The following is a 56,789-nucleotide window of genomic DNA, read 5'->3' as shown; positions in this document are numbered from 1 at the left end:
GATCGATGCCTTCATGGACAGCGGATGACCGGCAGGCACGAACAGGCACAAACGGTCGGTCAGCACCACTTCGAACTCCAGGCCGTGAGCCATGCGCGCGCGTACCCCCAGACCGAAATCCACCTCGCCTTCGCGTACCAGCGCGTCGATGCGTTGCGCTACCACGTCGCGCAAGCGTACTTCGACGCCGGGGAATTGTTCCCGAAACAGACGCAGCACCGGCGGCAAGGTGCTGGAGCACATGGAGGGCAGGGCGGCGATAGTCACCACGCCGCGGCGCAATGCCGCCAGATCGCGCGAGCCGCTGACAATGTTGTCCAGGTCCAGCAGCAGCTTTTCCATCGGCATCAGGTTGCTTTGCCCGGCGGCTGTCAGGCTTACGTGGCGCGGGCTGCGCTCCAGTAGCGGCACGCCGAGCCAGTCTTCGAGTTGCTGAATCTGCACGGTGAGCGCAGACGGACTCAGGTTCAACTCTACAGCGGCCTTGGCAAAACTGCCGCTATGGGCCACGGCGAGAAAGGCGCGGATGTGCTGAATCGAATTCTTCATCTTGATCGCTTCATTTTGTTTTTCCGAATGCAGGATGCCGAACATTTCAATTTACAAAGCTTACCTGTGTTTTCAATACTCGCTGAAAACAACAACAGCTCATCCGCCGCGCCAGCGGACAGGATGACGAACAGGAAGTACCTATGCTCGCCACTCTCGGTGTCATTACGATTCTCTGTCTGCTCGCTGCCGTCATGAGCAAACGCCTGTCACCCCTCGTCGCACTGATCGCTTTGCCAATTATTGCTGCACTGATCGGCGGTTTCGGTCTGCAAACCAGTGGCTTCATCATCACCGGCATCAAGAACGTCGCGCCTGTGGTGGGGATGTTCGTGTTCGCGATTCTGTTCTTCGGGGTGATGACTGACGCGGGCATGCTCGACCCGATCATCGACCGCATCCTGCGTACCGTTGGCACGCGCCCGACGCGCATTGTGATGGGCACCGCGTTGTTGGCGCTGCTGGTCCATCTGGACGGCTCGGGAGCGGTGACTTTTCTGGTGACCATCCCGGCGATGCTGCCGCTGTATACGCGGCTGGGCATGGACAAACGTATTCTGGCCTGCGTGACAGCTATGGCCGCCGGGGTCAACTTTCTACCGTGGACCGGCCCGGTGTTGCGCTCCTCGGCAGCCTTGCATGTGCCGGTTGCGGATTTGTTCCAGCCGCTGATTCCGGTGCAACTGGTCGGTCTGGCTTTCGTATTTTTCTGTGCCTTTATGCTCGGTCGTCGTGAAGAGAAACGCCTTGGTCTGGGCGCTGGAGCCACAGTGGACGTCGTGCCAAAGCGGGTGCTGGCCGACCACGAAGAGGTTCTGCGTCGGCCACGTCTGTTCTGGCTCAACCTGATCCTGACCATTGCCGTCATGGGCGTGATGATTTCCGGCCTGGTTGATCCGGTGGTGATGTTCATGCTCGGCACCGTCGTCGCGCTATGCATCAACTACCCGAATGTCGACGCTCAGCGCGCTCGTATCGATGCCCATGCCAAGACGGCCCTGACCATGGCCAGCATCCTCCTGGCGGCCGGTGTATTTACCGGCATCATGCAAGGCACCGGCATGCTCAAGGCCATGGCCGAAGTGGCCGTGGCGCAGATTCCCGCAGGTCACGGCAAGTTGATTCCGATGGTGGTGGGCTTTATCTCCATGCCGCTGAGTATGTTGTTCGATCCGGATTCGTTCTATTTCGGCGTCATGCCGGTCATTGCCGAGGTCGGTAAAGCGCTGGGCGTCGATCCGCTGCAAGTGGCTCAGGCTTCACTGCTTGGCGTACACACCACTGGCTTCCCGGTCAGCCCGCTGACTCCGGCGACTTTTCTGCTGGTGGGCCTGTGCAAGATCGAACTGGCCGATCACCAGCGCTTCACCATTCCTTTCCTGTTCGCCGCCTCGGTGCTGATGACCCTGACGGCGCTGCTGCTGGGTGTGTTCTGACTGCCGAACAGCAAACACCGAACTTGTAGGAGCTGCCGAAGGCTGCGATGGCGGTGTGCCTGGATGAATGCTTCGCAGCCTTCGGCAGCTCCTACAGAAATGCATTTTCAATTCAAACAATCAGCTTTTGTTTGAGAGGAGTACCGAGATGAAAACCTTACGCATTGGCTCCGGGGCCGGTTATTCCGGCGACCGTATCGAGCCTGCTGTCGAACTGGCCGAACACGGTGATCTGGATTATCTGGTCTTTGAATGTCTGGCCGAGCGCACCATCGCCTTGGCGCAACAGGCCCGATTGGCAGATCCCGAGACTGGCTACGATCCGTTGCTCAGTGAGCGCATGCGTCGTGTGCTGCCGTTCGTGGGGACGGGTTCTGCGCGGCGTTTAAGAGTGATCACCAACATGGGCGCTGCCAATCCGTTGGCAGCGGCACGCGAGGTGCGGCGGATTGCTGCCGAGCTGGGGCTGCACGGTCTGAAAGTCGCGGCTGTGACCGGGGATGACGTGCTGCCTGCGTTGCAGGCCGACCCGCAACAGTTGCTGGACAACGGCGCAACGCTTGGCGCTCTGGGTGAGCGGTTGATTTCTGCCAACGCTTACATGGGGGCCGAAGGGATTGTCGAGGCCTTGCGGGCCGATGCCGATGTGGTGATCACGGGGCGGGTCGCTGATCCGTCGTTATTCCTCGCACCTCAGCTATTTGAGTTTGGCTGGGCGGCAGATGACTGGGCATTGCTGGGGCGTGGCACTGTTATTGGTCATTTACTTGAATGCGCGGGGCAGATCAGCGGCGGGTATTTTGCTGATCCTGGCTACAAGGACGTGTCGGGGCTGGCGCGTCTGGGCTTCCCGCTGGCCGAGGTGGATGCCTCTGGTTCGGCGGTGATCAGTAAGGTTTCGGGCTCGGGTGGCCGTATCGATACCGCGACCTGCACCGAGCAGCTTATCTACGAGGTGCATGATCCTGCGGCGTACCTGACGCCGGACGTCTGCGCTGATTTTTCGGCCGTCGGGTTTGAGGTTGAGGGGCCTGATCGGGTTAGGGTCAGCGGTGCTGACGGACGTGCGCGTCCTGAAACGTTGAAGGTGTCAGTGGGCTTTCTCGACGGCTGGATCGGCGAAGGGCAGATTTCCTATGGCGGCCCAGGCGCTTTGGCGCGAGCCAGGCTGGCGCGGGATGTGGTGCTGGAGCGTCTGAAACTGACCGGCGTCAGCTATGAGGACATTCGCGCCGAACTGATGGGGGTGGACTCGTTGCACGGCGATGAGCTGGGTTCACGCACTGCGGCTGAACCTTGGGAGGTGCGCCTGCGCGTGGCGGCACGTTGTACCGACAAGGCTCAGGCCGTGAGGGTTGGCAACGAAGTGGAAACCCTCTACACCAACGGCCCCTATGGCGGCGGCGGGGCCACCAAAGGCTTGCGTCAGGTTGTGGCGGTCGCGTCGTTGTTTGTGCCGCGTTCGGCGGTGACAGCTGTTGTACATCTGGAGGATGCATCATGAGCCGCCCTGTAAAACTGCGCGAACTCGCCCATTCCCGAACCGGCGACAAAGGCGATACCTCGAATATCTCGGTGATTGCCTATCGCGCTGAAGACTATTCACGCTTGTGTGAAGTGTTAACCGCGCAGCGTGTCGCCGCGTATTTTGCCGAGCTGCTGGACCCGAAGGCAGGCCCGGTGCGCCGCTATGAATTGCCCAATGTTCATGCCCTGAACTTCGTCCTGCCCGGCATCCTGCGCGGCGGCGTCACCCGTTCGCTGGCGCTGGATGCCCACGGCAAGGCGCTGGGCGCGGCGTTGCTGGATATTGAGGTTTAGCGGATTGGGTGCCCTGAGTGAATTCGGTCCCACAGGTTCTGCGTCTTGCCCAGATTACCGGTGGGAGCGAATTCATTCGCGAAGAGGCCGGTACATCCGCAGGCTGTGTATCGTCTGGAATGCCGCCTTCCCGAATAAATTCGGTCCTACCTGTTCATCACCCATGCTGCACATCGGTCCGCTTGAGCAACTGCTTGCAACGGTTCGACAAATGCACCACCCGCAGATGCTTGCCCGCCTTGGTATACCGTTCGCGCAAGGTCTGCAATGCTGATACCGCCGAGTAATCGACAAAGCTCAGATGTTGGCAGTCCAGAGTGACTTGAGCTGGGTCTTCTGCCGGGTTGAACTGATTGAGAAAGCGCGTAGTAGAAGCAAAAAACAACGTGCCGTGCAGGGTGTAAACCTTGCTGCCGTCAGCTTCCAGATGCGTATCCGCGTACAGCTCTCTGGCCTGCTGCCAGGCAAAGTTAAGCGCTGCGATAACGATGCCGAACATCACTGCCGTGGCCAGATCGGTCAACACCGTCACGATGGTCACGGCGATGATCGCCAGCACGTCGTTGACCGGCACCTTGTGCAGCACGCGCAACGACGCCCAGGCGAAGGTTTGCTGGGCCACGACGAACATAACGCCGACCAGCGCCGCCAGCGGGATTTCTTCAATCAAAGGCGACAGGAACAGCACGAACATCAAAATCATCAAGCCCGCGACCACGCCGGATAAACGACCCCGGCCGCCGGAGCTGAGGTTGATCACGGTCTGGCCAATCATCGCGCAACCGCCCATGCCGCCGCACACGCCAGACGCCATATTGGCCACGCCCAGCGCCACGCATTCACGGTCCGGAAAGCCACGGCTCTCGGTGATTTCATCGGTCAGGTTGAGGGTCAGCAGGGTTTCCAGCAGGCCGACCAGCGCCATCAGAATTGCGTAAGGCGCGATGATGCGCAGGGTCTCCAGATCCCACGGCACTTCCGGCAATGCGAGGCTCGGCAGACCACCGGCAATGTGCGCCATGTCGCCGAGAGTGTGGGTGGGCAGATCGAGCAGATAAACCAGCAAACCGACGCCCAGAATCGCAATCAGCGCAGGCGGTATCGCTTTGGTCAGGCGGGGCAGCAGGTAAACAATCGCCATGGTCAGTGCCACCAGGCCCATCATCAGGTACAGCGGTTGGCCCGTGAGCCAGGCGTCACCGACTTTGAAATGTTCGAGCTGAGCCATGGCAATCACAATCGCCAGGCCGTTGACGAACCCGAGCATCACCGAATACGGCACCATGCGCACCAGCTTGCCCAGGCGCAGCACGCCGAACAGGATCATGATCAATCCGCCCAGCAACACCGTCGCCAGCAGGTACTGCACACCGTGTTGCACCACCAGCGCGACGATCACAACTGCCATGGAACCCGCTGCCCCGGAAATCATTCCTGGCCGCCCACCGAACAAGGCAGTCAGGGTGCAGATGATGAACGCGCCATACAGGCCCATCAGCGGGTTGAGGTGGGCAACCAAAGCAAAGGCGATGCACTCGGGCACCAGAGCAAAGGATGTGGTGAGTCCGGCCAGGACATCGGCGCGTATACGGGCTGGTTTCATGGGGTACCTGAAAGGGGCAATGCCGGGAAAGCAAAAAGAGGGGATGTTACTGAATGTGGCTGGTGGGTGCTAACGAATGCGACAGAAAACTTGTAGGAGCTGCCGAAGGCTGCGAACGGCGGTGTGTCAGATATGACGCTTTCGCAGCCTTCGGCAGCTCCTACAGGTTGTGTCAGCGTTCGTATATGCTTTGCACCCCCTCACTCAACCGAGCGATGCGCTACCCATGAATGCCGTTTCACCGTTGCAGGCCTACGAGCGGGCCGTCGAGCAGTTGGGTTTTCAGCCGGACGCCGCGCAGTTGCATGCCGTTCAAAAGCTGCAGGCGTGTTTTCAGGCGCTGAACGACAACCCGACATCGGCGCAGGGCGTGTACCTGTGGGGCCCGGTGGGGCGGGGCAAAACCTGGTTGATGGATCGTTTTTTCGAAAGCCTCAGCGTTCCGGCACGGCGTCAGCATTTTCATCACTTCATGCGCTGGGTGCACAAGCGCATGTTCGAACTGATCGGCACCTCCAACCCGCTCAAGGTCGTGGCCCAAGAGCTGGGGCGTGATGTGCGGGTGATGTGTTTCGACGAATTGTTCGTCACGGATATTGGCGACGCGGTGATTCTTGGCGGGTTGCTGCAAGCGATGTTTGAAGCAGGCGTGGTGCTGGTCTGCACCTCCAACCAGCCGCCCGAGCAGTTGTACAGCCATGGTCATAACCGCGAGCGATTTCTGCCCGCCATTGCCGCTATTCAGCGTTACATGCAAGTCGTCACGGTAGATGGCGGCGAAGACCACCGCTTGCATCCGGGGCTGCTGCATCAGCGATATTTCGTTACCGAGCCGGGGCAGAACAGTGAGCTGGCTGCCGTATTCGAGACGCTCAAGGGCGACGAAACGGTGTCCAGTGGCGCGGTGCCTGTGGGACATCGCAGCATCACCAGCATCAAGCACAGCGACTCCGTGTTGTGGTGCCGCTACGTTGATTTGTGCGAACAACCGTTGGCCGCCATGGATTTCATTGAGCTGTGCGACCGGTTCTCGACGCTACTGCTCAGCGAAGTTCCGGCCCTGAGTGCGCCGCAGCGGGAAGCGAAAATCGCCCGTGGTACCGAAGATGCAGTCGAACAGGTGGTGGCTGGGGATCGTGAGTTGCCGCAATTGTCGCCCCACGATGACGGGGTTCGACGCTTCATTGCGCTGGTGGACGAATGTTATGACCGTCGCGTGCCTTTATATGTCGATGCGGCGGTGCCCATGCATGAGCTGTACACCCAAGGCTATCTGTCGTTCGCCTTCCGTCGCACCCTGAGCCGACTTCAGGAGATGCAACTGGAGCGCTTCATTCAGTAATCAGGTCCGGCGCTGCGCCAGCACGTGTTTGCAGCCTTCGAAAATCAGCACCAGCACCGCCAGCCAGATGGGCAAGTAGGTCATCCATTCATCGCGCTTGATGCTTTCGCCCAGCAGCAGCGCGACGCCCACCAGCAATACCGGCTCGACGTAGCTGAGCAAGCCAAACAGGCTGAATGGCAGCAGGCGGCTGGCAACGATGTAGCTGACCAGTGCCGAGGCGCTGATCAGGCCAAGCACTGGAATCAGCACATACAGCATCGGAAATTGCTCAACCACCGATGCGTCGCCGTTGACGATGAACCAGACGCTGATCGGCAGCATGAAAGCCATGTCGAACCACAAACCGCCTAGGTTATCGGTGACCAGTTTTCGGCGCAGGACGAAGTACAGCGGATAACCGACCGCGACCAGCAGGGTTTCCCAAGCGAAACTGCCGTGGTTAAGCAACTCGTTGGCGACACCAACCATGGCGCAGAAGGCCGCGATCTTCTGCAAACGCGACAGCCGCTCGCCATAGACGATGCGCCCGGTGACGACCATCGTCAGCGGCAGCAGGAAATAACCCATGGAAACCTGCAGGCTGCGGCCATGCAGCGGTGCCCACATGAACACCAGTAATTGCGCGCCCAGCAATAACGAGCACAGGGCGATACCGATCAGCAGTGTGGGTTGATGGCGGATACGTCCAGTGATCATTCTGACCAGGTGCCAATCGCCACTGAGCAGCAGAAAGACCGTCACGCACGGCACCGTCAGCAGCATCCGCCAGCCAAAGATCTCTTCGCCGCCCAGTGGTTTGAGCAGCGATGTATAGAAATACATCACCCCAAACAGCACCGAAGCCAGAACCGACAGCACCACACCTTTATACACAGCAGCCTCTTTACGTTGTGGGCGGTTGCAGGGCGGCCCGGTTCAAAATGGTGCGTAGTTTAGCTGCGCAAACCTGTTGGAGCGAGCGCGATCCCAGCGGGCAACTTGCGAATGGAAGTCTCAAGCTGACGCATTTTCCCTGTGGGAGCGGTGCTTGGTCTGGGCGGCATTCCGACGATAAGAACACCTCAAGTGTCAGGTGAACTGCGTCCAGTCTTATCGTCGGAATGCCGTCCAGACCAAGCCCAGCTCCTATCAAACAAGAAATAACTACCTGATTTGTAATGCATTTTCTGTAGGAGTGAGCTTGCTCGCGATAGCTCCAGCATAGGCAATATATTCATCGACCAACAGATTGAATCGCGAGCAAGCTCACTCCTACAGGTCCCGTGTTTGCTGCGCGACAGCGTGGTGTCAGGGACACCGGGGCAGCTCCCACAGGGGGAATGCGCTACCTTGGGACTTCCATTCCTCCGTACCCATTTGGTTAACCCCCAACCTTTGTTAGTCTGCGCTCCATTACCGGACCTTTTGGTCCGCCGTTTTCAAGGAGCCTGCATGACTTCTATCAGCACCCCGGCGCCGGTTGTGCCGGGACGACTGGAACAATTTTCCACTCGCGTGGCGTTTTTCATTGCCGGTTTTGCCATTGCTGCCTGGGCGCCATTGGTGCCGTATGCCAAGGCTCGGGTTGGGCTGGATGAGGGCACGTTGGGCTTGTTGCTGCTGTGTCTGGGTGTCGGCTCGATTGTGGCCATGCCCCTTGCCGGTGCATTGGCCGCGCGTATCGGTTGTCGCCGTGTGTTGCTGATTTCGTCGGCAATCATCTGTTTGTGCTTGCCGCTTTTAGCCACGGTTTCGCATTTGCCATCACTGGTTGCCGTGCTGTTTGTCTTCGGCGCCGCGATGGGCGCGCTGGATTGTGCGGTGAATATTCAAGCGATCATCGTCGAGCGCGCCAGTGGCAAAACCATGATGTCCGGCTTTCACGGACTGTTCAGCCTGGGCGGCATCGCCGGGGCTGCGGGTGTTGCAGGGTTATTGAGCGTGGGCGCTTCGCCTTTGGTCTCGATGCTTGTCGTTGTAGCGGTTTTACTGATCGCTTTGCTCAGGGCCGCGCCGCACTTCCTCAATTACGGCAGCGAAACCGACGGCCCGGCCTTCGCCATTCCGCGGGGCGCGGTGCTGTTCCTCGGCCTGCTGTGCTTCACGGTCTTTCTGTCTGAAGGGGCGATGCTGGACTGGAGCGCAGTGTTCCTCAGTGAGTTGCGTGGCGTGGAAACCTCTTACGCGGGGTTGGGCTATGCAGTCTTCGCCTTGACCATGACTATGGGCCGGTTGTTCGGCGATGGGGTGGTGCGCCGCGTCGGACCAAGGCAGGTAGTGATTCTGGGTGGTCTTTGTGCCGCGATAGGGCTGGCGCTGGCAACCATGATTCCGTCATGGCAAGCCGCATTGCTCGGCTACGCATTGGTGGGGGCGGGCTGTTCCAACATCGTCCCGGTCTGCTACAGCGCGCTCGGGCGACAAAAGAGCATGCCGGAAAACGTCGCCGTTCCGGCGTTGACCACCTTGGGTTACGCCGGGATTTTGATCGGTCCCGCTGCCATTGGCTTTATCGCCCACTCCAGTAGCCTGGAGCTGGCATTCATGGTTGTAGCCGTGATGCTGGTCGGTGTTGCAATCGGCGGGACCCGACTCAAGGTCTGACTTATAGCTTGCGGGCCATGCCGGAAACCCGGATTGAACTGCCTTTCTGATCAGTAATCTCGGCGCGAATCCGCGAGCGACTGCCCATGTCCTCGCCCTGCACAATATCGATGTGCCCGCCGTGAGGCCATTCAAGATCGCGCAGGTAACCGGCGAATGCCGCTGTTGCCGCGCCAGTGGCGGGGTCTTCGTACACACCGCCCCACGCGAACGGGTTACGGGTGTGGAACAACTGCAGGTTCTCCACATATGCCAGGAGGACCGTGACCCAGCCGGCACGGGTCATCAGCTCATGCCCGGCCTGCTGGTCATATTCCATGGCGCGGAGTTTTTCCCGACTGTTCAACACCAGCACCAGATGCTGCGCGCCGCCATTGATCAATGCCGGTGGAATGCGTGCGTCCAGGTCGTGTTGCGCATAGCCGAACAACTCCAGCGCTTCATGAAGCAAGGCCTCATCAATGGGCCCGCTGTGAGTAGGCGGAGATTGCAGGGCTGCCGAAATCAAATCGCCCTGGGCGTGGCCTTCAACGGTAATCGTTGCCTGATTCAGCGTCAGGTTAAAAACACCGTCGCCATGTTGACCGGCCAGCGCGGCACCAAGGGCAATCGTCGCGTGACCGCAGAATGGCACCTCGGCCTCAGGCGAGAAATAGCGCACCCGAAACCCCTCGGGGATGGGGGCAGCAAACGCAGTCTCAGAAAAACCTACTTCGGCAGCAATCCGCTGCATCGTCGCCTCATCCGGCAAAAAATCCCCAAGCCACACGCCTGCCGGGTTTCCACCTTGGTCGCCATCGCTGAATGCGGCCAGTTTAATAACGTTGTTGGTCATGTTGGTAAGAGCCTGTAGTGAGAGCGCCGGTGAGTTTCCTCAAAGCCGGGTTAGTACTCCAACCAATAGTCCTTATGTGAAGCATCTGCAAATTTGATCGATGGATGAACAGCGCAATCCTCGTAGGAGCTGCCGAAGGCTGCGAAGCGGTGTGTCATATAAACCGAGATTCGCAGCCTTCGGCAGCTCCTACAGGAATTGTGTTGAATGAGGCGCGGGGTGATGCATGTTGGGCTGCAAGCGCAGATCCCGGTAGGAGCGAATTCATTCGCGAAGAGGGCGGTACATCTGCAGCCTGTGTAGGGTTTGAAATGCTGTTTCCCGAGTGAAGTGGAACGCCACCCGGCTCCCACAGGTTCATCATGGACCTGAGGTCATGGCAAACCTGTGGGAGCCAGACCAAGCACCGCTCCCACAGAGGAACAGTATTTCAGCTCAGGCTACGCTGGCACCATCGCGAACCCGACACCAAAGCGGTTCCAGGCATTGATGGTCGCAATCGCAAGCGTGAGGTTGACCACTTCGCTGTCGCTGAAATGCTCTTGCAAGGCCAAGTACTGTTCCTGCGAGGCTTGCTGATTGGGCAGCAACGTCATGGCTTCGACCCAGGCCAGTGCGGCTTTTTCCCGAGGCGTGAAGAACGCGGTTTCGCGCCAGACGCTGACGGTTTGCAGGCGCGATTCTTTTTCCCCGGCGCGGCGGGCGTCGTTGGCGTGCATGTTGATGCAGAAGGCGCAGCCGTTGATTTGCGAGGCGCGCAAGCGGACCAGTTCCAGCAGCGAGCTTTCCAGCCCGGTTTTGCCGACGGCGGCCTCAAGGGCGGCCATGGCGCGGTAGGCTTCAGGTGCGACGGTGGCCCATTGGATGCGTTCGTTCATGATGGATCTCTCGTAGGTGCAATGCCCAATCGGGCGATGGCGCCAACCTTAACGTCGGGGGCGGGCGGTGTGGATAGCCAATCCCCGGCGTTTCGAAGAGACCAATTACCTCAGTAGGCTTCACCCACGGCCAGAATGGTCGCCACCAATGCCTGGGCGCGGGGCACGAGGGTGTCCAGTTCCAGGTATTCGCGATCAGTGTGGACCTTACCGCCCACCGGGCCGAGGCCGCACAGGGTCGGAATACCGAGGCTGGCGGTGAAACCGGAATCGGCACAACCACCTGTGAATTCGCCTTCGACACTGAAACCCAAGGTTTGCGCCTGCTGCTGATACAGCGCCAGCAAGCGGGTGCTGTGCTGCGCTTCCATGGGCAGGAAGGTCGTAGCCTCTTTGAGCACAGCGCTGGTGCCGGGCAATTCTTCTTCGGCGACGATCTTCTGAATCGCCTCGAATATTTGATCCCAGTGTTTGAGCTCGATAAAGCGTACATCCAGCTTCGCCGTGGCACTGGGCGCGACCGTATTGCTCGACGTGCCGCCAGACATCAGACCCACATTGGTGGTGATGCCCGCTGGATAGTCGGTCAAGGCATGCAGCTTGACGATCTTGCGCGCAAGCGCCTCGATGGCGCTGGCACCGTCGGCATGGTTGACCCCCGAATGTGCGGCGCGGCCAGTGACTTCGATGATCAACGTGGCACCGCCTTTACGAGCGCTGACCACGTTGCCACTGGCTCTGCCGGGTTCTGTGTTGAGCACGGCGCGAGCCGCACGCGCAGCGGTTTCGATATGGCCGCGAGCACTACCGGAGCCGATCTCTTCGTCGCCGGTATACAACACCTGAACCGGGTAGGGCAGTTGCCCGGCGCGCTTCAGCGCCTTTAGCGCAAAGCAGTTGAGAACCAGGCCGCCTTTCATGTCAGCCACACCGGGCCCGTAAGCAAGGGTGGCGTCGCGGCTGTAACCTCGGGTTGTGGTGGTGCCTTTGGGAAAGACTGTGTCGCGATGGCCCATCAGCAAGACCGGCTTGCCCGCCGCGCCGGAGACTTCAGCAAGCATCACATCGCCAAAGCCCTCCACGGGCATGCGTTCGAGCAGGATGCCGTCGGCTTCCAGTTCTGCCGCGAGCAGTGCGCCGACGGCATCGACACCGGCCTTGTCGTAGCTGTTGGAATCAGTGTCGACGATGCGTTGCAGCAATGACTCCATCGCCTCGCCCTGGCCCGCGAGCCAGTCCAGCGCCTGCTGTCGAGCGTCCCTCATTTGGCCTGCTCCCGCTGTTGATGCTCTTGTGTCAATCGCGAAGCGTCGTTGCCGAGATCCCAGAACAGCCCGGCCATGATTTGCAGGCTCTCCTTCACCACGGGGGCGAGCAAATGTTCATTGGGCGCATGTTGCGAGCAGGCGGGGTACGAATGCGGCACCCAGAGCGTTGGCAAGCCGAGCACGTCAGCGAACACGTCATTGGGCAGCGAGCCTCCAAGGTTAGGCAGCAGGGCCGGTTTTTTGCCGGTGGTTTCAGCCAGGGAGTTCAGCGCCCAGCCGACCCACGGGCTTTGCGGGTCAAGACGGGTGGCGTTCATCATGTCGATGCGACCCTGTTTGACTTCTACTTGAGTGAAACCGTGAGCATCCAGATGCGCGCGAACGGCCGGGATGAAGGTGTTGTAGTCGCTGTCCACCACAAAACGGATGTGGCAGTGGGCATTGGCCTTGCCGGGGATTGCATGCACCGGCGCGTCGGGGTTGCCGGTCTTGAAGGCGATGACGTCCAGGGTGTTCCAGCCGAAGACTTTTTCGCTAAGCGTCAACTCGGGATTACCCCAGTTCGGGTCGATTTCCGGGTCGCCGGGACCGCCGCCGACTTCAATATCCGCCAGCGCCAGGCGCACGGCTTCGGGCACTTCCTTGGGCATCAGCGCGGGGATTTTTACCCGGCCCTGTTGATCGACCATGCTGGCAATGGCGTTAGCCAGAATAATACCGGGGTTGGACAGCAGGCCGCCCCAGTTGCCGGAGTGGTGTGCGCCTTCACGCAGGTTGACGCTCAGTTCGAAGTTGAACACGCCCCTGGAACCGAGAAAGATCGTCGGCCGCGAAGCCGCCAGACGAGGGCCGTCGGAGGCGATGAAAACGTCCGCCTTGAGTTCTTCAGGATGCGCTTCGCAGAATGCACGCAAACCCGGTGAGCCATCTTCTTCGCCCATTTCCAGCAGCAGTTTGACGTTGAAGCCCAGCTTGCCGTCGCGTGCTTTGAGTGTCTGCTCCAGAGCCGTCAGGTTGATCAGGTGCTGACCCTTGTTGTCCGCGGTGCCGCGACCGTACCAGCGCTCACCGTCGACCTTGACCTCCCACGGCGACAGACCTTCACGCCACTGCGCGTCATAGCCGTTGACCACATCGCCGTGGCCGTAGCTGAGCACGGTTGGCAATGCCGGGTCTTCAATGCGGGTGGCGATCAGCAGCGGGCCGCGCTTGGGCAGCGGGTTGTCGTAGATCTGCACGCTGAAGCCCAGCGCTTCGACGTGGGGCGTAATGAATTCGTTGAGGTAGCGATAAAGCTCTGGCAGCTGATTCGGGATCTGGCTTTCAGTGTGCAGAGCGACGCTGCGTTCGAGCAGGGACAGGAATGCGCCGTTGTCGAACTGCTCGGTGGTGTAGCTGATGGCCTGTGAACGACTCATGAGTGGACGAGCTCCAAAGTTTGGGCAGGACTGTCGTGGAGGTGGCAGCGTACTTTGCCGCCGATAATCGAATCATTGGCCGGGTAGGCCGTCTTGCAGGGCGCGAAACAGCTCGGGCAGCGTGGGTGAAATGCGCAACCAGATGGCGGCGACATCGGATTGGGGAAGGTGCCATGCAGGCCGATGTCGGGGATGCCCAGCCGTGGGTCGGGCGTGAGCACCGAATCCAGCAGGGCGCGGGTGTAGGGGTGGCCGGGTTCGGCGAACAAGGATTCACGGGTGCGCTCTTCAACGATACGTCCCAGGTACATCACCGCCACACGATCAGCCAGATGTTCAATCACGGCCAGGTTGTGGCTGATCAGCAGGTAGGTCAGGCCGAATTCGCGTTTGAGATCCTGCAGCAGGTTGAGGATCTGCGCCTGCACCGAAACGTCCAGCGCGGACGTGGGTTCGTCGCAGATCAGCACGTCTGGGCGCATGATCAAGGCGCGAGCAATCGCTACTCGCTGGCGCTGGCCGCCCGACAGTTGGCTCGGGTAGCTGTCGATCACCCGCTTGGGCAGACCCACCACGTCGAGCATTTCTTCAGTCTTTTTACGGCGCTCGGCAGTGGTGCCGATGCCGTGAACGATCAGCGGCAGGGTGACGATTTCCCGCAGTGTTTTGCGCGGGTTCAGCGACGAATACGGGTCCTGGAAAATCGGCTGGATATGTCGGGACATCTCCTTGCGATCGGTGGCCGCCAGATGTTTGCCATTGACCAGTACATCGCCGCTGGTAGGCGGCAACAGACCCAGCAGCATTTTCGCCAGGGTGCTTTTGCCGCAACCGGATTCGCCCACCAGCCCGAGTGTTTCGCCGCGCATAAGCCGCAGTGATACACCATCGACAGCCTTGAGGGTGGCGGGGGCTTTGAAGAAGCCTTTGTTCATGCGGAACTCGCGACGGATGTCGCACAGCTCAAGAGCGATGTCCTTTTTCATGACCGTACACTCTCCATCTGCCGAACCGGCTCCGGCCCCGGCGCTGCAAACAGGCAGCGAGCCATGTGGCCATCTCGCATTATTTCGGGAATGTTCTGCGCGCAGGCATCAATGGCCTGACCGCAACGGTTACGGAACGCACAGCCTTGTTGTTCACCGACCAGACTGGGCACCAGACCCGGAATGGAACCCAGCGCTTCGCCGGGTTTGGTCTTGCCGGGGATCGGGATGCTCGCCAGCAAGCCCTTGGTGTAAGGGTGCTGCGGGTTTTCGAAGAGTTGCAGGGCAGGAGCGGTTTCGACGATTTCCCCGGCGTACATCACCGCGACACGGTCGGCGATCCGCGCCACCAGACCCAGATCATGGGTGATGAAAATCACTGCCAGACCGAACTCTTTCTGAATATCGCGGATCAAGCGCAGGATTTGCGCCTGAATCGTCACGTCCAGCGCCGTCGTCGGCTCGTCGGCGATGATCAGGTCCGGTTCGCACATCAAGGCCATGGCGATGATCACCCTCTGACGAAGGCCGCCGGAGAGCTGGTGCGGGTACTGACCGAGTCGTTCAGTGGCGTTGCTGATGCCGACTTTTTCCAGCATCTGCGCAGCGCGGGCCAGAGCGTCTTTGCGTGACACCTTGCGGTGCTGGGTCAGTACTTCACTGAGCTGATCGCCAATGCTGTAGGCCGGGTTCAGCGAGGTCATGGGCTCCTGAAAGATCATCGCCAGCCGATTGCCGCGCAGGTCGCACATGCGCCGCTCGCTCTGGGTCAACATGTCGATGCCGTCCAGGGTCAGGCGGCTGGCGGTGCGTTTGGCCTTGCGTGGCAGCAGGTCCATCAGCGCCAGCGACGTCAGGGATTTGCCACAACCGGACTCGCCGACGATGCACAGCATCTCGCCGCGCTCGACTTCAAAGTCCAGGCCGCGCACGGCGTGCAGCATGTCATCCGGTGTCGGGCTGTTGCCCATGGGGATGTCGACGCGCAGGTTTTCAACGTGGAGTAGTGCCATGTTCGGGGCTCCTCTATCAGTTGCGGCCGTCGGGCAGGATCAGGTCGCGCAGACCGTCGCCGACCAGGTTGATGCCCAGCACCAGAATCATCAGGGCGACGCCGGGAATGGCGATGACCCACGGGGAAAAGAACATGTAGGGTTTGCCTTCGGCGATCATCAGCCCCCACGACGGGGTGGGCGGTTGCACGCCGACACCGAGGAATGACAGCGCTGACTCCAGCAGGATCGCGTGGGCCATTTCCAGAGTGGCGACAACGATCAGCGCGCCAACCAGATTGGGCAGGATTTCACTGGCCAGAATACGCAGGGTCGAGCAGCCCAGTGCCTGGGCCGAGGCGACGTATTCAGCATCGCGAATCTGCTGCACCGAAGCCCTGACGACGACTGCAAAGCGATCCCACAACAGGCAACCGAGCAGCACGATCACGACTTTCAATGAGCCGCCCATCAACGAGGCCGAAGCCAGTGCAACCATCACCACCGGCATCGCCAGACGCGTAGTAATCAGATAGCTGATAAAAGCGTCGACCTTGCCGCCGTAGTAACCGGCCAGCAGACCCATGACCGTGCCGATAAAGCCTGAAATCAACGCTGCGGCGACGCCGATGAACAGCGAGATACGCGCGCCGTAGAGGAGGCGCGACAGGTAATCACGGCCAAGTTTGTCGGTACCCAGCGGGTATTCCCATGTTCCGTTGGCCATCCAGACTGGCGGTTTCATGCGCAGCATCACGTCCTGGACGTAAGGGTCGTAAGGCGCCAGCCATGGCGCGAACAGCGCGCCGATGAAGATGATCATCAGCAACACCATGCCAATGGCAAACCCGCGATGGCGAAAGCTTTTGCCCAGCACCCGGCTGAGGCTGCTGGGGGGTGGCAGGTAGTCGTTGATGGCGAGAGGGGCGGCAGGTGTGCTCATGGGAGCCTCCGGGCAGCGCGGGAATGCATCTGAATGTAACTGGACCTGTAGGAGCGAGCTTGCTCGCGATGCGGTTCATCAACTGAAAATTTGTTGCCTGACCTGACGCTATCGCGAGCAAGCTCGCTCCTACAGTTCCAGTTGAACCCGATGGAGTTGCGTGAATTCATGGACATGGCAAAGCCTCCTTAGCGCACACGAATGCGCGGGTCGAGCAGTGCGTTGAGCACGTCGGCCAGCAAGGTGAGGATGATGTAGATCACTGCAATCAGCAGGACCACGGCTTGCACCACGGGGAAGTCGTCGCGGGCGATGGCGTCCCAGGCGAGTTGCCCGACGCCTTGCAGGGAGAACACGGTCTCGATCACCACCGAACCGCCAAGCATGAAGCCAAACTCCACCGCAGCCAGCGCTACCACCGGAATCAGCGCATTGCGCAACGCGTGCTTGAACAACACCCGCGCCGGGCGCAAGCCTTTGGCGCGGGCGGTGCGGATGTAGTCGGAATTGAGCACATCCAGCATGCCTGCGCGGGTCAGGCGCATGATGGCGGGCGTCGCGTAATAACCCAGCGCAATGGCCGGCATCACAAAGTGCAGGAACGTCGAGTTGCCTGATACCGGCAGCCATTTCAGGGTGACGGCGAACACCACGATCAGCATCAGCGCAAACCAGAAACTCGGCATGGCCTGACCGAGTACCGCGATACTCAACGCCAGACGGTCAATCCAGGTGTCACGTTTGACCGCAGCCAGAACACCCAGCGGAATGGCGACGAGCAATGCGATGCCCAGCGCCATCGCACCCAGACTCAAGGTGATCGGCAGACGGCTGGCGATCAGGTTGTAGACCGATTCCTGAAAGAAAAAAGAATCGCCCAGATCAAGCCGCAGCAAGTCGCCCAACCAGTTGAAGTACTGGGTTGGCAAAGGTTTGTCCAAACCGTACTGCACGCGGATCTGTTCGATTTGTTCGCTGCTGGCTTCCGGCCCGCCAATGGCAGTGGCCAGGTCACCGGACAGGTGCAGAAGAGAAAAACTGATGATCGACACGGTAATCGCAACGCACACGGCGATGCCCAGACGACGCAGAAGGAACCCAAGCATGGCAAGTTTCCTCGTATCCATTGGCTGAAAAAGTGGAGGTATGCCGTGGCGCGATCAGATAGCGCCACGGCAACGATGGTTGCAGGTTATTTCCAGCTGGACAGCACGAAGCGCGGCAACTCATCCGGGTACGGCGTGAACTCAAGCTCCGAGGTGTAGGCGTAGTTCATCGAGTAGTTGAACAACGGTGCCCAGTAGGCCTGCTCGCTGATGCGCTGCAACGCCTTGCGGTAGTTGTCCTTGCGCACTTGCGGGTCGAGGGCGTTGTCAGCGGTTTGCAGCCAGCCCTGGACTTGCGGGTCCTTGATGTTGTCATCCGGGTTGCCCTTGAACCAGGTGCCGGCTGAGGCCGAGGTATCGAGGATCGAGAACGAACCCCACGCCTGGAAAGACATCGGCACCTTGCCGCCGCGTTGCTGATCGCGCAGGGCTGCGTACTTCAGGTAACGCAGCTTGGCGTTGATGCCCACAGCGCGCAGGTTACCGATGATTGCCTCGACGTAATCACGGTCGCGGTAGGCGAAGATTTCTGTCTCGAAACCGTTCGGGTAACCGGCTTCAGCGAGCAGTGCCTTGGCTTTGGCCGGGTCATAGTTGTAGACCGTTGCTGCGGTGGTATCGCAACCGAACTGTCCTGGGTAGCACGCCACCTGCAATGGTTTGGCTTCGCCGCCCACCAGTTGCGAGGCCAGCCCGTCACGGTTGATGGCGTGGTTGATCGCTTGGCGCACCTTGAGGTTCTTCATCGGCGAGTTTTCGCTGGAGGTGCCACGGGCATCGAGAATCAGGAAGCCGATACGCATGGTCTCGCCGCTGGTCACGGTCAGGTTCGGCATGCCTTTGAGGTTGACCGACTGATCCGGCGCCACACGCCACACCCAGTCGACACCGCCGGTCATCAGCTCCGCCAGGCGAGTTTCAGCGTCCGGGATAACCCGGAATTTGATGTGGCCGATGTGCGGCAGGCCTTGCGGGCTGTCTTTGAAGTAGTCCTTGTTGAGGTCCATGCTCACGCCTTCACCGGCCACCACGGATACGGCTTTATAAGGACCGGTGCCAATCGGTTTGCGGCTGAATTCAGCCATGCCGACTTTCTCGAAATAGTTTTTCGGGAACATCGGGACGGCGTTGGACAGGTATTCGAGGGCGGGCGGGAAAGGCTTTTTCAGGTGAAGACGGACGCTGTAGTCACCGGTTTTTTCGGCGCTCTTGATCCAGTCGACGTTTTGCACTGTAACGACTTTGGCTTCGGGCGACACGACGTAGTTGAGGGTGAACACCACGTCGTCCGCGGTGAATGCGTCGCCGTTGTGAAATTTGACGCCTTTGCGCAGTTCGAAATCGATGGTGGTGTCATCGACCTGTTTCCAGCTGGTGGCCAGCATGGGTTTGTATTCGCCGCTTTTGGGGTCGCGGTACACCAGGTTGTCCCAGATCAGACGGCCGAGAATCACGCCTTCGCGCAGGTCGTTGTGATAAGGGCTGATGTTTTCAGGTTCGCTGTCGGAAGCGTAAACCAGAGTGTCGTTGGCTTTACCGGCGAAGGCCGGGAAGCTGCTGATGGAGCCCAGCAGCGCAATACTGAAAGCGAAACCTTTGATGCCCATGCCGTCGTCTCCGTTGGCGAGAGTGGTTGAATCAAAGGGCAGCTGTTCGCAAATGCGAGAGAGGGGGAAGTACTGGTCAGGTGTTTTTTTGGTATGGACAAGAATGTAGGGGATGCGCTACCAATGCCACAAGCACAATCTTTCGATACTAGCTTTGCCGAAAAGGCAATTCACAGAGGTTCATATGCAGCTATATGGTGTGCAGTCCACGGCCCTGCGCTATTTCCTTGAAGTGGCTCGCTGCGGTTCCATCAGTGAAGCTTCAGTGCGCCTGAATGTCGCAGCCTCTGCAGTGAGTCGGCAGATCACCAAGCTTGAACTGGCCCTGGACGCCACGCTGTTCGAGCGGCGCGCCCGCGGCATGGTGCTCAGTGAGGCGGGCACGCGGCTGGCGGCGTATGCACGCAAATCGCAACTGGAAGCCGAGCAGGTGGTGTTGGAGATTACCGAACTGCACGGCCTGCAACGCGGGCATGTTCACATCGCCTGTTCGGAAGGTTTCGCTCTGGATTACATGCCTCATAGCATTGCCGCATTTCGTCGCGAGTATCAGGGCATTCACTTCACGCTTGAGGTGTGTGCGCCCGCCGAGGCCACCGAGAAAGTCCGTTCCGGCGAGGCCGATCTGGCGCTGACGTTCAGCCTGACGCCGCAAAAGGAGATCTGCGTCGAGCACGTCATGAGCGGAGCGATTTTTGCCGTGGTTGCCAATTCCCACCCGCTGGCCGGGCGTGAGGCCGTTAGCCTTGCCGAACTGCAGCCGTACCCCATTGCACTGCCAAGGCCTGACACGACGCTGCGACAACTGTTCGATATCTGCTGCGGGGTGCAAGGCCTGATGTTCGAGCCAGTGCTGACCAGCAACTACATCGGCGCGCTGTATAGCTTTGTGCGTGAGGAGGGCGGTATCAGCCTTTCCAGTGAGATGACCCTGCACAAGCAGGTGGTGGGCAAAGAGTTGCGCTGTTTGCCGATTCTCGATGAGGGCATGCAGGCGCGGCGGATCGAAATGCAAAGCATGGCCGGTCGCAATCTACCGGCCGCCGTGTCCGCCTTCAGGGATTTTCTGATCGCCGAGCTGGCGAAAACCGCTGGCGATCAGGCTGGCGGCGCTGGATGACACGTTCCCGAAGCGCATCGTATGCCCAGTTGAAGATCAGGGTGTACGGCAAAAACAGCAACAACAGGCCGATATCCAGCAGGAATGCTTCCAGCAGGCTGATCGACAGCCACCACGCCGCCAGCGGCACGATCACCAGAATCAGGCCGCTCTCGAAACCCAACGCATGCAACATGCGCGTGCCGAATGACAGCTTGAAATTCCATTTGCGGCGCAGCCCATCGAACATGGCATTGAACAGCATGTTCCAGAGCATGGCCACGGTGGAGATCATGACGGTCATCGCGCCCATTTTGGCCAGCGAGTGACCCATGGCCCAGGCGAGCAGGGGCGCAAACAGCAGGACGCCGATGATTTCGAAAAGAAGCGCGTGGAAGGCGCGTTCCTTGATGGATTTGGTTGGCATAGTTTGGCCTTTTGGTTTACCAGCAACTGACGCATAAATTGCTGCCTTGAAGTGCATTCTTATGTGGGAGCAGAGCTTGCTCGCGATAAGGCTGGACGCGATAGACCTGATATCTGCGGTGGCCTTATCGCGAGCAAGGTGGAGCGCCACCCCGGTCGCTCCCACAAGGCATAGGTGTTTGCTTTCGACGACGTGCATTGTCATCGGCCCATACGTTAAAGTGAAAATCGTTTCCATCGGTAAAACCGATACGAGGTTCGCATGAGCTATTCCCCGGAAGCCCTTGAGGCGTTTGCCCAGACGGTTGCACTGGGTTCTTTCAGCGCAGCGGCGCGGCGTTTGGGCAAAAGCCAGTCGACGATCAGCGAGGCTATCGCCCGTCTGGAGATTGACCTGGGTCTGGAGTTGTTCGACCGCTCTTCAAAGCATCCGGCCCTGACCGAGGCGGGCAGGGCCATGCTCGGCCGCATCGAGGACGTGTTGGCCGCTTCCGATAAGCTGCGCCGCGCTGCCGGGCGTCTGGCGGAGGGCGTGGAGCCGCGTCTGACGCTGGTGCTGTCCGACGCCAACCAGTTCGCCGATTTCGAAATCCGTATGGCTGAGCTTGATCAACGTTTCCCCGAGCTGGAGCTGGAGTGTGTATTTGCCGAGCACGGCGATGCCATCAGCCTCATCCAGTCAGGCCGCGCGTGTTTGGGTCTGCTGTCGGCTCAGGCCAGTTATCCGCCGGAAGTCGGCTACTCGACAATTGCCGAGCGCGCAGATTTCGGCCTGTTTGTGGCGCACAAGCATCCGTTGGCCCAACAGGAGAAGGTCGATTACCAGCATCTGGCGCGGTACCGGGCGTTGCGCCTGAATACATTGGTGGATCAAAGTGTGCCCACCGATGATTTGCCCATCAGCGGTCACCGCCCATGGTCAGCCCCTAATTACTTGCTGCTGATGGACATGGCTGCATTCGGCTTCGGTTGGGCGGCGTTGCCGCGCTGGCTGGTATCCGGTTATGCCAGTGGCAAGCTCAAGGAACTGGACGTTCCGGGCTGGCCGCGCAGTTCGGCAGTGGATGTGATCTGGTCACGCCAGCGCAGCCTGGGGCCTGCCGGTGCCTGGTTGCTGGAGACCTTCACTCGCCATAGGGGGGAGTGATGAGCATTAACGGGGCGCGTCTATATAGATGTGCGTGATTTGAGGGCGGACAGTTGTCTTGTCTGCTCTTCGCGAATGAGTCCGCTCTGTAGGAGCTGCCGAAGGCTGCGAAGCATTCATCCTGACACACCGCGATCGCAGCCTTCGGCAGCTCCTACAGGTCCTGAGTTTGCCGCGAGACGGCGCGGTACCACGGATATGTGGAGACCTGTGGGAGCGAATTCATTCGCGAAGGCGGTGTGACAGACGACGAAAAGTGATCAGTTCGCCTCTGGCACATCCGCCATAAAACTTTTGGGCAACTCTGCATCAAACTCCGCCACCACGTCCCGGGTCAGGCTGACAATGTCTTCCACCAGTTCCATCCCAGCGCCGGTACGCCAGCTGGCGACAATGTCCATGATCGACGGCAGCGGGACGCCGTTGACCAGTGTCAGTACGCCTTGAGCCAGTTCACCCCGGACCAGTGCAGCGGGCATCGCACCAATGCCGAAACCGTCGCGCACCAGACGGGTAATGGCTGACGCAGAGTTCACGCAGTTGATTCGTGGCGAGACGATATTCGCGCTGTGCAGCATGTTGAGAATGTCCTGATGCGGCCGCGAGTTACGCGAAAAGGTCACGATGCGTTCCTGAGACAAATCATCCAGGCAGGTGTAGGGCCGGTCATAAGCCGAGCCGACGGGCACGACCCAATGCATGGGGTAGCGGGTCAGCACGGCATTGCGCACCGTGTCAAAGCGCAATTCGTCAGTCTGGAAAATGATGTCCTGATAGCCTTTTTCCAGTTGCGCACAGAGGTTGCTGGCGGTATCGGCGGTCAGCTCGATTTCCAGATTCGGGTAACACTTCATCAGCCTTGTTACCAACGGGCTGAGCCAGGTGTGTATGACCGTATCCATTGCGCCGATGCGGATTCGGCCGCGGACCTGGCGTGGGTCCTTGATCGCTGCCTTCATGCTTTGCATGGTGTCCATGATGTGCTCGGCGTATTCCAGCACCCGCAAACCTTCGGACGTCAGCGACACCCCCTTTGAATCCCTTACGAACAGGCGAACCCCCATTTCCTCCTCCAGCGCCGCGATACGGCTGGAGATAGAGGCCTGAGTGCTGAACAGTTTTTCCGCTGTCAGCCGGAAGCTTTTGAGGCGCGCCACCCAGACGAAGGTTTCCAGAAATTTGAGGTTCACCGGGTCGGCTTCCTTGAACGTTTATGAACTGACAAACCGTAGGCGTTACATGAAAACGCTACGCGGGGCGTCACGAAGTTTCCCTGAAAGTGCAGGTTATATGCCATTGACGATAAAGAAATTCTTATGGGGCATAGCGGTTTTTTCCCGTTGGACGAAAGCGACTTCGCTACCGAAAGATGACCGCGGAACGAGAAAAGGTCGCCAGCGGTATCTTGCCGGTGCTGATGATCACGATCCGCGGATGTCGGGCGACCATGCGCGGATGAGAAACCCTGATGGTCAGCTACACCCTTTGGTTTTGGTAATTGGCCTGATTGCTGCCTCAAGATTCCTTGCAAGAGCTGCCGCAGGCTTTGATGCCATTTCTGATACACCGTAATGGATTCCGCAGCCCGCTGCGTCTGCTGCAAGACATTGCGGTGTTCATCCTGGCGCGTCCTCTTCACCCGATCACAATAACGAGATTCCAATCATGCAAACCGCTATCAACCTCTGGCCGCTATTAGGCGTGCTGGTCATCATCATTGGCTTTGTGTTGCGCTTCAATCCGATGCTGGTCGTCGCGCTGGCGGCTATCGCCACCGGTTTTGCTGCGAGCATGCCGCTGGAAACGATCCTGGCAACCATTGGCACCGGGTTTATCAAGACGCGTACGCTGCCGCTGATCATTCTGCTGCCGTTGGCGGTGATTGGCCTGCTGGAGCGTCATGGCCTGCGGCTGCATTCGCAGAACTTCATTGCCCGCTTCAAAAGCGCCACGGTGGGCCGGCTGTTGATTGGCTATCTGTTCATCCGCGAAACCGCAGCAGCGGTCGGGTTGACCAGCCTGGGCGGACACCCGCAAATGGTTCGGCCGTTGCTGGCGCCCATGGCCGAAGGCGCGGCCGAGGCGCGTTTCGGCAAGCTGCCTGAAGCGCTGCGGGTCAAGCTGCTGGCGTTGTGTGCGGCAACCGACAACGTCGGGCTGTTTTTCGGCGAAGATATTTTTGTCGCGTTTGGTGCTATCGCGCTGATGCATACCTTCCTGCTGGGGTCCGGGGTTGATGTCGAGCCGATCCATATCGCGTTGTGGGGGATACCGACTGCGATCTGTGCCTTCATCATTCACTCGATCCATCTGAGCCGTTTTGATCGTCGTCTTAATCGTGAGCTGCAACCTGTGACGCCATCCGCCCCGGCCGCCACTTCGCAGGAGAGCTTGTCATGATCATTTCCATTCAATACCTGTATTGGCTGGCCGGTGTCATTCTGGCGATCACCTCGGTGCTGACCTTCACCGATCGCACCAACCCCAAGCGTTGGAGTACCGGGCTGTTCTGGGGGTTGTTCGCCATCGCGTTTCTGGTCGGTGAGCGGCTGCCGCCTGTGCTGGTGGGTATTGGTGTCCTGGTCATGGCCGCCATCGCCGGTTTTGGCGGCGTCGGTTTCGGCAAGCACGGTGAACTGCCGGACAAAGAGCGTCGTGCCAGTGCCGGGCGTCTGGGCAGCAAGCTGTTCATCCCCGCGTTGGCGATTCCGTTGGTGACGGTGATCGGTGCGGTGTTCCTGAAAAACATCAAGATTGGCGGCGTACCCCTGCTTGATCCGGCCAACAGCACTTTTGTTTCGCTGGGGCTGGGCTGTCTGATTGCTCTGGCGCTGGCTTGCTGGCTGACCCGTGACACACCGGTGCAGGCGATGCGTGAGTCCCGTCGTTTGACCGAGGCCTTGGGCTGGGCGCTGGTCTTGCCGCAAATGCTGGCGATGCTGGGGTTGCTGTTCAACGACGCGGGCGTCGGCAAAGCGGTGGCGCACCTGGCAACCAACTACATCAACCTCGACTTCAAGCTGGTGGCTGTGTCGGTTTATGTGCTGGGCATGGCGCTGTTCACCATCGTCATGGGTAACGGCTTTGCGGCATTCCCGGTGATGACGGGTGGGATCGGCGTGCCGGTGCTGATCGGCATGTACGGAGGCAACCCGGCGGTGATTGCCGCGATTGGCATGTTCTCCGGCTATTGCGGGACGTTGATGACGCCCATGGCGGCCAACTTCAACATCGTCCCGGCGGCGCTGCTTGAATTGCCGGACAAGTACGCGGTGATCAAGGCGCAGATTCCTACTGCACTGCCGTTGCTGCTGGTCAACATCCTGCTGCTGTACTTCCTGATGTAATAGCGCTGTCTCGCGGTAAAAAACTGGACTTGTAGGAGCTGCCGAAGGCTGCGATGGCGGTATGTCAGGATAAATGCTTCGCAGCCTTCGGCAGCTCCTACAAAAAATGCATCTTGATTTCAGTACGGCTCATTTGGGCTGTATTAGGATGGTCGTCCAGTCGGTGACCGAGCGCTGAACATGTCCGCTGTAGACATTGTTTCTGTACAACCTGAAGACATCCCCTCTGCGGTGGATTTCGTCCTGCGTGCCCGCGCGCAGATCTTCCCGATGCTTGACCCGACAGTGGTGCCCGCTGACCTCGCTCAGTTTGCCGAGGTGTACTGCGAGGAGGGCGGTGGCCGTTTTCTGATCGCACGCCGCGACGGGGAAATCGTCGCTGCAATCGGTTACTTGCCATACGACGGTCGATTCCCTCAGCTGGATTACGGGCAACGCAAAGTAGTGGAAATCGTCCGGTTGTTCGTGATCCCGGAATTCCGCCGTTCAGGGTTGGCGACCACGATCTATCTGGCGCTTGAAGCGTGTGCCCGGGAGCAAGGCATCGACGTGCTTTACCTGCACACCCATCCGTTTCTACCGGGTGCAATTGGCTTCTGGGAACGGCAGGGTTTTCGGGTCGTGGATGTGGAAAGCGATCCGGTGTGGCAGACGACGCATATGGAATTCGGGTTGGTCTAGGTTCAAGGCCGGTGCGAGATCCCTTTACGGTGCCAGGACGGGCACCGCGATCTAAAGTGAGTTGTGCCCGGCTTTATCGCGAGCAAGCTCTGCTCCCACAAGGGTTACGACCTGAAGCGCAATATCCGCGTGCCGTCGTACGGGTCCGTCAGGTAGTGCGCCTCCACGCCGAAGGTCTCGCGCAACAGTTCGCAGGTCAGTACTTCAGACGGTATGCCGATGGCGATCAGTTGGCCTTTGTCCATGACTGCCAGACGATCACACGCCAGGGCCTGATTGAGGTCGTGCAAGGCAATCAAAGTGGTAACCGGCAGTGACCGCACCAGACCCAGGATGCTCAGTTGATGCTGAATATCCAGGTGGTTGGTGGGTTCGTCCAGCAACAGGATTTGCGGACGCTGGGCCAGCGCGCGGGCGATGTGTACACGTTGCCGTTCGCCCCCCGACAGGCTATGCCAGGCACGCTTGAGCTTGTCGGCCATGTCCACGTCGCGCAGCGCCTGCTGAACGATGTCATTGTCGGCGGCTGACCACGGCTCCAGCGCGGACAGCCAGGGCGTGCGCCCCAGCTCTACAGCGTCCAGCACGGTGATCGCGTCGGAGGTTTCAGCTTGCTGTTCGACAACCGCAATCATCTGCGCGACATCGCGACGCTTCATGTCGGCAAGGGCAGCACCATTAAGGTGAATCTCGCCACTGGCGGGAATCCGGATCCCTGAAAGCAGCTTCAACAGGCTGGACTTCCCTGAACCGTTGGGGCCGATCAATCCAAGGGTTTCACCACGTCGTAGTTGCAACGCGACATCGCGGACAATGGGCACCCCTTTGATCGACCAGTTGAGGCCGCTGCAGGACAGTACGTTGCCGTCGATGTCGGTGACCGGATGCTTCAGATTGCTCATCGGCCCCCCTTGGCTTTTATCAGGATCACGGCGAAGACCGGCGCGCCGATCAGTGCAGTAATCACGCCGACCGGCAGTACCTGGCCCTTGATTGCCGTGCGGGACAGTACGTCTGCGGCAATCAGGAATACCGCTCCGGCCAGCGCACTGATCGGGATCAGTCGTCCGTGGCGCACACCGACCAGCAGGCGCGCTGCATGAGGCACCACCAATCCGACAAAGCCGATAGAGCCCACCAGCGAGACCATCACCGCGGTGACCAGTGCCACTGTGGCAATCAATATCACCTGAACCCGACGCACGGGGATACCCAGTGCCGCTGCAGAGTCACTGCCGAACATAAAGGCGTCCAGCGAGCGTCGATGCCACAGGCACACCGCCAGGCCGATCACCACCACCGGCACTGCCAGCGTGACCGATTGCCAGCGTACACCGCTGAGGTTGCCCAGCAGCCAGAACATGATGCCGCGTGCCTGTTCGGAGTTGGCTGACTTGGTAATCAGAAAAGAGGTCAGGGCGTTGAACAGCTGTGAACCGGCGATGCCTGCGAGGATGATCTGCCCGCTGCCACTGACTGCGCCGGTGCTGCGAGCGAGCAGGGCGACCAGCGCAAAAGCCGCCATGGCGCCGACAAAAGCGCCCGCCGACAAGGAAATGGCACCTGCGCCGATACCGATGATTGCCACCAGCACCGCGCCGGTCGAAGCCCCTGCGGAAATACCCAACAGGTAAGGATCGGCCAGCGGGTTGCGCAACAGTGACTGCAGGACCACACCCGAGATAGCCAGCCCTGCGCCGCACGCTGCGGCAACCAGGGCGCGGGTCAGCCGGTAATTCCAGACGATGCCTTCATCGATCGGATCCAGCACAAAACCGGCGCCCCACAGTTTGTTGGCCAGTACCTGAAACACCAGCGACAGGCTGATCGGTGTTTCACCAATGGCGATACCGGCAATGATCGCCGCTATCAACACCACGAGCACCCAGGCTCCGTGCAGGCAGATCTTGCGTAACAGGCGACCGGCGAACTGCGCTGTCATGGGTGCAGGTCAAACTTGTCGATGGCGCCTGCCAGTTCATCAATACCGTCGAAGGTGCGAATGGTCGCTTCCATGGCCTGGGCATCGAGAATCACGATGCGGTTGTGCTTCACGGCGTCCATGTTTCGAGTGACCGGGTCGGACTTGAGGAATTCCAGTTTTTTCTGGAAGTCATCGGCAGGGAAGCGGCGACGGTCCATCCTTGCCAGGACCAGAATGGTCGGGTTGGCCTTGGCGATGGTTTCCCATCCGACAGTCGGCCATTCCTCATCAGACTGCACGATGTTGCGTAGGCCCAGGGTGTCCATCATGAACGCCGGGATGCCTTTGCGTCCGGCGACATAAGGATCGACGTTCAGGTCGGCGCTGGAGAACCAGAAGACGGCCGAGGCGTCTTTCAGGTGTTTGCCTTTGACGCTGGCCTGAGCCTTGGCGAGGCGCGCTTGCAGTTCGCTGTTCAGTTCGTTGCCACGAGCCTGCACATCAAAGATCTGCGCGAGTTGATCGACGGTCTTGTACAGGCTGTCGATCGAGAATGGGCGCAGACGCGTGCCATCGGCACCGACCAGGTTGTCCTTGCCTTCACAGTCTGACGGCATGAGGTAGGTCGGGATTTTCATTTCGCTGAACTGCTGACGAGTACCGACCACGCCCTGTGGGCCGACCATCCATTCAAACTGGACGGCTACCAGCTCAGGGCGCTTGTTGATCACGGCTTCGAAGCTTGGATCGTTATCGGCCAGACGCGGGATTTTTGCGTTCTGCTGTTCGAACTGTGGCAGTACGTTGTTGAACCACAGCGAGGTCCCGACCACTTTGTCGGCCAGCCCAAGGGAATAGAGAATCTCGGTCGCAGACTGGCCAATGGTCACGGCTTTGCCCGGAGCCTTGGCGAAGGTCAGCGGCACGCCGCAGTTGTCGAGGGTAAGCGGGTAGTGGGTACTGGCGGCAGGGCTGGCAGCCAGGCTCAGCGCAGAGAAACCCAGGCCAGCGAGCACTACAGCAAATCGAGGTAAAGACATGAAAAACGATCTCCATTCGAACGGTTATCCGCACGATGGTGTTCTGGCTGGATACACATCACGACCGCTGCTGTTGATGGTTCGGCAGGGATTGATCAGTCACGGCGCTGCCACCGTTCTGACGGATGTACTCCCCGGACACCCCGCCGGTGGGTCAGTTGCCAGGACGCACATGCAGTTGATGCAGTGACGTCCTGATGTCGGCAGGTCTCCTGACTGGCGCGTCATCGCCGCGCTCCGGCCTTCCCGGGTGATGACCCAGTGGCATTGATGGAGCAGGCTCAGCACCTACAGTTGCGGGGGCAGTTCCGGTTGATGCCTCGGGGGCATCACGGATTCCCTATTAATCCCGTTTGGAAACCGACGGGCGGCATGGTAATGGATATGCTCAAAAGAGTGGGGATTTTTACTGCGCCGGTCGCCCTCATAGATTTTTTTATCGTACGTTTGGGCGGGGCAGCGCATGATGCAAACGGCAACAGGTCGGGAGTAATCACCGCGCGCGGTGAACCTTCTCGCCTGATGGCCGGTCGATAGTGCAATCTATACGCTGTTCCCGGTTTGTCACGGCTGGTAATAAAAGACAGAAACAGCCCTTGGCCATGCCTACACTGGTCCGCTACATCTTCTGGAGACATTTTCCTGTGATATCGACTCAACGAGTGGCCTGGCTGAAAGCCTGGGGTGCCCACGGTTTTACCGCCACCGGCGTGGTCATCGCATTCCTTGCGACCATTGCCTTGTTCGATAATCAGGCCAAGGCCTGCCTGTTGTGGTTGGGGCTGGCGCTGGCAGTGGACGGCGTGGATGGCTCGCTGGCGCGCAAATTCAATGTGCAGTCGGTATTACCAGGGTTCGACGGTTCGGTGCTGGACCTGGTGATTGATTACCTCACTTACGTGTTTATCCCGGCGCTGTTCATCTACAGCTATATCCCGCTGCCGCCTTATACGCTGTTGCTGAGCACGGCGATTATTCTGGTCTCGTCGCTGTTCTGTTTCTGCAACCTGGAAATGAAGAGCAAGGACAATTACTTTCAGGGCTTCCCCGCGGCGTGGAATGTGGTCGCGTTGTGCCTGTACATCATTCAGCCGACCCCGTGGGTGACGTTCCTGACGATTATCGGTCTGGCATTGCTGACGGTGACGCGCATGAAGTTCCTGCATCCATTCCGGGTGCGTCGTTTCATGCCGTTGAACATCCTGGTGACCACCATATGGCTGATCACCAGCGCCTTGCTGATCATCAACCATCCGCACAACGGGCCTGTGGTGATGGGGGTGTGGTTCACGATGTCGGCGTACTTTATCGGCATCTGCCTGTGGCGGACGTCGCTGGAATATTGGGGTAAATGGCGGGCTTGAAGGGCTAGCCGCACAGTCTTCATCGCGAGCAAGCTCGGCTCCTACAGAATCGCGCTAAACCTGTAGGAGCCGAGCTTGCTCGCGATAGCGGTTTAGCAGGCACTGGATTTCCAACGATTCCCCTCAACCGATACCGACTATCAAGAGCAGTGATTTCTGCGTAAACGCCGCCGGGCGTAACCTTTGTTCATTCCCGAAATGAACCCGAACCCGGAGGCTCTCATGAACCGCATTTACGCTTTTGCCCTGTTGTTGACCGTTGCAGTTGTCTCCGGTTGCTCCACTCACCACGCCGTTGAACTGCGTCCTTACACTGCCGAGGAAACTCATCAGTTGGCCCTGGAGGATTTGAATCGCCGTGGTCTTTCCTTTGATGAGTATCAGGTCGCCAAAGCAAAACTGTTGGCCGAGCCGCAGATGCAGGCAGCTCGCCAGTTCGATAATCAGGGTGAGATCAGCGCTGAAAATGTGCAAGTCAGCCAGGATCGTCAAGGTTGATCGTCCAAGTACAGTAGCGATCGAAGCTCCCTTCGCTCAAAACTGTACCGGCTGTATTTTCGTCTGACTGTTCGTGTGTTTCTGGTTGCCGATTCGCTAGGGTGAAGGCCTGCCCCTTAGATGTCTGGATCGCTCCATGCCGTTCTCCCTTGATCTGCTGCTCGCCTTTGCTTTATTCGCTTTTGTTACGTCTATAACGCCCGGTCCAAACAATATGATGCTGCTGGCCTCCGGGGTGAACTTCGGATTCAGCCGGACTGTGCCGCATATGTTGGGGATCAGTTGCGGGTTTTTCAGCCTGGTGCTGGCGGTCGGTCTTGGATTGGGCGCTGCATTTCAGACATATCCGCTGCTATACACCGTCCTGCGTTACGTCGGCGCTGCCTATTTGTTGTATCTGGCGTGGAAGATCGCCACTTCAGGCCCGGCCTCGGATGCCTCTGGCGCAGAGAGCAAGCCACAGACCTTCATGCAGGCCGCGCTGTTTCAGTGGGTCAATCCCAAGGCTTGGGTCATGGCCGTCGGCGCGATCAGTACCTACACACCGTTACAGGGGTACTTCACCAATGTTGTGATCATCTCGGCGGTATTTGCCCTGATCAACCTGCCAAGCGTGGGTGTCTGGGCAGGGTTTGGCAGCCTGCTGCGTAACGCGCTACGTGATCCGTTCTGGTTGCGGGTGTTTAACGGGGTAATGGCAGTACTGCTGGTGGTTTCGTTGTATCCGATGTTGAAGGGGTAATGGCCTGAAGCCTGACGCCATTCAAATGTGAGAGCCGAGCAAGCTCGGCTCCTACAGGATTATGCGTTTACAACGCCAACCGCAAATGCCCCCCGGCCTGTTTCTGTCGGGCTTGCACGCGATGCTGCAGGCCCAGATAGAAATGCTCCAGGCCTTCCTGCAGACGCTCATGAAGAATCTCGTCCAAGTCGCCGCCTTGCTCGTTATCGGCGTAGCTGATCTGGCTATCAATGGCGAATATGCCGTGCAGGACTTCCTGACATTTGAGCGCCGATAACACCGGTTTCAGCGCGTAATCCACCGCCAGCATGTGAGCGATGCTGCCGCCGGTTGCCAAAGGCAAAACCACCTTGCCGTGCAAGGAGCGCTCTGGCAGCAGGTCCAGCAGCGTTTTCAGCGCGCCGGAAAACGAAGCCTTGTACACCGGCGTACCAATCAGCAAACCATCGGCCTGCTTGACCGCTTCGATGAAGTCCAGCACTTGCGGGCTGTCGAAGTGAGCGAAGATTAGGTCTTCAGCGTTGAAATCGCGGATACGCAGAGTGGTGACATCTACACCCTTGGCGCGCAGCCAACGGCCTGCGTGTTCCAGTACCACGCCGGAGCGGGATTTGAGAGCGGGGCTACCCGACAGTGAAACTACCAGCATGCTGAATTCCTTAAAAAAGCGTAAGCAAGTCAAAGCAGCATGCATGCCAGTGCCTGGTAATTATTTAACTTGTTGAAATTAAAAGAATAAATGCGCCATCGCGACATGTTGAAGAGATGCCTTGATGCTCAAGGACAGCCCTAACTGTTGATCTGCTGTTGCTGTGGCAACACTTGGCAGCCAAATCGCAGGCAAAAAAATCCCCGCAGTCGGCAGATGCAGGGACGTTTTTGTTGCGAGTATCAGTTTCTGAAAGCGGCACCGGTCTGAATGACGTTGGCCGAGCCAAGCAACTGGCTGACAAAACGGCTCCAGCGAGTGATGTCCGCCGGACCGACGAAGATCACGTCCTGGGCCTGAAGCTCGAACTCTTTGGCCAACAGGTAGGCTGTCGGTTTTTTCGCCAGCAAGTGATAGACCGTTGAACGGGCGTTGGCCTGGTTTTCAGCACCGCGGATCACGTACACCGCATCACCGTCGGCGCTGTCCGGGCTCAGGCCGCCAGAATTACCTAACGCTTCAAGCAGGGTTACGCTGGTGGTGCCGAAGGAAATGACCTGCGGCCGCTGGACTTCGCCCAGCACGTAGATCTTGTTTTTGGAGTTGCTGTTCAAGTGCAGGTAGTCGCCGTCTTTCAGGAATAGCTTGCTCAGTTGCGAGTCTTTGCGGTTCAAAGAGTCGACGTCGATCACATAATCCTTGCCGTCGCGGCGCAGGGTCAGCCCTGCGAGGTTGGCGTCGGTAAGGTCAAGACCAGCGGTGCTGATGGCCTGCACCAGACTCAACGGGATGTTGGTGATCGGCTGCGGGCCGGGGCTTTTGAACGAACCCGAGAGCAGGATGCGCTGGCTGTTGTAACGCAGTACTTTGACGTCGACCTTGACCTCGGTGTACTGCGGCGACAACCCCATGCGCAGTTGTTCGCGGATTTGCCCGACGGTCTTGCCACCCGCCTGGATTCTGCCCACATAAGGAAAATAGAGCGTGCCGTCGCTCAATACTTCCCGGCTGTTGGCGTCGAGTTGGTCCTGTGAGCCAGGCGCGGTCAACTCAGGATGCTCAAAGACGATCACCAGCAAGGTGTCGCCAGGGCCGACGACATATTCAGGCGTTTTGTAGTTGAGCAGTTCGGCGGGCAGCGGCTTGGCACTGGCCGCCGCTTGTTGCTTCTGCTGTTTGAGGGTTTGTGGGGTGATCTGTACCAATTGAACATCCGGACCGTCCGGATCTTTTGCCTGAATATCTCCTGGGGTCATGTGCTGCCCGGGTGCAAATGCACAGCCTTGCAAAATCAGACTGGAGAGCAGCACAACAGCTAGGGTTAGCTTCATATATTGTTCCTTCCTAAAGGTGCGTTGGCACCACAGTGATTTCATTGCTTCCCTTACCAACACCGACTGTTTCGTTGTCTTTTTGATAGATGCACGCACCTCCTCCAGTGCCGGTCGGCCTGGGCTGTTGTCGTGGTTGAACAGGGGGGGGATGACGGAAAAGTCAGAAGGCGTTCTTGTGCAGAAAGCCTTTGAACAGGGTCAGCAGAATGATTTTCAGGTCTAGCCACAGCGACCAGTGTTCGATGTATTCCAGGTCGTATTCGACGCGCTTCTGCATCTTGTCCAGCGTGTCTGTTTCGCCGCGCCAGCCATTGATCTGCGCCCAGCCGGTAATGCCCGGCTTGACCTTGTGACGCAGCATGTAACCGCTGACCTGTTTACGGTATTGCTCGTTGTGCGCCACCGCATGCGGTCGAGGGCCGACGATGGACATATCGCCGCGTAATACGTTGAAGAACTGCGGCAGTTCATCGAGCGAGGTGCGTCGCAGGAATGCCCCCAATGGCGTGACGCGAGCGTCGTTGCGGGTAGCTTGATTCACCACGTCGCCGTTTTCCTGCACGCTCATGCTGCGAAACTTCCAGACCATGATGGGTCTGCCGTCCAGGCCATAACGGCGCTGACGAAACAGCACCGGGCCGGGCGAAGTCAGTTTGATTGCGGTCGCAATCAGTAGCAGGGGCAGGGCGATCATGGTCAGGATGACGCTGGACAATACGATGTCCTCGACACGCTTCACGAGGCTCCAGGCGCCATCCATGGGTGAGTCGAAAATACTGATGCTGGCCAGCCCGTTGATGCTTTCGCTGCGCGCATGCAGCAGTTCGAACATGAACACATCCGGGATCAGGTACACCGAAGCCGTGGTGTCGCTGAGCCCTTTGACCAGATCCTGAACATGGGGCTGGGCGGTGAGCGCCAAGGTGATGTAAACCTTGTCTATCCGGCCGTCGCGGGCATCATTGATCAGCTGTTGCAGATCGCCAAGCACCGCGATGTCCGGGGCTGGGTCGTTTGTCGCCACCGCAGGTTTTGGCAGGTCATAAAAGCCCAGCACTCGCAGGCCCATCCACGGTGCGCTGGAGATCGACTGGGCAAGGCGTAAGCCGACCTGTCCGGTACCGACAATCGCCACTCGCCGAGTGTTGAAACCGCGCCGGCGCAAACCATGCAGCGCGCTGCGGATCAGCAAGCGATAGCCGCAAAGCACCGCCAGCACCGACGCGAACCAGGCCATCTGGGCGTTATCAGGCATGTTGGCGTGATTGAGCAGCAGGTAGTCCACGGATAACAGCACCACGAAGGTGACCGCCCAGTAAGTGAACACCTTGATCAGCTCACGCAGGATTCTCTCGCCACGCCATGAACCGTACATCTGGTGATATTCGCTGAGCCAGTGAAAAACCAGTACTGCCAGCAGTATCTGAATCCAGGCTTCGGCGCTGGATGCACCCGGGTTAAGTTGGCTCTGCCAGTAGCCGCCCAGCACGATAACCGTCAAATCGAGCAGGCGGTGGGCGACCGACAACAAGGATTGGTGCGCATGAAGAATGCCGCGAACGGGAGTACGCATGGACAGTGCTCGCTCAGACGGATTTGATCGGAATGACACGTGCGGTCTGCTCGTTGCTGACCAGAATGGGCGACGCCTGGGGCATCTTGTATTGGGCAGGCTGGCGTGCGAGGCGAGCTGCGGCGAGGCGACTTTCGACGAAATTTTTCATTTCTTCCTCGAAGCGCTGGCCGCTGAAGCGTTCGGCGTTGGCGCGACAGGCCTGAGCAGTAATGCGCGGATGCGCTGCTTCAAACTCACCGACCGCGGCAACCAGCGATGACACCGTTTGTTGTTCATAGAACACGCCAGTCGGTTGTGGGTGGTCCAGGCCGCAAACGGTTTCCAGTACGCCGCCCTTGCCGAAGGCAATCACCGGGGTACCACAGGCCTGAGCTTCGACCGGGCTGATACCGAAATCTTCCTCGGCGGCAAAAACGAAGGCTTTGGCATTGCGCATGTGTTCCAGCAGCACGGCAAACGGCTGAAAGCCCAACAGCGTGACGTTGGGCGCATGAATCAGCTTCGCCTTGGCCATTTCCGGGCCGTCACCGATGACGATGAGGCGTTTGTCCGGCATCGCCGCAAACGCTTCGATGATCATCGGCATACGCTTGTAAGGCACCATGCGCGAGGCGGTGAAGTAGTAGTCCTGTTTGCTGTCTTGCTGGGTGAAATTGACGGTATCCACTGGCGGGTAAATGACTGTGGATTCGCGGCGGTACGCTTTGGCAATACGCCCGCCAATGAAGTGCGAGTTGGCGATGAAATCGTCGACGCCCGACGAGGTGCGCTGATCCCACATGCGGATGTAGTGCAGGATCATTCGCGCGACTTTGCTCTTGAAGCCGGTGCTCATGCCCGATTCCAGCAAGTATTGGTGTTGCAGATCCCAGGCGTAGCGAATGGGCGAGTGTACGTAGCTGACGTGCAACTGATCCGGGCCGCTGAGCACACCTTTGGCTACCGCGTGGCTGCTGCTGATAATCAGGTCGTAACCCGACAGGTCGAGCTGTTCGATGGCCAGAGGCATGAGCGGCAGGTAGCGCTGGTAGTGAGTTCTGGCCTTGGGTAACCGCTGAATAAAAGTGGTCTTGGCCACTTTGCCATGCAAGTGCTCACGATCCTGGTCACTGAGAAAATCGATGACTGAAAACAGATCGGCCTGCGGCCAGATGTTGATCAGTGACGCCAGTACTCGTTCGGCACCGGCGTACGTCACCAGCCAGTCGTGGACTATTGCGATTCTCATGGAGGTTCCCTTCTGTATGCACAGGCTCTACATCAGGCGCGGGCTGTCTGCGTCTTGGCGTGGCGATTGTTGAGGCGTTTGCCCCACTGGATAAATAGCGTTTCGATGCAGCGGAAGGACAGGTGGGCGATACCCAGGGTCAGTACGGTCGCCAGCACGGCGGCGTACAACGGTGATAACGGCAGGCCGCGCAACAGGTACTCGGCCAGCATCAGCATTGACGGATGCAGCAGGTACAGCGAGTAGCTGATACTGCCGAGCCAGACCAGTATTGGTTGATCAAGCCGGACACTGCGGGTCAGCAACAGGAAGCTGACGATCGCTGCGGTGTACGTGAACAGGTAGCGGCCGCCAGCTTCGCCTTGTATCAGGTTCTCGCCGTAAGCCAGCAGCAGAATGGGCGGCAATAACAGCGCATAAGCGCCCAGCACAGTGATCAGGCAGCGGGTCAATTGCCGGCTGTGCTCGCCCAGCAGCCACTGACGCCAGATCGAGCCAAAGAACATCAGTGACAAAGCCAGCGGCAGGGCCACCGGCACTTTGCGCTCGGTCAGTTCCCGGAGAATGGCCAGCACCAGACCCAGCGCCAGCATGCCCAATGAACAGCGGGTCCGCACGCAGAGGTCATACAGCTTGCCGGTTAGAAACAGCAGCAGACACAGGCCGTAAAACACCAGTTCGATGAACAGCGTCCAGTACAGTCCGATCACGTCCTCGAAGCCCAGTAGCGCCTGGACCATGCTCACGTTGGCGACAATCTGTGGCCAGGGCGGAAACAGCGCGCCAGAGAGCTGCAACATCGTCAGGTAAACCAGCAAGGACAGCCAGTAAGCCGGGTACAGTCGCATGACGCGGGATATCACGAAACGCCGTGCACCGTCGGGGCCGGGGCGCAGGCTGAAGGGGATCACCACGCCGCTGATCATGAAGAACCACAGCACTCCGAGCTTGCCGACATCCAGCAGTTCGCGAAGCAGCCAGACGTCGCCGAGCAGCGGCGCGTAGAGGTGAGTGAACACCACCAGCAACGCGGCAATCCCGCGCAGGGCATCAAGATAGGCCAGGCGTTTCATGTCAGGACTTGCCAGAGGTCGGTTCAACGGCCGGCGATGTCTGGCCGGAGGGTGTGTCGCTGTGTGCCAGCGCGTCGATACGCTGCGACACGCGCCGGGCGGAGTCCTCCCAGGAAAAACGTTCGACATTGCTCAAACCCCGGCGACGTAACGCTTGGCGCAACGGCATGTCGGTCAGAATCCGCTCCATGGCCGAGGCCATATGGGACACGTCCAGTGGGTCGAAATACAGTGCGCTGGCTTGCAACACTTCCGGAATGGACGCGGCGTTAGCGGCCAGCACCGGGCATCCGCAGGCCTGGGCTTCCAGTGGCGGGATCCCGAAACCTTCATAGAGCGATGGAAAGACAAATGCGGTCGCACCCTGATACTGCTTGATCAATTCAGCATCGCTGAGCCGCCCGAGAAAGCGGATTCTCGGGTCACGGCACGCCAGGCGCTGCAGTTCCGGGGCGGCGAAGATTTCGCTGGCGGCACCCACAATATGTAACTGCAAATCGTTATGGCCGCGCAGTGTCATGAACGCCTGAATCATCCGGTTGAAGTTCTTGTGCGCGCTGGGTGAAGACACGGCCAGCAAATAGCGCGGTTTTTCTTCAGGTGCAGCCTCGGGCCGAAATGCATCGCTGGTCGCGTTAGGTACCACGAATATGCGGTTTTCCGGGTAGCCATAGAACTGAGCGATTTCGCTTCGCGAGAAGTTGCTGACGGTGATCAACGATTTGAGGCGCCACAATAGAATCGGGGTCACTGTGCGGTATACCGCGCGGAACATTCGTGAGTAACTTTGAGGGTGGCGCACATAGTTGATGTCATGGTGCGTGGCGATCTGGTTGGCGTAAAACATCGGTGCTGTGCTGCACAGCGAAACCAGCAGTGGCCGCCCTTTACGCATCAGGTACAGCGGCAAATCCAGTTGTTCCCAGAGGTGGCCCTGGTTATGCCCTATGCATTGCACATCCAGTGCTTTGGCGCTTTCGCTCATTTTTATCCCGTGGGGTGCGACGAAAACCAGGTCGTTGCGCAGTTGTTTGAGCGCCAGACACGTCTGTTCTGCAAAGCGCTGAACCCCACGCAGCTCCTGGGTAAGAAAACGGGCATTGATGACGATCATCGGCAAAGGTCTCTGCGCAGGATGGGAGAAGCAGGCGAACACAGTGGTGATCCCTGTTTCTGTTGGGGCGAGGCTTGCCCGCGAATCAGGCGACGAGGTAAGCCGGGTTTACCGCATCATCGTTCTTCGCGGGCAAGCCTCGCTCCAACAGAGATTGCATTTCAATTCAGCGATGTCACCGCGCAAACAACGGAGGCTTGCTGCCCAGGCGGATAACCCTTGGGAACTCGTTGATGGGTACCAGGGCTGAGCAACGACTGTCGTTGCAGTTCCAGGGGATACCGGTGTCCAGTTGGCCGCGTTCCGGTTGGCCGCTGTCGACCATCAATACATTGCCAGCCTGAACACTGCTGGCATCGACTGGAATCGAGCGCCGGTGTCCGGTGGTCCAGGCCACCAGAATCTGCTCGGATCCTTTGTTGAAGCGCAGCAAGTAGGCGTTATCCAGTTCTCGACTCTTTTCCGCGTCGTAACGGTAGTCATGCAGAAACGGGCTGATGGACTTCAGCGTCAGGTACGCCGGTTTGACCGTCAGGTCCTGATTGAGCAAACCGAAATTCTGCTCCGGGTCGCTGGTGTCCTTGCCATCGTCAAGCAAGTCGTACCACCACAAGCCTTTGATGTCCGGCAGCGTCTGGGCCAGGAAGAAACTGCGGGCCAGATAGGCCGCCTGGGTCTCTTCGCTCACGCCGCATTTGCCGGTGTTGCTGGGCCAGCCCATCTCGGTCAGGTACAGCGGCACGGGCCTGGCGACCAGCGCTCTGAGGTCGGCGTCAATCCAGCGCAGCCAGGCAATCCAGCGTTCCGGGGTATGCCGTTCTTCGTGGCGACAATGCACATACGGATGCAAGGACAGGCCATCCACGTGGTTGAGCAAGCCAGCCGACATCAGGCGGTCGGCAAATCCCAGGTCCATGCCCTGGCTGGTCACCGCGCCAGCGAGGATCGTCACCGGCTTCTTCTGCTGACGCAGGTGGCTGGCGGTTTCTTCAATCAGGTTGCTGTAGTCGCGGGCGAACGCCTCATCGACCGGGTTTTCCTTGTCCCATTCGTTCCAGATCTCATAAAAATCCACGCTGTCGGCCAGCTCACTGCTGACGAACTTCACGTAGTTGCCGAAGCCTTCCTTGATTGGCGGGTAACGAGGCTTGGCATAGTTGCCGTAGTTCGGATTGCCATAGCCCAGTACTAGCAAGGGCCTGAGTTTGTGCTCCCGCGCCTTGCTCAGGTAGGCCTGCCAGGCGGGGTCGATATGCAGCTGTCCACGACGCGGTTCGGCTATCGACCAGTAAGCGTCGTCGCGGACCGAGTCGACCCCGGCAGCTTCAAGCATTTGCAGCGCTTTTGCCGAGGGGCCGTTCTTGTTCATCAAATGCGTTGCCACACCAATAATGAAGCGTTCTTCTGCTGTCGCGGTGCAGCTGAATATCAAGCTCAAGAGAAACAACGTCAGAGGCTTTCTTGACGAGGCGCGAGGTTGCTGGGACATGTTTTGTCTCAATGAAGAGGCACGGTCCGGAGCGCCAGGAAGCTGGCTCGGTTAGTCACGGGCCGATGGATAACACTGCGTGTTCAGGCGGGCATCGGCGTTTCAGGCCGGGCGTGGCACGCACGGCCTGATCGGGCGTGCGCTACTGTCCAGCAACGTTTGGGCGAGAATGCTTTCGTAGCTGTCGAGCATCAGGTCCAGATCGGTTAATGACGACACGCTGATACGAGCCTGGGCACTCAAACGGGCCAGCAACTCGGGTTGTTGATGCAACTTGAGCATCGCCACCCCCAGTGAGTAGGGGTCGTCAGGGCTGCACAACAAACCGTTGAGCGGGTCCTGAATAATCTCTGGCAAACCACCCATACGGCTGGCAATCACCGGCACCGACCAGGCGCAGGCTTCAACGGCCACCATGCCGAAGGGTTCGCTCCAGATCGACGGCACGATGGCGACGTCGATCTGCTGGTAGAAGTCTTCAGGTGCCTGGTACCCGACGAAGCTTATCCGGGGCGAATGTGCCAAAGCCTTGAAGCGCTCTTCATCGCTGAGCTGGCCTCGGCCGGCAATCTGCAAGGTCGCGTCGATCGGCAGTTGCTGAAACTGCTCGATCAGCCAGCGCAGCCCTTTGGGTTCCGATAACGTGCCCATATAGCCAAAGCGCAGCGGTGCACGTTTAGTGACGGGCTCTGCGGTTTTGAGTTTGATCGGCAAGGTTGTAGCAGGGCTGGCATTGTGCACCACATAGCCGCGGGCACCTTTGAAATAGCCCTGCGCTTGTAAGGTGTCGAGCATGAAGCGGCTGACGCCCACGACCGTGTTGACCTGCGCAGAGCGCGCATCGTGCCCCTTGCGAAAACGCTCGCAGCGGCCGCATTGGGTCTTGCAGCTATGGCCTTTACTGAACATGGTGCTGCCGGGACATAGCAGGTAGAGATCATGCAATACCTGGACGATCGGTAAGCCGGCGGCGGTGATCTCGTCCCAGGCAGAGACCGACCAGCCGGTGAGGTTGTGACAGACCACCAGATCCGGTTTTTCCCGATCAATCACCTGTTTCACGTACTCGCGCATGCCGGTGTTGTAACGGTCACGCAGGTGCCAGCCCAGTCGTGCCAGCCTGCCGGGGCGCTGGGCGCTGAAGTGCCAGTAGAAGTTACGCAAACCGGCACGATAGACCTTCACCAGATTGACCGTTTCTTCGGAAAGCCCCGACTGGGGGCCGGTGGCAAGTACCACTACGTCATGGCCGCGTTGCTGCAAGCCTTCCACGGTACGCTGCAGGATGATTTCTGCGCCACCACCGATATCCGGGGCATACAGGCTGTTAATGAAAAGGGCCTTCATAGCGGATACGACTTGTGCAGGCCCAACACGCCCGACTCACCATCGGCGATGGCTTTTTCGATCAGGCTCAGGCGTTGTTCTGCACCGCGACGTTTGGCAATCAGCCGTAACAGGCGAAAGAACATCCAGCGGTTGAAGCTGTAGAGCAGTGCCGATGATGCCCAGATATTTTTGTCGAACCAGGCCTGATTGCGTGCCCCGTAATAAGCGCGAAGATCCGAACCACCCAGCAAAAAGCTTTCATAGATATTGCTGGTGCGCGCCTTGATGTTCCACGAGTCTTCAAGGTCATCGAGCAAGGCTTCCGGCACGAGAAAAATACGCCCACCCGTGGCGGTGATACGCCAGGTGTATTCACTGTCGTCGGCGTAGAGCATCAGTGCATCCAGCGGCAGGCCGATGCGTTGATAGAGGCTGCGATGGGCGAGCAGCCCCCCATAAGTGGCGAATGGCAGCTGCACGGTTTCGATTTTCTTGTACTTGCCCTGTGGCTGGCCCCAAGGCAAACGACGCCAGATTTTGTAAGGCAACTGCGCGATGTGAAAACCGAAGAAGCTTGAGCGTCGCTGGATAGCAAAGCGGCGCGGGACACCGGCAGCGATGTCGGCCTGGTGAGTGGGGCGAAAGCCCAGCACGGCCGCTTTATCCGCGCCATCAATGGCCTGACGCTGGCGCAGGCTTTGATGCAGGGTCGCGATGGCATTTATCGTCGGAGCGTTGTCGTCATCCATCAACCAGATGTATTCGGCGCCAGCGTCCAGCGCAGCCTGAATGCCGACCGAATAGCCTTTGGCCGAGCCGGTATTGCTTTGCAAATGAATCACTTTGACCTGATCTGGCCAGAGGCTGCAGAGATTTTCCAGCGGAGCGACCGAGGCATTACTGACAATGATCACCCGGTCAATCAGCGGGCTTTCCAGCGAACGGCTGACCAGCGTATGCAGGTAGTTGTAGCGATCACCATAGGTGAGCGTCACCAGCGTTGTGAGTTGAGTCATGGTGAGGTTCCGGTAAGGATTGCAGAGCGCTGGATGGCGCCAGTCTCGGGGCACATCAAGCCAGTGGGAGCAGAGCTTGCTCGCGATAGAGGCACCGCAAATAGTGCGATGCGATCAAACCCGCGCTTCCATCCGCAACAGGCTGCTGATGGGCAGCACCACTTTCTGTTCGCGCTGCAGCAGGTTGAGCAGAATCACTGCGCGCTCTGTGCCATCGCAGGCCAGGAATATCGCTTCGATATCGCAGAGCTCGCCCGCCTTGATCAGCACATGCTCGCCTTGTTTGAATTCGGGCTTCGGCGCAGGAGCGCTCAAGCGCAGACGGATCTGTTCGATCAATTCATCCTGCACCGGTACCGGATGCCCACCGAAGGTCACGATTCTGGCCACGCCCCGTGTTGAACGGATCGGGTACCAGTTGTCGTGGACCTGATCCATGCGAATAAACAGGTAGCCGGGGAACAACTCCTCTTCACTGGTCGGCCGAGCGCTGCGCTTTTTCAGTTCTGCCGACTTCAGAGGGCGATAGCACTCGAAGTTCTGACGCTGCAGGTGTTCCTCGGCGCGAGCCTCCTGGCGAGGTTTGGTCTGAATCAGGTACCAGCGAGCGGGGCTATCGAATGACATGGTCGTTACTCCGCAGCAGCGTGGGCAGGGAGGGGTGAGCTGATCTCGACCTGGCGGGTCAGTTCAGCCAGCAACTGTGCTTCGGGGGTGGGTATACCGTCGCAGAGGCTGAAGCAGGCGAACATCGCCTGGACCTGCTCAACGCAGTTGAACATCAGTACGTCGATGATCGACAGGCTGGGTACAAAAGGCTGGTTCAGTTGCCGATAGACAATCGGGTCCATTTTGAAAAAGCGCAGCAGCAGGCCGTGACGGGCAAAGTGGTCGCGGTCGTACAGATCGACGCCGCCGATGGGGTTGAGAACGGTGGTCGCGGCGAAGGTGCGCGCGATATTGATCACGCGGTCCTGTTTGTCGAGGCAGGACACCAGCTTGAGGTCTGAACCCCGGAGGATGGGCGTGACGATATGCAGATAAGCGCACATCTCGCGAATCGCGTGTTCGGTGTACAGGGCCAGATTCTGTTGCGGGAAACGAATCAGGCGCTCCAGGAACGGCATGACCTGCGCAAAGTAGGGCGCCTTGCGGTAGCTCTGGGTGATCAGGTTGATCAGTCGATCAGCTTCTTCGCTGAAGTTGTCCGCCAGATGGCGCTTCATGATCGGCAGATCGAAGCTGTCTCGCTTGAGCGGGAACGTAATGAGCTTCGCTTCGCCGTTTTGCAGGATGCGATTGCGATTGACCCAGCCGGAACGGATGTATTGCAGGTCATCGCCGAGGACGAAGACATCCGCTGCGGCGATCAGTTGAAAGTAGCCCAGGTAGGGGAAGAGATAAGGCTGCATCATTGCAATAGTCCGTGCCATGTGTAACTCCTTGAGGGTGCGGGGGAGGAGGGGGCTGTTATCTGCGGATCACTTTCGTACAGGGCTGTAGTTGTAGCCGTAGGCCGCGCAGTCGTAGTCGGCTGTGGATGCTTTGCGCAGCACGCCGTTGAATATCGCGCCCTTGATAATCACGCCGTTCTGGCCCAGCCGCCGTTTGCAGGCCTCGATCTCTTTCACCGTGGTCAGGCCGAAGCGGGTTACCAGCAGGCAGGTGCCCGCCTGACGGCCCACCAGTGTGGCGTCGGTGACGGCAAGAATGGGTGGCGTGTCGACCAGAATCAGGTCGTAGAGCGGGGAGAGCTCTGCCAGCATCTTGTTGAAGTTATCGTGCATCAACAGTTCTGACGGGTTGGGCGCATTGAAGCCGCAGGACATCAAATCCAGATTTCGCACTTCGGTGTGATTGATGACTTCTGTGCTTTTAACCCGGGCAGCCAGGGTGTCAGACAACCCGTGCTTGGGGTTCAGGCCGAAGATTTTGTGTTGATAGCCTTTGCGCATATCAGCATCGATCAACAGCACGCGCCTGCCAGCCTGGGCAATGATCACGGCCAGGTTGCTGGACACGAAAGACTTGCCTGCGCCGGGCGAGGGGCTGGAAATCATCAGTACGTTGTTGCGGGCCTCCAGCATTGCGAAGTGCAGGCTGGTCCGCAGGCTGCGCAAGGATTCGATGGCCAGTTCGGTCGGTGCTGAAACGCTCAGCAGCTTCGATTCCTTGCTGCGCCCCTGACTGTTCTTTTCCAGCCTGTCCTGCTGGCGCGAGTAAGGCAGCGATGCGTAAACCGGCATGCCGATGTTTTCGATGATTTCAGGGTTTTCCACACCACGGTAGAAAGCCTGGCGCACGAATACTGTCGCCACTGCGACGACGATACCGAGCATTGCGGCGAGCAGAACGATGAGCTTTTTCATCGGTTTCACCGGCTGCTCGACGTTGGCGTCGGCGTTGTCGATGATCCTCACGTTACCGATGCTGCCGGCACGGAGAATGTCCTGCTCCTGGCTCTTGTTCAGCATCAAGGTGTAGGTCTGACTGGTGACCTGCATGTCGCGGGTCAGGCGCAGCAGTTCCTGTTGTGTCACTGGCAAGGCTTCGATCTTCTTCAGCAGGCCCTGCTTCTGTGCTTCGAGCTGACTCATCTGGTTCATCAGGCCTCGATAAGTCGGGTGCTCGCGGGTGTACAGGCGTTCGATCTCGACGCGCTTGAGCTTGAGTTCCGAAAGCATCGAGTCGAGCTTCACGACTTGATCCAGGACACCCTTGGTTTCGATGCTCAGGTCGACTGACTTGGCGCTGGTCTGAAAGTCGTTCAGCGCCATTTCCGAGTCTTCCAGCTGTTTGCGCACGCTTGGCAATTGCGAGCGCAGGAACTCAAGGCGTTGCGCGGCTTCGGCCGAGCTGCGCTCGACGTTCTGACGCACATACAGGCGGCTGACTTCGTTGAGGATGTGGTTGGCTTTCTCCGGATCAGGGTCCTGGATGGCCAGGTAGATGATGCCGGAGTCTTTGCCAGCCTCGGTAATCTTCAGGCGGTCCTGATAAATCAGCGCAGCGGTCAGTGTGCGCAGTTTGGCGACAATGAATTCGGTGCCAGGCCGTGCAGTGAGAGTGGCTACCTGGATTTTCGTGCCTTTGCCTTCGACGGTCTGATTGATGGCGCCGCTGAGGATCAGCTTGCGATCTTCGTCGTAGAGGGAAAAGAAGCCCGGTTTGCCTGCCACCAGAATCAGACTCTCGCCCAGCAGCTCTTCGGGTACATCGAGCTGAAAGACATCGATTTTTTCGCCGCCCCAGGCGTAGGCGGCCTGGCCGAACATGGGCTCAGCCAGCGCATTGTTGCTTTCCGGGCTGAACGTACGGTTCAGATAAGGGCCGATGACCGGAAAGAGTTTCGGGCGCTGGACGATATTCAGCTTGAGGTCTTCGACGACTTTACCCAGCACAGCCCGCGATTTGATCAGTTCGATTTCGGTGGTGGCTTGAGACACAGACATGGGTTTGCCGGAGACTTCAGGCGTGCCCTCGATGCCGATTTTTTTCGGCTCGATCTGAATCATTGCGTTGGCCTGATAGATCGGCGTGGAGAGCACTGCATAGGCCACGCCAGCCAGACTGAAGAGGCCGACGATCAGCATGATCAGGCCCTTGTGGTCGAATAGTGTGCGCAAGATAGTTGCCAAATCGATCCGGGAGTCCTGGTAGTAGTCCAGGGAAGAGCGGTTCATAGCGGTCATTTATCTTGTTTCTCCTGACTGAAGAAAAGGTAGCCAGTCGTCGACGCATCTCGAGAGCTGCTCGTAGGTCTGTTCAAAGGCTAATTGTGGTTGCCGATAGGGGTCGGCGATTTCCAGCTGTTGTTGCCATTTGCCAATCAGAAACGTTTTGCCGCGCACTTCCGGAGCCAGCTTCAACACACTGTTGAGTTGGGCGGGTTCCATCAGCAGAATCAGGTCCGCCCGGTGCAGCAAGGCCCTGTCTATCTGGCGGGCCTGATGCCGGGGTGTCGGCACCTGATGCATGTGCAGTACGGCCTGTGCCAGCGGGTCCATGGCGGAACCGACCATGGCGTGAGTGCCTGCCGAAGCCACTTGCACATGCGGCGCAGCGCGCTGAAGCAACAGCGCCTCAGCCATGGGGCTGCGGCAGATGTTGCCAACGCAGATCACCAGAACGTTACTGAACATGGCCTTTGCTGACAGAGGGCAACAAACGCTTGCCGAGGTTGACGCTCATGTTGCGGATGGCCATGAGCAGTGCTTGTAATTTGTGCATCGGACCGAGAGCCGACAGAGAAAGACAAAAGACCTGCTTCAGGAAGTACTCATACAACTCCTGGTTGCCGATGCGCTGGTAGTAGTTGGCCAGGCTGCTATTGGTCTGCAGGCTCATGTGCAATTTGCGTTTGTTGCTGCGCATGGAAAAAATCCCGCCCGGATGCACCCGGTAGGCGGCAGGTTTGATCTCTGCCAGGAACTTGCCTTTGCCAAATGCGCCCAGCAGCGACCACCAGCACATGTCATTGAGCGGTGCGACAGGCATTAGCAGCTCGGGGGGCATGTTGCTGAGTACGTTGCGAAAGCACACGGTTAGGGTCGAAATCGGTCGGGCCTTCTGCAGGTCTACAGCGCTGGCATCGGCGCGCAGCTTGCCTTGCAACTGAATGCCTCGCGGACCGTTTTCGTCGAAAGCCATCGCGTCGTGATAGGTCATCACGTAGTCACGATTAGCCTCGAGGAAATCCACCTGGATCTGCAGTTTGCGCGGATCTGTCCAATAGTCATCGGCTTCGCAGTAGGCGATGTAATGACCGCGTGCCTTGGCAAACAGGCCGGGAACGCAGGGCCGACCATGCTGGTACTGATTCACCTGCTCATAGAACGGCCGGATGATGTGCGGGTAACGTTGGGTGTACTCAGCGATGATCCGTGCGGTGCCATCGGTGGACGCGTCATCGTTGATCAGGATTTCAAAATTGAAGGTCGTCTGCTGAGCGAGAAAGCTGTCCAGTGTCTGAGCGATAAAAGCTTCCTGGTTATAAGCCGGGCACACGATGCTCAATAAGGGCGGGGCGCCGGGTGCAGTTTTTGTTATCTCATCCATGGCTCATGTACTCGGTTTGCTGAACAAGACGAAAATTTTTGTTGCCAGAGGTTTGTCACTGACGGCCACGATGAGCAGAGTGATCAGGCCGCTGGCTGCCAACCCCAGAAAGATACTCAGACGATCATCACCGGCTATCAGCAGGAACAAAGGCTCGCTGAGCATCAGGCCGACGCCTGTCATCACGCCGATGCGCAGCACGTCTCGCAGCCACTGGCCGTGAATGCCGGGTGCCAGGGTGTGATGGACGATCATTGGCCAGATGGCAAACGACACTCCGCGCAGCAGAAACCAGGCCACCGCTGCGCCGTAAGCGCCTTGATAACGGATGGCGAAAAACATCACCGGTACGGTGACGATGGCGGAAATCAGGCTGTACCAGACATGCAGGCGTATCTGCCCATAGGCGTATTGCAGATAGAACTGAAAGGCGCTGATCGCCATAATCGCGCTGCCCAGCGAGTACCAGCAGAGGATCTGATGGCTCCACTGGGCGGCGACCCAGTCGCCGGTCCAGGCGTAGATCAGGTACTTGCCGTGCAGGCCGATCAGTGCGGCCAGCGGAAACAGAAACGTGCAGGCAAAACGATTGGCCGCCAGTAGCAAGGCGTGCATCTCGGTCTGCCGACCTTCGGCCACGAGCACCGTCATGCGCGGCAGCAAAGCCTGCACCAAGGGGTTGGTGAGCATCATGATGCCGGTAGTGACCAGCGCGACCAGTGAGAAGTAGCCGAATTCATCCAGTGGCAGCAGATCCGAGAGCAGCACCTTGTCCATTTGGGTCAAGACAATCCACAACACGGAGGTCAGCGTCATGCTGGCAGCGAAGGGGATGATCGGCTTGACCAGTAACCAGTTGAAACCGGTGAACAGGTGCGGGGTTGGCATCTGCTGATAGGCGCGGGCCGCAAAGATCAGGGTTTCGATCAGCCCGACCAGAACCTGAAATTCAAAGAAGTCTTCGGGGTCCTGGGAGTAACTGCTGACCAGCAACAAGCCGCCGAAATAGCGCACGGTGGCGATGATGATGTTGGCGATGTTCAGCCAGGCATGTTGCTCCAGGCCCTGGATGCCACTTTTGTACAGCGTCGCATACAGGCGCAGGGCGACCACCAGCCCCATCAGGCTGATGCAGTGAATCAGCGTCTGCGGTTCGAGCTCTTTTGCATTGAGCCACTGCAACGCAATCCACGGGCTGCTCAGGTAAATACCGATGCAGCAAAGCAATGCCATCGGCAGAAAAATGATTTCAAACGAACGCAGCAATTGCCCCGAACTGCGTTCACGGGCACGCGTACCCTGCTGGTGGGCCACAGCACGCACCAGGCTGGGTGATAAGCCGGCATCCAGGAGCAGCAACCAGGCCTGCATCACGGCGAAAAATCCGATCAAACCATAGGCCTCGGCACCCAGGTGGCCGAGGTAGAACGGCATGATCAAAATCCCCACCAGCAGAACGTAGGCCTGACCGGCATAGTTCAGCGCAGTATTACGGATGACCGAGCGAGGCTTCGTCATGGCGATTAGATAGCCTGAGCGATCAGCGGACTGCGGTAGTGCACGCTGCTGACACTGCACTCTTCGATCAGGGTACCGATGATTTTTTCCTGGTCACTTTTCTGCAAGCCGGGATAAATCGGCAGACACAGCACGCGCTCGCTTAATGCCCGAGACTCGGCTTGTGGGACCTGCGGCTGCAAATATTCAAGCGTGTCCAGCGAGGGGTAGAAATACCGGCGCGGGTTGATGTCCCGTTGATTCAATACAGTGCGCACACGCAGCAGTTGTTGTTCGTCGCGCAAGGCTACCGGGTAGTAGCTGTGGTTGAGCTGGCTATCGGGCTGGGTCTGCTGCAGGTCCAGATAGTTTTCCAGCCTGGAGGTATAGCGATAGGCAATCTCGGCGCGCTCTTCGAGAATGTTCTCGATGTCATCAAGAATGCACAGGCCCATAGCGGCAGAGAATTCGTTGAGCTTGGCGTTGATGCCAATGCCGTCAATTTTGTCTACGTCGGCAATACCAAAGTTGCAGAGCAGGTAGGCGCGCTTGGCGATCTCTTCATCGTTGGTGATGATCGCGCCACCTTCAATGGTGTGAAACAGTTTGGTCGCATGGAAACTCAGGGTGCTGACATCGCCCCAGTTGAGTACCGATTGCCCAGCGTGGCGCACAGCGAATGCATGGGCGCCGTCGTAAACCACTTTAAGCTTGTGCTTGAGGGCTATCTGTTCGATATGTTCGACCGCACAAGGGTTGCCAAACACATGGGTCCCAACAATGGCGGTGGTGTCGGCTTCAATCCGGTTTTCAATGTGTGCCGGTGAGATGTTCCAGGTGCCGGGATCAATATCAGCGAAGAGCGGCCGTATGCCTTCCCACTGCAGTGAACTGCTGGTGGCGACGAAGCTGAACGGTGTGGTGACTGCACTGCCGCTCAGGTTCAGTGCGCGATAAGCCACTTGCAGCGCCAACGTACCGTTGTTGGTCAGAATGATATGTTTGACGCCCAGATAATCCTTGAGGCGTTCTTCCAGTTCATTGACCAAAGGGCCATGGTTAGTCAGCCAGCCGCGGGCATAAATACCTTCCACATAAGTCTTGAACTTACCGATATCGCCCAGATAGGTTTTGGTTACGTTGATCATCGAAGCCTCCATGTTTGACGTTTAACGCAGGGTTCAGAGCGATTTGCCAGGTGTTACTTCTGATGAGCGATCGCCAGCTTTGCGGCTGGCGCGTCGGGCACGACGCTGATTGATCTGCAGGATCAGCCGCGTGGTCAGGCTGCCCGCATGGGGATCACCAAAGTGGAAGATGGCCGTCGCGCGGGTGACGTTCGGGCCACATGGCTTATTGGCGTGGAGGGATCGGTAGCCCCAGAACACATAGATGTCGCCGGGCTTGAGCGTCAGTGTTTCTGGCTTCAACCAGCCCCGTTCGATAGCCATGACCAGCAACTTGCGGGTGAAAGGGTTCTGCACCAGGGCTTTTTCAATAGCGTTGAATATGGCGTTGCGTCGCACGTTGCGCAGGTTGGGAAACAGCATCAGGTCACCGCGCTCATCCCCTTCCGTAGGAATGAACACCGGCACCAGGACCGTAACCAGGCTGGCGTCGAAGTGAAAACAGTTGGATTCGCGACGGCCTTGATTGCCCTGAACACAGCGTAATACCGGGAAAATCTGCGGACTGGCTGACGCTACGCCGGTGGCGGCGTGATAAAGGCTGTCCAGCATTTGCCGGAAGTCAGCAGATTCCCACAGTGCCGCCAAGGGGCTTTGTGAGAGCAACTTCTCACCGTGGTGAGCAAAGTATTCGCCCTGATGTAACCTGGCCTGCGTTTCGGTATAGGCGCGTATCAACTGCAGTTCGTTGGCGTCGAGGGCTCCGCTTATCTGGCTGAAACCCTGAGCATCGATCTGCTCGGTGATGTGCTTGATCCGCTGCGGGTCCATGGCAAATGAAGATGGCATCAATCAATCCCTGATATTGAAGGGGGGCGTAGAACCAGACGGTTGGTCGGCTCACTGGCTGTTCTGGACGTTCATCCACGCTACCGCCCGAATCCATTGATCCAGTACGTGGCAACTTCAACACCGCATTGCAGGTGTCTGATTAATTCATCAACACGTGGCGCAAATTGCAGGCCACGCTACCGCCCCTCGACTACATTCAGCAGTTGAGCGACTGTTCTGTTAATCAAAGGACGGCCACCGGCGCAGGAACGCACCGTGCAAATAACTAACATGAGGCAATTAAGGGATGTGTCGGCTGGACAGTTCCAGCGCATTGCTCTTTGGCAACGCTGCACGAGCTAGGAAATGTCTGACACGCATATATATCGTTGTCGCCGGGCTTTCTGTCAAATTATTTCGTCAACATTCTGTTAAATTTTTGATAAGCGGTTGGTAATCTTACTTAAGTTATTGTTTTTTAAAGAGTCAAAAAAACATCGCGCGCACTGCTTCGGTGCGATGACGGTTTTTGGGCGCTCTTACAGGTTGATTAAACGCGGTGTAATAAACATGGATCGTCGCTTTTTTAGCGCCAGAAGTTAGTCGTTAAAGACAGAAATATAATAAAGCCGGGTGAAATAACGGGTAGGGTTGTTCAAGGGAATAGAGAGAGGTGCCTACTTCAATCCATTTGAAGCAGGTTTAAATAATCCAGGGCTGACAAGGCTCCATGACGCTACAGGTTCCATGGCACCCTAGACACACTCGGGAGGGGAGTATGCTTTTGGGCATGGATCATGCGTCTGTCATGGAGAGCCTCGAAACTGACGGCTTACATATTCCCGATAGGAATATTTAAATAATTATTAATTACTTTTTGATCTATCAGGGATGATGCATTATGGTTCGCAGGATTCGGGGCCGAACGTCGCAACTGTCGCGACTCGTATTACGGAAACAGTCCGGCCTTCCGGGCTGCGCATTTCAAGGTGATCTTCATGAAAAATCTTGCGCTGTATTTTGACTACGCTGCTACCACTCCCGTTGATGAGCGTGTCATTGAGGTCATGGTGCAATGCTTGGGCAGGTCTGGCATTTTCGGTAATCCGGCGTCCAACTCCCATGCCTTCGGTCGTGAGGCACGCTCTGCTGTAGATGTTGCACGCCAGCAGGTTGCCGATCTGGTGGGGGCACGGCCAGAGCAGATCATCTGGACTTCGGGTGCCACCGAATCAAACAACCTGGCACTGAAGGGTGTTGCGCAAGGCCATGCAGAACGGAGCGGGCGCATGGCTGGCCACATTATTACCAGTCAGATCGAACACAAGGCGATCCTTGATACTGCGGATCAACTACAGGCATCGGGTTTCGATGTGACGTATCTCGCGCCTGATGCCAATGGCTTGATTGCTCCAGAAGCTGTGGTTGCTGCGCTGCGCGACGACACCTTTCTGGTCTCACTGATGCTCGTCAACAATGAACTGGGCACACTTAACGATATCGCTCAAATCGGCAAGCATGTGCGCGAGCATGGTGCTCTGTTCCATGTCGACGCAGCTCAGGGGGCGGGCAAGGTCAGGATTGATCTGGGCGAACTGGATGTGGATTTGATGTCGTTCTCGGCACACAAGATTTATGGCCCTAAAGGTATTGGTGCCCTTTATGTCGGTCCGCGGGCCGAGCAGCGGGTCGAGGCTCAGATTCACGGCGGCGGCCACGAGAGCGGGCTGCGCTCGGGTACTTTGGCGACCCACCAGATTGCGGGCATGGGGGCGGCATTTGCACTCGCGCAAGCGTTGTTCGAGGAGGAGACGGCTCATATTTGTCACTTGAACCAGCTGTTATGTACACGGCTGGCCGACATCTCCGGTTTGCGTATCAACGGAGATCCGCTCCAGCGAATTCCTCACACTTTAAGCCTGACTTTTGGTGACAACGACCTCGACATTGCCGCGCTGGGCAACGGTCTGGCTTTCTCCTCCACGTCTGCCTGCAACTCGGCAAAAAATACCCCGTCGCATGTTTTGCTGGCGCTGGGTCACGATGCCAAGGCCGCAAGTCAGACCATTCGCCTGAGCCTTGGGCGCTTTACCTCCGAAGAAGAAATCGAGCATGCGGCCTCACTGATAAGGGCCTCGCGAGCCCAGCCTGCGTTCTGGGCGGTTGCTCAGTCCTGATTGGTGCTCCATTATCTGCCCGCAGAGAATAAAATTTTTCGGGTCAGCAGGAGAACCAATGAGTACGCAATCGAACCCCGGCACCACTGTCGCGCAACGTTTGGCGCAGACGCGGGCCTTGATGAGCCGCGAGCGTATCGATGCTTATCTGGTCCCTTCGGCTGACCCGCACCTTTCCGAGTATTTGCCAGGCTACTGGCAAGGGCGTCAATGGTTGTCGGGCTTCCATGGCTCAGTGGGGACGTTGATTGTCACTCAGGACTTCGCCGGTTTGTGGGCTGACAGTCGTTATTGGGAACAGGCCACCAAAGAGCTGGCAGGCAGCGGCATTGAGCTGGTCAAACTCCAGCCTGGGCAGCAGGGGCCTTTGGAGTGGCTTGCTGATCAAGCAAGTGCCGAAACCGTCGTCGCTGTCGATGGCGCGGTGTTGGCGGTTGCCTCTTCCCGGACGCTGGCAAGCAAGCTCTATGATCGTGGTGCAAGGCTGCGCACCGATCTGGATTTGCTGACTGAGCTGTGGCCTGATCGTCCTGCGTTGCCAGTCAGTCAGGTTTTCGAGCATCTACCACCTCAAGCCTCTGTAAGGCGTGTCGAAAAGCTGGCTCGTTTACGCCAGGTGATCGCAGAACGCGGGGCTGATTGGCATTTCATTGCAACGCTTGATGACATTGCCTGGTTGTTCAATCTGCGCGGCTCTGATGTCTCCTATAACCCTGTGTTCATTTCATTTGCCTTGATCGGGCCAAAGAGCGTCAGCCTGTTTGTGGATTCGAGCAAGCTGAGCACCGGGGTTCGGCTGAGTCTGGAGCAGGACGGCGTTACCTTACTGGAATACACCCAGATCGGTGCGGCGCTGCGTGAGGTCCCCACGGATGCGCGCCTGTTGGTTGATCCCGCCCGTGTGACTTGCGGTCTGCTTGATTACCTCGACGCTGAGGTCACGCTAGTGGAAGGTTTGAATCCAACCACGTTGTTCAAGTCGCAGAAAAGCGAGGCTGATACCGCGCACATTCGTCAGGCCATGGAGCAGGACGGCGCGGCACTCTGCGAGTTTTTCTGCTGGCTGGATTCGGCATTGGGTCATGATGCTGTCAGTGAGCTGACTATCGACGAAAAGCTGGGGCAGGCTCGCCAGCGTCGTCCGGGCTATATCTCTCCGAGCTTCGCGACGATCGCCGGCTTCAATGGCAATGGTGCAATGCCGCATTACCGTGCGACGCCGCAAGAGTACGCGCAGATCGAGGGCGATGGCCTGCTGCTTATCGATTCGGGAGGGCAGTATCTGGGGGGCACCACTGACATTACGCGTATGGTGCCAGTCGGTACGCCCAGCGCAGAGCAAAAACGCGACTGTACCCGTGTACTGAAAGGGCTCATCGCATTGTCCCGAACGCATTTCCCCAAAGGCATTCTGTCGCCGCTGCTCGATGCGATTGCCCGGGCACCGATCTGGTCTGAGGGTGTTAACTACGGGCATGGTACCGGGCATGGTGTCGGCTACTTCCTGAACGTCCATGAAGGGCCGCAAGTGATTGCCTATCAGGCGCCAGCTACGCCTCAAACGGCGATGTTGCCTGGGATGATCACGTCTATCGAGCCGGGTACTTATCGTCCGGGCCGCTGGGGTGTGCGGATCGAGAATCTGGTGATCAATCGCGAGGCAGAGAGCACCGAGTTTGGTGACTTCCTCAGGTTCGAAACGCTGACGTTGTGCCCAATTGACACGCGTTGCCTCGACCTGAATGCGCTGACCCAGGATGAGCGGACGTGGCTGAACGACTATCACGCAGAGGTGAATAAGCGTTTGAGTCCGCTGTTGCAGGGGACGGCTCTTGAATGGCTGCGGCTGCGAACTGTCGCCGTATAACCGGATCTGTGGCGGGAGTGAGGGTGGCTCCCGCCACAGTGCTCTTTACTCGGTCTTTGCCGGCTTTTTGCAGATGATGATCATGCTGCGGCTGGTATAGCCTGCCGGGTTCAGACCAAAGGGATAATCTCCTGGGTCTTCCACCCCGTCACCGGATTTGGCAATGACTCTGTAGTTCTTCGAAACGCAGGAGTCAGCCGCCGTGTCATAGCACTTCTGCCACGACGACGACAGGCCCGAGCAGTTGATGTGAATCCCTCGTTTGGTTTGCTTTACGGGGGCGGAAGTCGCGGCGCAGCCTGTGATTATTAGTGTTGTCAGCGCTATAAAAATGTACTTCATTGCATTCCTTACCCTGGCCTCTCTCAAGAGCCAGTGCCCTGCCTGGATACGATTACTCAGTAAGATGATTTGGCATTCTGCTGGTAGCCTTGGAAAGGCTCGGGCGTCGCCATAGCCTAAACATGGCTTAACATCGTTACAAATGCTAGTGACATCTCATATTTGAGCAAAAGAGTGCTCAGTCGGCAGGGACTAATTGTGGGTGTTCACGCCGTGCAGTAAGGGTTGCGCCCGCGGAGGCTGCGATAATTGCCACAATGGCAAGCCATTGGGTAAGCGCCAGGTTTTCGTGCAGAAACAGCATGCCGGATAACGCGCCGAAAGCTGGCTCAATACTGGCCAGGGTGCCGAATGTCCGGGCGGGCATGCGTGTCAGCGCAACCATCTCCAGGCTATAGGGAAGCGCGGTGGACAGGATGGCTACGCCAATGGCGGTAGGGATCAGTCCTATGTCGAACAAGGCCCAGCCTGCATGCACTGCGCCAATCGGGGCGATGAATATCGCCGCAATCAGCACGCCCAGCGCTGCCGTTTGAATTCCGTTATCTTCGCCGGCTTTTTGTCCAAACAGGATGTAGCCGGCCCAGCACACGCCTGCGCCCAGTGCATAGGCTACGCCGGTCATGTCCAGGCTTGCGCTTTGCTCTCCGGTGGGAATCAACAGCAGCAGGCCGGTCACGGCAAGTGCGATCCAGACAAAGTCGAGCGCCTTGCGCGAGGATAACAACGCTACCGCCAGTGGCCCCGTGAATTCGAGTGCTACGGCTATCCCCAACGGAACGCTACGTAACGACATATAGAAGAGGAAATTCATTCCTCCCAGTGCGATGCCGTAGAACAAGACCGTGCGCAACGATTTCGCAGTGAACCGGGCACGCCATGGTCTCAATACCAGCAGCAGGATAATACTGGCGAAGATCAGCCTTAATGACGTCGTGCCCTGTGCGCCCACGAGAGGGAACAGTGTTTTTGCCATAGACGCCCCCGTCTGAATGGAGGCCATGGCAATCAACAGTAATCCAATGGGGAATAGAGTGTGGGAGAGGGGGCGCGAGTTAGTGCTCATCGGGGGTGTTCCAGTCAGCGGGCAGTTGGTGCAGGTGCTATATGATGCTCAAGAATAGCGGGGTGCGCAATATAATGCGCACACCCCCTGTCTTCTTCTTATATAGGTAGCTGGATATAAGTGTTTTTTTGGAAAGCTGAAAATAGGGGTTGACGGCCTCTCTAATCTCTCTATAATTCGCACCTCTTCTGGCGCAGGCAGAACGAAAAACTCCTTGATAATCAACGAGTTGGACGATTTGACTGGCGAGAAAGAGGCTTCGATGAAGTTGATCGAAAGCGGTGAAAAAAGGGAGTTGACAGCAGGTTGTAACGCTGTAGAATTCGCCTCCCGCTAACGAGCAACGTGATGTTGATCGAAGCGCAAGTGGTTGAAGTT

53 protein-coding genes and 1 riboswitch (1 of these 54 running past the window's edge) are annotated in these 56,789 nt (G+C 58.3%); of the genes, 17 read left to right on the top strand and 36 right to left on the bottom strand.

The genetic code is table 11. From position 1 onward, the window contains the following. Positions 1-549, bottom strand: partial view of a LysR family transcriptional regulator gene (locus EE949_RS07885; protein ID WP_122663864.1) — the 5' portion only. The gene continues 345 nt to the left of window position 1, outside the view; 549 of the gene's 894 nt are visible here — the first part of the coding sequence; its start codon is at positions 547-549; its stop codon lies off the left edge, out of view. Positions 550-692: 143 nt separating this feature from the next. On the opposite strand from EE949_RS07885, the gene EE949_RS07880 reads away from it, so the two are divergent. The 3 genes from EE949_RS07880 to EE949_RS07870 all read left to right on the top strand — a co-directional run bounded on the left by EE949_RS07880 (position 693) and on the right by EE949_RS07870 (position 3,806). Next, complete coding sequence (locus EE949_RS07880) at positions 693-1,985, top strand: CitMHS family transporter (protein WP_122663801.1); 1,293 nt, start codon at positions 693-695, stop codon at positions 1,983-1,985. Positions 1,986-2,133: 148 nt separating this feature from the next. Then, positions 2,134-3,489 (top strand): acyclic terpene utilization AtuA family protein, encoded by a 1,356-nt coding sequence (locus EE949_RS07875; RefSeq protein ID WP_122663800.1) that lies wholly within the window; start codon positions 2,134-2,136, stop codon positions 3,487-3,489. Further along, on the top strand, positions 3,486-3,806 hold the full coding sequence (locus EE949_RS07870) for an AtuA-related protein (RefSeq protein ID WP_122663799.1): 321 nt from the start codon (positions 3,486-3,488) through the stop codon (positions 3,804-3,806). Before EE949_RS07875 ends, EE949_RS07870 begins: the two co-directional genes overlap by 4 nt. Before the next feature lie 157 nt (positions 3,807-3,963). Here the strand turns inward: EE949_RS07870 and EE949_RS07865 are convergent, their stop codons facing one another. Further along, positions 3,964-5,409: a SulP family inorganic anion transporter gene (locus tag EE949_RS07865; protein WP_122663798.1), complete on the bottom strand. Its 1,446-nt coding sequence runs from the start codon at positions 5,407-5,409 to the stop codon at positions 3,964-3,966. Positions 5,410-5,635: 226 nt separating this feature from the next. Between EE949_RS07865 and zapE the strand changes: the two genes are divergently transcribed. Then, positions 5,636-6,751 (top strand): cell division protein ZapE, encoded by a 1,116-nt coding sequence (gene zapE / locus EE949_RS07860; RefSeq protein ID WP_122663797.1) that lies wholly within the window; start codon positions 5,636-5,638, stop codon positions 6,749-6,751. Here the strand turns inward: zapE and rarD are convergent, their stop codons facing one another. Beyond that, positions 6,752-7,627, bottom strand: a complete 876-nt coding sequence (gene rarD / locus EE949_RS07855; protein ID WP_122663796.1) for an EamA family transporter RarD — start codon at positions 7,625-7,627, stop codon at positions 6,752-6,754. A gap of 558 nt (positions 7,628-8,185) precedes the next feature. Between rarD and EE949_RS07850 the strand changes: the two genes are divergently transcribed. Then, positions 8,186-9,337 (top strand): MFS transporter, encoded by a 1,152-nt coding sequence (locus EE949_RS07850; RefSeq protein ID WP_122663795.1) that lies wholly within the window; start codon positions 8,186-8,188, stop codon positions 9,335-9,337. A gap of 1 nt (position 9,338) precedes the next feature. Here EE949_RS07850 and EE949_RS07845 read toward each other — a convergent pair whose 3' ends face one another. The 9 genes from EE949_RS07845 to EE949_RS07805 form a co-directional block, all read right to left on the bottom strand. Further along, complete coding sequence (locus EE949_RS07845) at positions 9,339-10,172, bottom strand: PhzF family phenazine biosynthesis protein (protein ID WP_122663794.1); 834 nt, start codon at positions 10,170-10,172, stop codon at positions 9,339-9,341. A gap of 440 nt (positions 10,173-10,612) precedes the next feature. Next, positions 10,613-11,050, bottom strand: coding sequence for a carboxymuconolactone decarboxylase family protein (locus EE949_RS07840; RefSeq protein ID WP_122663793.1), 438 nt, complete (start codon positions 11,048-11,050; stop codon positions 10,613-10,615). A gap of 110 nt (positions 11,051-11,160) precedes the next feature. Continuing rightward, positions 11,161-12,315 (bottom strand): M20 family metallopeptidase, encoded by a 1,155-nt coding sequence (locus EE949_RS07835; RefSeq protein WP_122663792.1) that lies wholly within the window; start codon positions 12,313-12,315, stop codon positions 11,161-11,163. Next, a complete protein-coding gene (locus EE949_RS07830) occupies positions 12,312-13,736 on the bottom strand; it encodes a M20 family metallopeptidase (protein WP_122663791.1) in 1,425 nt (474 codons plus the stop codon). Before EE949_RS07830 ends, EE949_RS07835 begins: the two co-directional genes overlap by 4 nt. After that, positions 13,733-14,722, bottom strand: a complete 990-nt coding sequence (locus tag EE949_RS07825; RefSeq protein ID WP_027902507.1) for an ABC transporter ATP-binding protein — start codon at positions 14,720-14,722, stop codon at positions 13,733-13,735. Before EE949_RS07825 ends, EE949_RS07830 begins: the two co-directional genes overlap by 4 nt. Next, positions 14,719-15,735, bottom strand: coding sequence for an ABC transporter ATP-binding protein (locus EE949_RS07820; protein WP_122663790.1), 1,017 nt, complete (start codon positions 15,733-15,735; stop codon positions 14,719-14,721). The genes EE949_RS07825 and EE949_RS07820 overlap by 4 nt, the downstream gene beginning before the upstream one ends. A 16-nt stretch (positions 15,736-15,751) precedes the next feature. Continuing rightward, positions 15,752-16,657 carry an ABC transporter permease gene (locus EE949_RS07815; protein ID WP_099267225.1) on the bottom strand — a complete coding sequence of 302 codons (906 nt, stop codon included), beginning with the start codon at positions 16,655-16,657 and terminating at the stop codon, positions 15,752-15,754. Positions 16,658-16,845: 188 nt separating this feature from the next. Further along, complete coding sequence (locus tag EE949_RS07810; protein WP_122663789.1) at positions 16,846-17,763, bottom strand: ABC transporter permease; 918 nt, start codon at positions 17,761-17,763, stop codon at positions 16,846-16,848. A gap of 86 nt (positions 17,764-17,849) precedes the next feature. Next, positions 17,850-19,370, bottom strand: coding sequence for an ABC transporter substrate-binding protein (locus EE949_RS07805; protein WP_122663788.1), 1,521 nt, complete (start codon positions 19,368-19,370; stop codon positions 17,850-17,852). 184 nt (positions 19,371-19,554) lie between these two features. Here EE949_RS07805 and EE949_RS07800 point away from each other — a divergent pair, with 184 nt between their 5' ends. Continuing rightward, positions 19,555-20,490 carry a LysR substrate-binding domain-containing protein gene (locus EE949_RS07800; protein ID WP_122663787.1) on the top strand — a complete coding sequence of 312 codons (936 nt, stop codon included), beginning with the start codon at positions 19,555-19,557 and terminating at the stop codon, positions 20,488-20,490. Here the strand turns inward: EE949_RS07800 and EE949_RS07795 are convergent. Next, positions 20,426-20,896 carry a multidrug/biocide efflux PACE transporter gene (locus EE949_RS07795; RefSeq protein ID WP_122663786.1) on the bottom strand — a complete coding sequence of 157 codons (471 nt, stop codon included), beginning with the start codon at positions 20,894-20,896 and terminating at the stop codon, positions 20,426-20,428. The two genes, EE949_RS07800 and EE949_RS07795, sit on opposite strands and share 65 nt — an antisense overlap. A 261-nt stretch (positions 20,897-21,157) precedes the next feature. On the opposite strand from EE949_RS07795, the gene EE949_RS07785 reads away from it, so the two are divergent. Next, the gene (locus EE949_RS07785) at positions 21,158-22,042 is read left to right on the top strand and encodes a LysR family transcriptional regulator (RefSeq protein WP_122663784.1); all 885 of its coding nucleotides are present in this window, start codon (positions 21,158-21,160) and stop codon (positions 22,040-22,042) included. Between the two features lie 260 nt (positions 22,043-22,302). Here EE949_RS07785 and EE949_RS07780 read toward each other — a convergent pair whose 3' ends face one another. After that, the gene (locus tag EE949_RS07780; RefSeq protein ID WP_122663783.1) at positions 22,303-23,232 is read right to left on the bottom strand and encodes a LysR family transcriptional regulator; all 930 of its coding nucleotides are present in this window, start codon (positions 23,230-23,232) and stop codon (positions 22,303-22,305) included. A gap of 49 nt (positions 23,233-23,281) precedes the next feature. Between EE949_RS07780 and EE949_RS29430 the strand changes: the two genes are divergently transcribed. The 4 genes from EE949_RS29430 (at position 23,282) to EE949_RS07765 (ending at position 26,070) form a co-directional block, all read left to right on the top strand. Next, entirely contained in the window at positions 23,282-23,614 is a 333-nt protein-coding gene (locus EE949_RS29430) for a hypothetical protein (RefSeq protein ID WP_162874703.1), read from the top strand. A gap of 93 nt (positions 23,615-23,707) precedes the next feature. Further along, the gene (locus tag EE949_RS07775) at positions 23,708-24,442 is read left to right on the top strand and encodes a DUF969 domain-containing protein (RefSeq protein ID WP_122663782.1); all 735 of its coding nucleotides are present in this window, start codon (positions 23,708-23,710) and stop codon (positions 24,440-24,442) included. Further along, positions 24,439-25,389, top strand: coding sequence for a DUF979 domain-containing protein (locus EE949_RS07770; protein ID WP_122663781.1), 951 nt, complete (start codon positions 24,439-24,441; stop codon positions 25,387-25,389). The genes EE949_RS07775 and EE949_RS07770 overlap by 4 nt, the downstream gene beginning before the upstream one ends. Positions 25,390-25,569: 180 nt before the next feature. Next, positions 25,570-26,070, top strand: coding sequence for a GNAT family N-acetyltransferase (locus EE949_RS07765; protein ID WP_122663780.1), 501 nt, complete (start codon positions 25,570-25,572; stop codon positions 26,068-26,070). 104 nt (positions 26,071-26,174) lie between these two features. Here EE949_RS07765 and EE949_RS07760 read toward each other — a convergent pair whose 3' ends face one another. The 3 genes from EE949_RS07760 to EE949_RS07750 are packed head-to-tail and all read right to left on the bottom strand — an operon-like array spanning position 26,175 to position 29,034. Next, positions 26,175-26,972, bottom strand: coding sequence for an ABC transporter ATP-binding protein (locus EE949_RS07760; RefSeq protein ID WP_122663779.1), 798 nt, complete (start codon positions 26,970-26,972; stop codon positions 26,175-26,177). Then, the gene (locus tag EE949_RS07755) at positions 26,969-28,012 is read right to left on the bottom strand and encodes a FecCD family ABC transporter permease (RefSeq protein ID WP_122663778.1); all 1,044 of its coding nucleotides are present in this window, start codon (positions 28,010-28,012) and stop codon (positions 26,969-26,971) included. The genes EE949_RS07760 and EE949_RS07755 overlap by 4 nt, the downstream gene beginning before the upstream one ends. Then, positions 28,009-29,034 (bottom strand): ABC transporter substrate-binding protein, encoded by a 1,026-nt coding sequence (locus EE949_RS07750; RefSeq protein ID WP_122663777.1) that lies wholly within the window; start codon positions 29,032-29,034, stop codon positions 28,009-28,011. The genes EE949_RS07755 and EE949_RS07750 overlap by 4 nt, the downstream gene beginning before the upstream one ends. Here EE949_RS07750 and EE949_RS29425 point away from each other — a divergent pair. The 4 genes from EE949_RS29425 to EE949_RS07735 all read left to right on the top strand — a co-directional run bounded on the left by EE949_RS29425 (position 29,033) and on the right by EE949_RS07735 (position 31,638). Continuing rightward, entirely contained in the window at positions 29,033-29,224 is a 192-nt protein-coding gene (locus tag EE949_RS29425; protein ID WP_162874702.1) for a hypothetical protein, read from the top strand. The two genes, EE949_RS07750 and EE949_RS29425, sit on opposite strands and share 2 nt — an antisense overlap. Beyond that, a riboswitch (cobalamin riboswitch) is annotated at positions 29,220-29,414 on the bottom strand. Its footprint overlaps the gene before it by 5 nt. Before the next feature lie 264 nt (positions 29,415-29,678). Further along, positions 29,679-30,398, top strand: a complete 720-nt coding sequence (gene pcsA, locus EE949_RS07745) for a phosphatidylcholine synthase (RefSeq protein ID WP_122663776.1) — start codon at positions 29,679-29,681, stop codon at positions 30,396-30,398. A 222-nt stretch (positions 30,399-30,620) separates the two neighbouring features. Then, complete coding sequence (locus EE949_RS07740; protein ID WP_122663775.1) at positions 30,621-30,896, top strand: hypothetical protein; 276 nt, start codon at positions 30,621-30,623, stop codon at positions 30,894-30,896. Positions 30,897-31,032: 136 nt separating this feature from the next. After that, positions 31,033-31,638 carry a LysE family translocator gene (locus EE949_RS07735; protein WP_122663774.1) on the top strand — a complete coding sequence of 202 codons (606 nt, stop codon included), beginning with the start codon at positions 31,033-31,035 and terminating at the stop codon, positions 31,636-31,638. A 67-nt stretch (positions 31,639-31,705) separates the two neighbouring features. On the opposite strand, the gene ssuE is transcribed toward EE949_RS07735, so the two are convergent. The 17 genes from ssuE to EE949_RS07645 form a co-directional block, all read right to left on the bottom strand. Continuing rightward, the gene (ssuE, locus tag EE949_RS07730) at positions 31,706-32,287 is read right to left on the bottom strand and encodes an NADPH-dependent FMN reductase (protein WP_122663773.1); all 582 of its coding nucleotides are present in this window, start codon (positions 32,285-32,287) and stop codon (positions 31,706-31,708) included. Positions 32,288-32,529: 242 nt separating this feature from the next. Beyond that, entirely contained in the window at positions 32,530-33,618 is a 1,089-nt protein-coding gene (locus EE949_RS07725) for a polysaccharide biosynthesis/export family protein (RefSeq protein ID WP_122663772.1), read from the bottom strand. Positions 33,619-33,781: 163 nt separating this feature from the next. Next, entirely contained in the window at positions 33,782-35,194 is a 1,413-nt protein-coding gene (locus tag EE949_RS07720) for an undecaprenyl-phosphate glucose phosphotransferase (RefSeq protein ID WP_122663771.1), read from the bottom strand. A 13-nt stretch (positions 35,195-35,207) separates the two neighbouring features. Further along, a complete protein-coding gene (locus EE949_RS07715) occupies positions 35,208-36,425 on the bottom strand; it encodes a glycosyltransferase family 4 protein (protein WP_122663770.1) in 1,218 nt (405 codons plus the stop codon). A gap of 32 nt (positions 36,426-36,457) precedes the next feature. Beyond that, on the bottom strand, positions 36,458-37,498 hold the full coding sequence (locus tag EE949_RS07710) for an acyltransferase family protein (protein WP_122663769.1): 1,041 nt from the start codon (positions 37,496-37,498) through the stop codon (positions 36,458-36,460). A 1-nt stretch (position 37,499) separates the two neighbouring features. Next, on the bottom strand, positions 37,500-38,612 hold the full coding sequence (locus EE949_RS07705; RefSeq protein ID WP_122663768.1) for a glycosyltransferase family 4 protein: 1,113 nt from the start codon (positions 38,610-38,612) through the stop codon (positions 37,500-37,502). 175 nt (positions 38,613-38,787) lie between these two features. Further along, positions 38,788-40,101, bottom strand: a complete 1,314-nt coding sequence (locus EE949_RS07695; protein WP_122663767.1) for a hypothetical protein — start codon at positions 40,099-40,101, stop codon at positions 38,788-38,790. Positions 40,102-40,203: 102 nt separating this feature from the next. Then, a complete protein-coding gene (locus tag EE949_RS07690; protein ID WP_122663766.1) occupies positions 40,204-41,448 on the bottom strand; it encodes a glycosyltransferase family 4 protein in 1,245 nt (414 codons plus the stop codon). Beyond that, entirely contained in the window at positions 41,445-42,446 is a 1,002-nt protein-coding gene (locus EE949_RS07685; RefSeq protein ID WP_122663765.1) for a glycosyltransferase, read from the bottom strand. Before EE949_RS07685 ends, EE949_RS07690 begins: the two co-directional genes overlap by 4 nt. A gap of 114 nt (positions 42,447-42,560) precedes the next feature. Next, positions 42,561-43,073: a transcription/translation regulatory transformer protein RfaH gene (gene rfaH / locus EE949_RS07680; RefSeq protein ID WP_122663764.1), complete on the bottom strand. Its 513-nt coding sequence runs from the start codon at positions 43,071-43,073 to the stop codon at positions 42,561-42,563. Between the two features lie 5 nt (positions 43,074-43,078). Next, a complete protein-coding gene (locus EE949_RS07675; protein WP_122663763.1) occupies positions 43,079-43,879 on the bottom strand; it encodes a WbqC family protein in 801 nt (266 codons plus the stop codon). Between the two features lie 48 nt (positions 43,880-43,927). Beyond that, the gene (locus tag EE949_RS07670; RefSeq protein WP_122663762.1) at positions 43,928-46,138 is read right to left on the bottom strand and encodes a polysaccharide biosynthesis tyrosine autokinase; all 2,211 of its coding nucleotides are present in this window, start codon (positions 46,136-46,138) and stop codon (positions 43,928-43,930) included. Next, entirely contained in the window at positions 46,139-46,588 is a 450-nt protein-coding gene (locus tag EE949_RS07665; protein ID WP_122663761.1) for a low molecular weight protein-tyrosine-phosphatase, read from the bottom strand. Next, a complete protein-coding gene (locus EE949_RS07660) occupies positions 46,578-47,504 on the bottom strand; it encodes a glycosyltransferase family 2 protein (RefSeq protein WP_122663760.1) in 927 nt (308 codons plus the stop codon). The genes EE949_RS07665 and EE949_RS07660 overlap by 11 nt, the downstream gene beginning before the upstream one ends. Before the next feature lie 3 nt (positions 47,505-47,507). Then, positions 47,508-49,022 carry a lipopolysaccharide biosynthesis protein gene (locus EE949_RS07655; RefSeq protein WP_122663759.1) on the bottom strand — a complete coding sequence of 505 codons (1,515 nt, stop codon included), beginning with the start codon at positions 49,020-49,022 and terminating at the stop codon, positions 47,508-47,510. Between the two features lie 5 nt (positions 49,023-49,027). Then, positions 49,028-50,149, bottom strand: a complete 1,122-nt coding sequence (locus tag EE949_RS07650) for a DegT/DnrJ/EryC1/StrS family aminotransferase (protein ID WP_122663758.1) — start codon at positions 50,147-50,149, stop codon at positions 49,028-49,030. A 33-nt stretch (positions 50,150-50,182) separates the two neighbouring features. After that, entirely contained in the window at positions 50,183-50,977 is a 795-nt protein-coding gene (locus EE949_RS07645) for a hypothetical protein (RefSeq protein WP_122663757.1), read from the bottom strand. A 980-nt stretch (positions 50,978-51,957) separates the two neighbouring features. Here EE949_RS07645 and EE949_RS07640 point away from each other — a divergent pair. After that, on the top strand, positions 51,958-53,136 hold the full coding sequence (locus tag EE949_RS07640; RefSeq protein WP_122663756.1) for an aminotransferase class V-fold PLP-dependent enzyme: 1,179 nt from the start codon (positions 51,958-51,960) through the stop codon (positions 53,134-53,136). 58 nt (positions 53,137-53,194) lie between these two features. After that, entirely contained in the window at positions 53,195-55,003 is a 1,809-nt protein-coding gene (locus EE949_RS07635) for an aminopeptidase P family protein (RefSeq protein ID WP_122663755.1), read from the top strand. 45 nt (positions 55,004-55,048) lie between these two features. On the opposite strand, the gene EE949_RS07630 is transcribed toward EE949_RS07635, so the two are convergent. After that, positions 55,049-55,345, bottom strand: a complete 297-nt coding sequence (locus EE949_RS07630) for a hypothetical protein (RefSeq protein WP_122663754.1) — start codon at positions 55,343-55,345, stop codon at positions 55,049-55,051. 178 nt (positions 55,346-55,523) lie between these two features. After that, positions 55,524-56,411 (bottom strand): threonine/homoserine exporter RhtA, encoded by an 888-nt coding sequence (rhtA, locus tag EE949_RS07625; RefSeq protein WP_122663753.1) that lies wholly within the window; start codon positions 56,409-56,411, stop codon positions 55,524-55,526. Positions 56,412-56,789 lie beyond the last annotated feature (378 nt).

This window comes from Pseudomonas viridiflava, from assembly GCF_900602065.1.
In the GTDB taxonomy this organism is placed as follows: domain Bacteria; phylum Pseudomonadota; class Gammaproteobacteria; order Pseudomonadales; family Pseudomonadaceae; genus Aquipseudomonas.
This window is presented reverse-complemented; position numbering and strand designations above follow the sequence as displayed.

Bases quoted from the DNA above. Each gene is read 5' to 3' on its own strand.
- EE949_RS07755 (WP_122663778.1), bottom strand. From the start codon at position 28,012: ATGACAGCGCAGTTCGCCGGTCGCCTGTTACGCAAGATCTGCCTGCAC.
- EE949_RS07870 (WP_122663799.1), top strand. From the start codon at position 3,486: ATGAGCCGCCCTGTAAAACTGCGCGAACTCGCCCATTCCCGAACCGGC.
- zapE (WP_122663797.1), top strand. From the start codon at position 5,636: ATGAATGCCGTTTCACCGTTGCAGGCCTACGAGCGGGCCGTCGAGCAG.
- EE949_RS07835 (WP_122663792.1), bottom strand. From the start codon at position 12,315: ATGAGGGACGCTCGACAGCAGGCGCTGGACTGGCTCGCGGGCCAGGGC.
- EE949_RS07685 (WP_122663765.1), bottom strand. From the start codon at position 42,446: ATGACTCAACTCACAACGCTGGTGACGCTCACCTATGGTGATCGCTAC.
- EE949_RS07830 (WP_122663791.1), bottom strand. From the start codon at position 13,736: ATGAGTCGTTCACAGGCCATCAGCTACACCACCGAGCAGTTCGACAAC.
- EE949_RS07630 (WP_122663754.1), bottom strand. From the start codon at position 55,345: ATGAAGTACATTTTTATAGCGCTGACAACACTAATAATCACAGGCTGC.
- EE949_RS07640 (WP_122663756.1), top strand. From the start codon at position 51,958: ATGAAAAATCTTGCGCTGTATTTTGACTACGCTGCTACCACTCCCGTT.
- EE949_RS07705 (WP_122663768.1), bottom strand. From the start codon at position 38,612: ATGATCGTCATCAATGCCCGTTTTCTTACCCAGGAGCTGCGTGGGGTT.
- EE949_RS07725 (WP_122663772.1), bottom strand. From the start codon at position 33,618: ATGAAGCTAACCCTAGCTGTTGTGCTGCTCTCCAGTCTGATTTTGCAA.
- EE949_RS07650 (WP_122663758.1), bottom strand. From the start codon at position 50,149: ATGATCAACGTAACCAAAACCTATCTGGGCGATATCGGTAAGTTCAAG.
- EE949_RS07645 (WP_122663757.1), bottom strand. From the start codon at position 50,977: ATGCCATCTTCATTTGCCATGGACCCGCAGCGGATCAAGCACATCACC.
- ssuE (WP_122663773.1), bottom strand. From the start codon at position 32,287: ATGCTGGTAGTTTCACTGTCGGGTAGCCCCGCTCTCAAATCCCGCTCC.
- EE949_RS07665 (WP_122663761.1), bottom strand. From the start codon at position 46,588: ATGTTCAGTAACGTTCTGGTGATCTGCGTTGGCAACATCTGCCGCAGC.
- EE949_RS07760 (WP_122663779.1), bottom strand. From the start codon at position 26,972: ATGAGCAATCTGAAGCATCCGGTCACCGACATCGACGGCAACGTACTG.
- EE949_RS07880 (WP_122663801.1), top strand. From the start codon at position 693: ATGCTCGCCACTCTCGGTGTCATTACGATTCTCTGTCTGCTCGCTGCC.
- rhtA (WP_122663753.1), bottom strand. From the start codon at position 56,411: ATGAGCACTAACTCGCGCCCCCTCTCCCACACTCTATTCCCCATTGGA.
- EE949_RS07785 (WP_122663784.1), top strand. From the start codon at position 21,158: ATGAGCTATTCCCCGGAAGCCCTTGAGGCGTTTGCCCAGACGGTTGCA.
- rfaH (WP_122663764.1), bottom strand. From the start codon at position 43,073: ATGTCATTCGATAGCCCCGCTCGCTGGTACCTGATTCAGACCAAACCT.
- EE949_RS07635 (WP_122663755.1), top strand. From the start codon at position 53,195: ATGAGTACGCAATCGAACCCCGGCACCACTGTCGCGCAACGTTTGGCG.
- EE949_RS07805 (WP_122663788.1), bottom strand. From the start codon at position 19,370: ATGGGCATCAAAGGTTTCGCTTTCAGTATTGCGCTGCTGGGCTCCATC.
- EE949_RS07690 (WP_122663766.1), bottom strand. From the start codon at position 41,448: ATGAAGGCCCTTTTCATTAACAGCCTGTATGCCCCGGATATCGGTGGT.
- EE949_RS07820 (WP_122663790.1), bottom strand. From the start codon at position 15,735: ATGGCACTACTCCACGTTGAAAACCTGCGCGTCGACATCCCCATGGGC.
- EE949_RS07825 (WP_027902507.1), bottom strand. From the start codon at position 14,722: ATGAAAAAGGACATCGCTCTTGAGCTGTGCGACATCCGTCGCGAGTTC.
- EE949_RS07840 (WP_122663793.1), bottom strand. From the start codon at position 11,050: ATGAACGAACGCATCCAATGGGCCACCGTCGCACCTGAAGCCTACCGC.
- EE949_RS07715 (WP_122663770.1), bottom strand. From the start codon at position 36,425: ATGAGAATCGCAATAGTCCACGACTGGCTGGTGACGTACGCCGGTGCC.
- EE949_RS29430 (WP_162874703.1), top strand. From the start codon at position 23,282: ATGAAAACGCTACGCGGGGCGTCACGAAGTTTCCCTGAAAGTGCAGGT.
- EE949_RS29425 (WP_162874702.1), top strand. From the start codon at position 29,033: ATGAAAAACGATCTCCATTCGAACGGTTATCCGCACGATGGTGTTCTG.
- EE949_RS07675 (WP_122663763.1), bottom strand. From the start codon at position 43,879: ATGGCACGGACTATTGCAATGATGCAGCCTTATCTCTTCCCCTACCTG.
- EE949_RS07765 (WP_122663780.1), top strand. From the start codon at position 25,570: ATGTCCGCTGTAGACATTGTTTCTGTACAACCTGAAGACATCCCCTCT.
- EE949_RS07710 (WP_122663769.1), bottom strand. From the start codon at position 37,498: ATGAAACGCCTGGCCTATCTTGATGCCCTGCGCGGGATTGCCGCGTTG.
- EE949_RS07775 (WP_122663782.1), top strand. From the start codon at position 23,708: ATGCAAACCGCTATCAACCTCTGGCCGCTATTAGGCGTGCTGGTCATC.
- EE949_RS07740 (WP_122663775.1), top strand. From the start codon at position 30,621: ATGAACCGCATTTACGCTTTTGCCCTGTTGTTGACCGTTGCAGTTGTC.
- EE949_RS07670 (WP_122663762.1), bottom strand. From the start codon at position 46,138: ATGACCGCTATGAACCGCTCTTCCCTGGACTACTACCAGGACTCCCGG.
- EE949_RS07695 (WP_122663767.1), bottom strand. From the start codon at position 40,101: ATGTCCCAGCAACCTCGCGCCTCGTCAAGAAAGCCTCTGACGTTGTTT.
- EE949_RS07810 (WP_122663789.1), bottom strand. From the start codon at position 17,763: ATGCTTGGGTTCCTTCTGCGTCGTCTGGGCATCGCCGTGTGCGTTGCG.
- EE949_RS07865 (WP_122663798.1), bottom strand. From the start codon at position 5,409: ATGAAACCAGCCCGTATACGCGCCGATGTCCTGGCCGGACTCACCACA.
- EE949_RS07720 (WP_122663771.1), bottom strand. From the start codon at position 35,194: ATGCGTACTCCCGTTCGCGGCATTCTTCATGCGCACCAATCCTTGTTG.
- EE949_RS07735 (WP_122663774.1), top strand. From the start codon at position 31,033: ATGCCGTTCTCCCTTGATCTGCTGCTCGCCTTTGCTTTATTCGCTTTT.
- EE949_RS07770 (WP_122663781.1), top strand. From the start codon at position 24,439: ATGATCATTTCCATTCAATACCTGTATTGGCTGGCCGGTGTCATTCTG.
- EE949_RS07800 (WP_122663787.1), top strand. From the start codon at position 19,555: ATGCAGCTATATGGTGTGCAGTCCACGGCCCTGCGCTATTTCCTTGAA.
- EE949_RS07655 (WP_122663759.1), bottom strand. From the start codon at position 49,022: ATGACGAAGCCTCGCTCGGTCATCCGTAATACTGCGCTGAACTATGCC.
- EE949_RS07845 (WP_122663794.1), bottom strand. From the start codon at position 10,172: ATGACCAACAACGTTATTAAACTGGCCGCATTCAGCGATGGCGACCAA.
- EE949_RS07795 (WP_122663786.1), bottom strand. From the start codon at position 20,896: ATGCCAACCAAATCCATCAAGGAACGCGCCTTCCACGCGCTTCTTTTC.
- EE949_RS07875 (WP_122663800.1), top strand. From the start codon at position 2,134: ATGAAAACCTTACGCATTGGCTCCGGGGCCGGTTATTCCGGCGACCGT.
- EE949_RS07660 (WP_122663760.1), bottom strand. From the start codon at position 47,504: ATGGATGAGATAACAAAAACTGCACCCGGCGCCCCGCCCTTATTGAGC.
- EE949_RS07815 (WP_099267225.1), bottom strand. From the start codon at position 16,657: ATGAGCACACCTGCCGCCCCTCTCGCCATCAACGACTACCTGCCACCC.
- EE949_RS07850 (WP_122663795.1), top strand. From the start codon at position 8,186: ATGACTTCTATCAGCACCCCGGCGCCGGTTGTGCCGGGACGACTGGAA.
- EE949_RS07750 (WP_122663777.1), bottom strand. From the start codon at position 29,034: ATGTCTTTACCTCGATTTGCTGTAGTGCTCGCTGGCCTGGGTTTCTCT.